Genomic DNA, 55,904 nt, shown 5'->3' with positions numbered 1-55,904 from the left:
TCATCGCGAAAAGGCCGATGCACCAGACGAGTTGTACCGCAAAGGCCACATCGCCGCTCATTGTGCCGGAGCCGAGAAGTGCAAGGGTCAGGAGCGTCAGCACAAGTTGGGCGACATAGGTGCCGCGCACGACCCGGCGCATGCCCAGGCTCATCACGATCCGGCTGTTCAGGATGCTGCCCGACATCGAGGCGACGGCGATCAGGGCGAACCAGAGGGGGAAGGTTTCGGCGCGGTCGTGCACGACCTCGAAGATCGGCTGGATCGAGGAGAGCGTGGCGAAGAGTGCGGCGAGGGTGAGCGCCTGGAGCAGCGTGGAGATGATGACGATGGGGTGGTGGCCGAGCTCTTTGATTGCGGCGAGGAGGTCTGCCGGGCGGAGGGAGCGGCGGCTGGTTACGGGCAGGGTTTCGGGCTGGCGGAGGCCGAGCCAGAGCATGGTGAGGCCGGAGAAGGCGATGTAGGCAAGGAAGATCGCGTGCCAGTCGGCAATGGCGATGATCCCCTGGCCCATGAGGGGCGCGATGGCGGGGACGGCGGTAAAGATCATCATCGCGAAGGACATGATCCGCGCCATCTCGCGCCCCTTGAAGAGGTCACGGATCATAGCGATCGACACGGTCCGCGGTCCGGCGGCGCCGATGCCCTGGATAACCCGGGCGGCAAGGAGCACCTCAAGCGTGGGGGCGAAGTAGCAGGCGAGCGCGGCCAGGGCATAGAGGCCGGAGCCGAGCATGATGATGCGCTTGCGCCCGAACCGGTCGGACAGGGGGCCTGCGAAGAGCGTGCCGATGCCCATGCCGAAGACGAAGCTGGTGACGACGAGCTGTGCGGCGTTCGGCGCATCGGGCGTGAGCGTGGCGGCGATGTCGGGCAGGGCGGGCAGCATCGCGTCGATGGATATGGCGATGGTGGCGAAGAGCATCGCCATCAGCGCCACGAATTCGACTTGCGAAACCGGCTTGTCCGCGTCGGTGGCGGTCAATTCAGCTTGCCTTCGGCCGGGGGCGTCAGTTCGGCGATGACCTGGCCCCAAAGCTCGGGCGGCTGGGCGCCGGAGACGACGTAGTGCTGGGCAATGAGAAAGGTCGGAACCGCGTTCACGCCCTTGTGCCGGGCGTCGGCGTCACGGGCGGCGATGTCTTCGGCATCGGCATCCGAGTGCAGAAGGCGCAGCGTGGCGGCGCGGTCCATGCCGGCTTCGCCGGCGATGTCGGCCAGGGTTTCCAGATCGCCGATGTCGCGCCCCTCCTCCCAATAGGCGCGCATGAGGCGGGTGACGACCTCGGACTGCATGCCTTCGATCCCGGCCCAGTGGATCAGGCGGTGCGCGTTCAGCGTGTTCGGCATGCGGGGGGCAAGGGCGGGGTCGAAGTCCAGCCCAGCGGCGCGGGCCACCTCGCGCAGACGGTCCATCATCGCGTCGACGCGGGCGGCACCGCCGAACTTCGCCTCGAGATAGGCGCGCTTGTCCGCACCTTCGGGCGGCAGGTCGGGGTTCAGCTGGAACGGGTGCCACTGGATGGCGAAGGGATGGCCGGGCTGGTCTGCCAGCGCCCGGTCGAGGTTCGCCTTGCCGATGTAGCACCACGGGCAGACCGGGTCGGAGAAGATGTCGAGGCGGATCGTGTGTGCGGTCATGGGACGGGTCTCTGGTAGAGGGCGGGCAGGGCGCGGCGGATGAGCTTGCCGGTCGCGGTGCGGGGCAGGGTGTCGAGGTGCTGGTAGTGCCTTGGCTGCTTCCAGCGGGCAAGGGCCTTCTCGGCGCATTGGCGCAGAACCGTCTCGTCGATCGCGCACGGACCTTCGTAGAAGAGCGCGAGGAGGGTGGTGTCGGGCGAGGGCCGGACCTCGACCGCCGCGCAGGCATGGAGGCCCGGCAGGTCGTGGAAGGCGGCCTCGACTTCGGTGGGCGAGACGCGGAAGCCGCCGGCGTTCAGGAGGTCGTCGCCGCGGCCTAGGTGGGTGATCGCACCATCGGGGGCCATGACGCCCATGTCGCCGGTGCGGAACCAGGGGCCCTGCGGTGCGGGTTCACCAAGGTAGCCGCGCATCAGGCCGGGGTCGCCGGTGCCAATGGCGATTTCCCCCACGGTCCCGCGGGGAACCGGCTGGTCGTCAAGGCCGAGGAGGGCCACGAAGCGGCCGTCCTGCACATGGCCGACTGTTCCGGACGGAGCGGGGCGGGCGGGCGATCCGGAGAGGTAGGTAGAGACCTCGGTCATCCCGAGCGCCTCGTGGACCAGCGTTCCGGTGGCTGCCGTCCAGGCTGTGCGGACACTGTCGGGCATGGCTTCACCGGCCGAAAGCGCGTGGCGGAGGGTGGGGAGCGGCGGCATGGGATGGCGCAGCATCTGGCGGAAGACACCGGGGGCGGCGGCGAAGATCGTTGCTTCGGAGCGGGCGAGAAGGCCTGGAAGCATCGCGGGTGCCGTGCCCGGGGCCGGGACAAGGGCGGTCGCCCCGAGCGTCCAAGGGTCGAGCAGTCCGGTGCCGAGCGTATAGGTCCAGTTCATCGCCCCGGCGTGGAGAAGGCGGTCGGTGGTGGTCAGCCCTTCCCAGCCCTGGTGCATTGCGGCGCGGGCGAGGATCGCGCGGTGGGCATGGGAAACGGCCATGGGACGGCCCGAAGTGCCGGAGGTGAAGATCACATAGGCTTCGGCATGCGGGCCGGTCAGGACGGGGTTCCGTGGCGGCAGGGTTTCCCACAGGGCCAGATCCGGCGGCAGGACGGGCGCAGGCCCCTCGGGCAGGGGCAGGCCGGGGTCGGCCAGGATCAGGCGCGGGGTGACGAGGGCGGCAAGGCGGGTGATCTCGGCCTGGGTCAGGGCAGAGGAGGTCGGGACGGGAACAAGGCCGGCAGCGATGGCCCCGAGAAAGGCGATGGGAAAGGCCGGGCCGTTCGCGAGCCGCAGGAGGATACGGTCGCCGGGCGCAAGGTCCTTCGCGGCGAAGTCGGCCGCGCAACCGAGGACAAGGGCGCGAAGGCGCGCGTGGCTGAAGACCTCGTCCCCGGCGGAGTGGAGGATGACCAATGCCGGGAGGTCGTCGCGCGCCTTGCCCCCTGCAAGCACATGAGCCGCAAGGTTGAACACGGCTGGCAGCGCCGGATGGGGCCTGGTATCGACGACGGAAAGCATGGTCCTTGCGTCGCACGGGGAGCGCCACAGTTGCAAGCCTGCGGCGGCTGGACTATCCGGATCCGATGCAGCCGACCGATCCGAAATCGCTGATCCGTGTCGCCCGCGAGTCGGGCGGCGAGGCGCATGTGGAGCCGGTGAACCTTGGCGAACGGGTGCGCGAGTTGCGCCGGTCGCGCGGCTGGACGCTGGAAGAGGCCGCCACGCGGGCAGGCCTTGCGCGGTCGACGCTTTCCAAGATCGAGAACGGGCAGATGAGCCCGACCTTCGATGCAGTGAAGAAGCTGGCGCAGGGGCTGGCGATTTCGGTGCCGCAGCTGTTCACACCGCCATCGCGGGCGCAGGTCAACGGGCGCATGGCGGTGACAAAGTCGGGCGCGGGGCTGGCGCAGGCGACGGCGACCTATGAGCACGAGCTTCTGGCGGCGCATCTGACGAAAAAGCAGATGCTGCCCTACCGCGCGACGATCCGGGCGCGCGACTTCGCGGAGTTCGACGGCTGGGTCCGGCACGACGGCGAGGAGTTCCTGTACGTCCTGACCGGCGTGATCCGGCTTTTTACCGAGTTCTATGAGCCCGTCGACCTGCGCCGGGGCGACAGCGCCTATTACGACGCCAGCATGGGCCACAACGTGATCAGCCTGTCGGACGAGGACGCGACGATCCTTTGGGTCACCTCGCTGGTGTGACCGTCGGCATCGGATCGCCCAAACGAGCATCCCCGAAGCCACAGGCAATCAGGGGACAAGCTGGCCGCCTAGAACATCCCGGCGACGGTGTCGGCACCGGCAGTGATGTCTTCGCCCACGCCGCCGATGGTGTTGCAGGCCGAAAGCGCCAGTAGCATGGCCCCCAGAAGTGCAAGTTTCCGCATGTATCTACCCGTAGTTTGCTGCCCGGCGGTCATTCTTCGTACCACCACAGGGCGGGAAGATACGAATTTCCCCAGTCCCCGTAAAGCTGCACCGTTTCCGGCTGCTTCAGCGCCTTGTCATGGACGATCAGGTTCCGGTCGGCGAACCAGAAGGGCACGACGTAGCGTCCGGCGGTGAGAAGCCGGTCGAGCGCCTGGGCGGCGGTGGCGGCGTCCTCTTTCGTGCGGGCGGCGAGCATCGCGGCGATGGTCGCGTCGATGGCGGGCGACTTGACCCCCATCCAGTTGCGCGACCCTTCGGTATCGGCGGCGGAGGATGACCAGTAGAGGTTCTGCTCGTTCCCCGGGCTGAGCGACATGGTGCGGATCATGTAGGTCATGTCGAAGTCGAACGCGTCGGTCCGGGTCTTCATCTGTGCGGAATCAAGCATGGTGACGGTCGCGCTGATCCCTGCATTCTGGAGCGCCTCGATATAGATCGCGGCGATGCTCGCGGCCTCGTCCTGGCCGATGGTCAGGAGGATCTCGAAGGTGAAAGGCGTACCCTCGGCGTTTTTCAGGACGCCGTCATCGCCCACGATCCAGCCGGCCTCTTCCAGAAGCGCCATCGCGCGGCGGAGGCCGGCGCGGTTCTGCGGCGTGCCGTCGCTTTGCGGCAGGGCGTAGCCTTCCAGCGTGCCGGGCAGAAGGTCGGCCTTGAAGGGCTCCAGGAGGGCAAGAACCGCGCCCTCGGCCGGGGCGCCTGGCTGCATGGAGAACGGGCTGTTCGAGAAGTACGAGGTGATGCGCGGCGCAACGCCGCCGGTCACGGTCTGGTTGACGAAGTCGAAGTTGAAAAGCTCGATCATCGCCTCGCGCACGCGCCAGTCCTGAAACTGCGGTTTCCTTGTATTCATCACGAAGCCGATGATTCCCGAGGGGCGCTGGTGCGGGACCTCGAGCTTAACCATGTCGCCCGAGGAGATGGCGGGGAAGTCGTAGCGGCTGGCCCATTTCGCAAGGTTGTCTTCGCGGTAGGCCGTGATACCGCCGGACTTGACCGACTCGAACACTGCGACCGGATTGGCGAAGTAGTCGTAGCGAATGGTGTCGAAGTTCCATTGTCCACGGTTTACGGGCAAATCCTTGCCCCACCAGTCGGGATTGCGGCGATAGGTGATGCTGACACCGGGATCGACCGTGTCGATGACGTAGGGACCCGAGCCGGTCAGCTTGTCGAGGGTCGTCGCCTCGAAATCCTTCCCCTCGAAATCCGCCTTCCGCAGGATCGGACGCAGGCCAAGGATCAGCGGCAGTTCACGGTCTTCGGTGTTGAAGGTAAAGCGCACGCCGCGTTCCCCCACGGCTTCTGCGGTTGCAACCTTCTTCCACGCCCCAAGGAAGCGCGGGTTGCCGATGGTGCCGAGCGTCTCGAAGGACCAGAGCACATCCTCGACCGTCACGGGGCTGCCGTCCGAGAATCGGGCGCCTTCGCGCAGGGTGAATTCGACGAAAGTGCGGGCATCATCCGTCTCAATCGATTCGGCGAGAAGGCCGTAGAGGGTGAAGGGTTCGTTGAAGCTGCGGGCCATCAGCGTCTCGAAGGTCAGGGGGCTGATGCCTTCTGCCGGACTGCCTGCGGTGATGAAGGGATTGAGCGAGTCGAAGCTGCCGTTGACCGCCATGGTCAGGCTGCCGCCCTTGGGCGCATCGGGGTTCGCCTGCGGGAAGGACACAAAATCCGGGGGCAGTTCAGGCTGGCCATACATAGCTATGCCATGCTGCGGCTCGGCCTGAGCCTGAAAGGCGACAAGGGCAAGCGCGAAGGGCAAGCCAAGACGGCGAAGGGTCGTTGTGACAGCACGCATCATTGCGGAGGTTTCCTGTCCTGAGATGTTGTTCCTTGCCCTGACCCTAAGCCCGTCATGAAGGCAATTCAAACTTTTAGCTTGGCCATCGGCGGCGAGAGGATTATATAAGACTTACTGCTCGATAGGTTTCTTGCCTGTATGAAACCTGCCTCAAAGACTTAACGCCCGCCTCGTGCGGGCGTTTTTTTCTTTGGCCCTATCGCCCGTCGGCTTCTGCTTTCCCTCGGCGCTTTCGCGTGCCATCCTTTCGCAGGTGCAGCATGGAGGGGCGGGCATGACACTTGCGGGAAAGCGCGCGGTCATCACGGGATCGAATTCGGGAATCGGGCTGGGTGTGGCCGAGGCGCTGGCGGCGGCGGGGGCGGATGTTGTCCTGAACAGCTTCACCGACCGGCCCGAGGATCACGCGCTGGCGGCCGATCTTGGCGCGCGCCACGGGGTCACGGCGCGCTACATCGCGGCAGACATGTCGAAGGGGACGGAGTGCCGGGCACTGATCGAAAAGGCGGGCGGTTGTGACATCCTGGTGAACAATGCGGGGATCCAGTTCGTTTCGCCGGTGGAGGAGTTTCCGGTCGAGAAATGGGATGCGATCATCGCGATCAACCTGTCGTCGGCCTTTCACACCATCGCGGCGGCGCTGCCCGGCATGCGGGCCAAGGGGTGGGGGCGGATCGTCGATATCGCCTCGGCCCACGGCCTGACGGCCAGTCCGTACAAGAGCGCCTATGTCGCCTCGAAACATGCGGTCGTTGGCCTGACGAAGACGATTGCGCTGGAAACGGCGGGGCAGGGGATCACCTGCAACGCGATCTGCCCGGGCTATGTGCTGACTCCGCTGGTCGAGGCGCAGATTCCCGACCAGATGAAGGCCCACAAGATGGACCGCGAGACGGTGATCCGCGAGGTGATGCTTCTCCGCCAGCCCAGCCGCCAGTTCGCGACCGTTGATCAGGTCGGCGGGACGACGGTGTTCCTGTGCAGCCCGGCAGCGGACCAGATCACCGGCACGACGATCTCGGTCGATGGCGGCTGGACCGCGCTTTAGGGTGCCTCGTAGCCCTTCGGCAGCGGGTAGACGAGGCCGCCCGAGACGATCAGCTTGGCGGCGTCGTCGACGCCCATGTCCATGATGATCAGGTCCTTCGTCGGGACGAAAAGCAGCATGCCGCTGGTGAACGGTGTGAGGCCCACGAAGACCGCCGACATGTCCGGCCCCATCAGGGCCAGACGCTCGGCCAGTTCGCCCTTCGGCCGGGTGGAGAGGAACCCCAGCGCCCAGCTGCCCGGACGCGGAAACTCGACCAGGACCACCTTGTCGAAGCTCTTTTCCTTCTTGTTGAAGAAGGTTTCCGCGACCTGCTTGATCGCGCCATAGACCGACCGGACGACGGGCATCCTGTCAACCAGCATCTCGCCCTGGCGGATCACGGTGCGTCCGATCAGGCCCTTGGCCAGCCAGCCGATGATGATGGTGAAGAAGAGGAAGACCAGCACGCCCACGCCGCGGACGGGGAATTCGTATTCGGGCCCGAACCAGCGCCCGATCAGCGCGTCAGGCTGATAAGACGCGGGGATCAGCGGCAGGATCCAGCCGTCGAGCCAGCCGATGAAGGCCCAGACAATGTAGATCGTCAGCCCGATGGGCAGCACGACGACGAGGCCGGTCAGGAAACTGGCGCGCAGCCCGCCTAGAAAGCCGCGGCGGTGGGGGTGGTGCGGATCGGTCACGTGTTCGGTGTCCCTTCGTCGGGCACCTTATGGGGACGCAGACCAGGAACGCAATGGCGGCAAGCGCCGGACACGCGGATTTCAGGCCCCCCTGCTTGCAATCAGAGCGCGCGCGATATCGGCCGCAAGGCGTGCATTCGACAGAACGAGCGCGATATTGGCGGCAAGAGACCTGCCCGCCGTCGCCTCGAAGATGCGTTGCAGAAGAAAGGGCGTGACGGCTTTTGCGGCGATCCCCTTCGCCTCGGCCTCGGCCAGCGCGGCCTCGATGTGGGGCATGATCTCGGCCCGCGGGATCTCGGCCACGGCGGGGATCGGATTGGCGACGAGTTGCCCGCCCGGCAGGCCCAGCCGGGCGCGCATCCGGTGGGCGGCGGCGATCATTTCCGCGTTGTCCATGCGCAGGGGCGCGCGCAGGCCAGAGGAACGCGACCAGAAGGCGGGGAAGTCGTCCTGACCGTAGGCAATGACCGGGACGCCGAGGGTTTCGAGGTATTCCAGCGTCTTCGGCAGGTCGAGGATCGCCTTCGCCCCCGCTGCAACAACGGTGACCGGGGTTTCGGCCAGTTCGCGCAGATCGGCCGATATGTCGAAGCTGTGTTCGGCCCCCCGGTGCACGCCGCCAATCCCGCCGGTGGCGAAGACCTCGATACCGCCGAGGCGGGCGCAGATCATCGTCGCGGCGACGGTGGTCGCCCCGGTCCCGCCGCTGGCGAGGCAGGCGGCAAGGTCGGCGCGGGAAAGCTTTGCGACATTCTTCGCCTGACCAAGCGCCTGAAGCTGCGTCTCGGTCAGGCCGATGTGGATGTGGTGGTCGAGGATCGCGATCGTCGCGGGCACCGAGCCATGGGCCCGCACCTCGGCCTCTACCCGCCGGGCCGTTTCCACATTCTGCGGGAATGGCATGCCGTGGGTAATGATTGTGCTTTCAAGTGCTACAATCGCGGCCCCGTCGGCGCGCGCCTTTTCCACCTCGGGCGAAAGGACAAGGGGAAGCGTCATGAGCCGATGTCTCCTGAAACATAGGTCGCGGCAGCGCGCAGGGCGGCGTCGAGGGCGGATTGCCGGGCGGCGCCGCCGCGTTCGGCCACAAGGTGCGCAGCCATGAAGGTATCGCCCGCACCGGTGACGCGGGTCACCAGGACCTGCGGCGGCTGGCCCGCGATCACGCCCGCGCCCGCCGTGCCCTCGGCCGCAGGCCGGCCGCCGTCGGTCACGAGCACACGGTGGGCTCCGCGCGAAAGAAGCGCTTCAGCGGCCGCGGCGGCGCTGGTGTGGTCGGTGCGGGCGAGGATGTTCGCCTCTTCGAGGTTGACGTAAAGCGTGGCCGAGGGATGCGACAAGAGCGGCAGCAGCCGACCGGCCTTGCCCGGAGAGGCGGGAGCGACGCGCAGGTCGGACCGGGCGAAGAGGGGCGAGGCCGCGATCTCGGCCAGAAGCGCCTCGGTCAGGTTGCCGTCCAGCGCGATCGGTCCGGGCCAGGGCGAAGCGGCCGAGCCGAGTGCTCCGTCGCCAAGCGGGCGCAGGATCTTGTCGCCTGCGGCCTCCAGCGAATGGGCGTCGGCGATGGCGGCGATCAGGCCGTTCGCACCCTCGATGGCCATGTAACGGTCGGTTGGCAGGTCTTCGGACCGGTAGACATGGGCCGTCACAAGACCGAGGCGGTCACAGGCGGCCACAAGTTCATCCCCTTCCGCATCGCGGCCGATCGCGGTGAGGAGGGCCGGGGTCATCCCGAAGCGGCGCAGAGTCATGGCGATGTTCATCGCCACCCCGCCCGGCAGGCGGGTGATCCGGCCGGGCACATCAGACCCCAGCCGCATCGCGGTGGGCGAGCGACCGATGATGTCCCACAGGACCGAACCGATGCAGAGGATGTCTGGCGTCATGGCCGCCTTCTGGCCGAAGCGCCGCCCCCGCGCAAGGGTTCAGCGCTTGCGGAACCCGCTGCCGTAGCCGCCTTCGCGCCCGCTGGGGAAGCTTCCTTCGGCGAGGTAGCGGTCATGGCAGCGTTGCAGCGCCTTGCGGTCCAGCGTCACGCCAAGGCCGGGGCCGGACGGAACCTGCGTGACGCCGTTTTCCAGCGCAAAGGGGCCGCCGTCGATGACATCGTCGGCATACCAGTGAAATAGGGTCTGGCTGGCCCCCCGGACATGGTCCAGCGCCGCGGAAAGCTGGAGGTAAGCGGCCGAGGCGATTCCGGTTTCGCCCGAGTGGAAGCGGAAGCCTACCCCCATCGCCTCGCAGGCGCGGATGAAATCGCGGGTGCGGGCAATGCCGCCGTGTTCGTTGATGTTGGTCACGATCGCGTCGGGACAGCGCAGCGCGGCGGCCTTGGGCAGGTCGATGGCATGGGCCGAGAAGGACATCGGGAAATGCCTGCGAAGATCGGCCATTTCCTCGTAGGTCTCGCAGGGTTCCTCGAACCAGCTGATGTCGAAGGGGGCCAGCCGGGTCAGCGCCTCGCGCGCGGTGGGCACGGTCCAGCCGCCGTTTGCGTCGAGTTGCAGCGGGCGGTCGCCGATTGCAGCACGCACCTCGCGCACCATCTGCACTTCCTCGGCCAGCGAGACGGTGCCGACCTTGCCTTCGAAGATCGTCGATCCGTGCTCCTCGATCATTTTCGCGCAGTAGCGGGCGACGTCCTTGGGCGTGCTTTCGCCGGGGTCGAAGCCCGGGAAACGATAGCTGAAATACTCGGTCAGCGCGATCTCGGTCCGGACCGCACCGCCAAGCAGGAGGTGCAGGGGAACCCCCTCGGTCTTGCCCCGCGCGTCCCACATCGCCATCTCGATCCCGCCGAAGATGCGGCAGGCGGAAGTGACATTTCCCCAGGGCGTATAGCGCATGGCCGGCACCAGCCGCGCCTCGGCGGTGGCGATGTCACGGAGGTCGAGACCGATCAGCCTTTCGCCGGCAGCGACCACTTCGGTCGCGCGGTCACCGTCGGCGCATTCGCCAAGGCCTATGACGCCATCCTCGGTCTCAAGCTCGATCACCGTCTTGGTCAGGGACGCGATGGAGCCGTAGCTGAACCGGTAGGGCGCGCGGAAGGGGATGTTTACCGGCAAGGCGGTAATGGAGCGGATGCGCATGGGTGCCTCTTTTCCGGTGGCACGATGGCCGGGACAGGGGGCGGGTGCTGGCCAAATTGCGACCGCAAGCAGAGTTTTCCGCCGCGATGTCGAATCCCGTGCCCCGGGTGCGTCCTTGAGGTGAAGGCAATCCGCCTTCGTTTCAGCAAAGGAAGTGACCCATGCGCCCGATCGTTCTTTCCATTCTGGCTGGCCTCGCCCTTGCCGGACCTGCCACCGCCGACCCCCTGCCGGCAGAAGCGCTCGCCGCGCTGTCCGGCACCTTCGTCAGCCCGAAGGCCGAGGAGTGGTATGGCGGCTTCGGCACCCGCGAGTTCGTCTTTGCGAATGGCCAGTGGCAGCTCATCTTCACCCACGCGCTCGACCCCGACATGACCATGCGCACCTTCCAGTTCCGCACCGGCGGCGATTACCGGGTGGGCGAGCCCGGGCCGGAGGGAAGCTTCGCCACCGATTTCGACGAGGACTGGAAGCGCGTGACGCTGTTCCTGACCGACCCGGCAATGATCGCGGCCTTCGGAATGGCCGAGTGCAACCTGGTGCCGAACCTCGAGGCCGACATTTCCGAAACGGGCTGCGCCAGCTGGCGCCCGGTGACCGAATGCGGCACCGACCACGATCTTCTCAAGGTCGAGGGCGATGCGATGTACTTCGGGGTCCGTCCGGCCGACAATGACATGTGCACGCCCGAAAAGCGGCCGACCGCGCTTTTGCCGGCTGTGCTGCGCCGCTAGGGCAGGGCCGCAGCCCGCGGTGGCATGCTTCGGGCCGCGGCTTTTCCGGCAGGGGGTGGACAGCCCCCTGAAACTGCACTAAAGGGGCGCCACTTCACAGGTGTCGCTGGGGCTGTTGCGGGGAGAAATCCCGTGCGGTCCACCGGTTGCCTCCATCCGGGGGTGAAGACGGCGGCTCCGAGGTTCAAACCGGAAAAGGAAAAGGCATGGCTCTTCCCGAGTTCTCCATGCGTCAGCTTCTGGAAGCTGGCGTTCACTACGGCCACCAGACCGCCCGCTGGAACCCCAAGATGGGCGAGTATATCTACGGTGACCGCAACGGCATCCACATCATCGACCTGACGCAGACCGTTCCGCTTCTGGACCAGGCGCTCAAGGTCGTGCGCGACACCGTCGCCAAGGGCGGCCGCATCCTCTTTGTCGGCACCAAGCGCCAGGCCCAGAAGCCCGTCGCCGAAGCCGCGGAAAAGTGCGCCCAGTACTACATGAACCACCGCTGGCTGGGTGGCACGCTGACCAACTGGAAGACCATCTCGGCTTCGATCCAGCGCCTGAAGCACCTCGATGAGGTCCTGGGCGCCGGCGCCGAGGGTTTGACCAAGAAGGAGCGCCTCGGCATGGAGCGTGACCAGGCCAAGCTGCAGGCCTCGCTTGGCGGGATCCGCGAAATGGGCGGCACCCCGGACCTGATCTTCATCATCGACGTGGGCAAGGAAGACCTCGCCGTTCTGGAAGCCAACAAGCTTGGCATTCCGGTCGTGGCGGTGGTCGACACCAACTGCTCGCCGAAGGGCGTGACCCACGTGATCCCGGGCAACGACGACGCGGCCCGCGCCATCGCGCTTTACTGCGACCTCATCGCCCGCGCGGCGCTGGACGGCATGTCGGCCCAGATGGGTGCGGCGGGTGTCGACCTTGGCGCGCTGGAAGCGGCCCCGGAGGAAGAAGCGGTCGCCGAAGCCGAGGCCTGAGGCCCGGACTGTCACCAGACTTTCACCCGGCGGGCCTATCCCGCCGGGCCATCTATTCCAAGGAGAGAGACATGACTGTCACCGCCCAGATGGTGAAGGAACTGCGCGAATCGACCGGCGCAGGCATGATGGATGCGAAGAAGGCGCTGACCGAGACCAACGGCGACATGGAAGCCGCCGTTGACTGGCTGCGCACCAAGGGCCTTGCCAAGGCCGCCAAGAAGGCTGACCGCGTTGCCGCCGAGGGCCTGATCGGCGTGGCCGTGACCAACGGCAAAGGCGTTGCGGTCGAGATCAACTCGGAAACCGACTTCGTCGCCAAGAACGCCGATTTCCAGGCGCTGGTGCGCGATGTGGCCAACGTGGCCCTGACCACGGGCGACTCGGTCGAGGTGGTGAAGGCCGCGCATCTGAACGGCAAGACCGTCGAGACGGTGCTTCAGGAAGCGATCAGCCGGATCGGCGAGAACATGACGCTGCGCCGCCTGCATGTGCTGGAAGGCGACACCGTGGTCTCTTACGTCCACAACGCCGCGGCTGACGGCATGGGCAAGATCGGCGTCCTCGTCGCGCTGAAAGGCCCCGCGGACAAGGCGCAGGCGATCGGCAAGCAGTTCGCGATGCACATTGCCGCAACCTCGCCCTTGTCGCTGTCGGAAGCCACCCTTGACCCTGTGGTGCTGGAGCGTGAGCTTGCGGTGCAGACCGCCAAGGCGCTGGAAGAGAACGCATCCTCGGCCAAGCCGAAGCCCGATGCGGTGATCCATAACAACATCATCCCGGGCCGGATGAAGCGCTTCCTTGCGGAGAACACGCTGCTCGGCCAGGCCTTCGTCATCAACCCCGACCTGACGGTCGAGGCGGCGGCGAAGGAAGCCGGGGTCGAGATCACCGGCTACGCCCGCGTCGCGGTGGGCGAAGGCATTGAGAAGAAATCCGAGGATTTCGCCGCCGAAGTCGCCAAGGCGCTTCAGGGCTGATCCAACGGGACGAGGGCAGGGGGCCGGTGCGAGGGATCGCGCCGGCCCTTTCCTTTCAGGGGAACGGTGACATGCAAGTCGGCCCCGCCCGAAGGTCAGCTGCTCCGGATCCGAAGCCTTGGGCCGAGATGCGCGACAAGCCCGGGAAGAGCGCGGAAATCATCGAAGACGACCTTCGGCTGCAACGCCTCGACCGGGGTTTTCCGGTAGCCTTGCGTGTAAAGCGCAAGGGGAACGCCTGCCGCATGGGCCGTTTCCGCATCAACCTCGCTGTCCCCGACGAAGAGGGACGGGCCGGCATTCAGCGCGTGCAGCGCCGCCAGAAGCGGGGCAGGGTCGGGCTTTCGGGTCGCAAGGCTGTCACCGCCGATCACCACGGGAAAATGGCCATCAAGGCCGAAGTGGCGCAGAACGGCGCGGGCAGGGCCCTCAGGCTTGTTGGTGCAGACCGCCATCGGGTGTCCGGCACCGGAGAGTTCCCTCAACACCTCTGCCACGCTGGGATAAAGCGTCGTCAGATCAAAGGCTTCCTCGTAGATCTTCACGAAGTCGGAAACGAGGTCCGTATGCAATGACCCCGATCCCGCGTGACCTTGCGCCTGCAAGAGACGGTCCACCAGCACGCCCACGCCGTTGCCGATGGCATTGCGCACGGTCTCGAAGGCCATGGGCTGCAACCCCTTGGCGGCAAAGACCTGGTTCGCAACGGCATGGATCTCGGGCGCGGAATCGATCAGCGTGCCGTCAAGATCGAAGACCAGCGCGATGGTGTCAGCCACGGGCGGCCTCGGCCGCGGCGCGGATCGCCCGGATGTTCTCGCCATAGGCCTTGGGTGCAGTCGCCGAGCCGCCCTTGAAGACGGCGGATCCGGCCACCAGCACATCCGCTCCGGCCTTGGCGACCAGGGGCGCCGTCGCCACCGTGACACCGCCATCAACCTCGATGCTGACCGGGCGGTCGCCGATCATCTCGCGCAGGCGCGCGATCTTTGCGACCTGGCCATGTAGAAAGCTTTGTCCGCCAAAGCCGGGATTGACCGTCATCACGCAGACAAGGTCCACCATGTCCAGAAGATCGCCCACGGCCTCGGCATGGGTGCCGGGGTTCACCGCGACGCCGACCTTTTTTCCAAGCGAACGAATGGCTTGCAGCGTGCGGTGAATGTGCGGCCCGGCCTCGACATGGGCGGTGATGACGTCGGCACCGGCCTGGGCAAAGGCCTCGAGGTAAGGATCGACCGGGGCGATCATCAGATGCACGTCCATCACACCCTTGATATGCGGACGCAAGGCCGCGCACATCGCCGGGCCGAAGGTCAGGTTCGGCACGAAATGGCCATCCATCACGTCGACATGCACCCAGTCCGCGCCTTCGGCTTCGATCGCGCGGCATTCGGCACCGAAGTTCGCGAAATCGGCGGCCAGGATCGACGGGGCGATCTTGATGGAATGGTTCGGCATGGGGCAGGCTCCAAAGGCTTGCGCGCCTCATATCCCGGCATTTGCGGGCTTTCCAGCACCCATTTGGTTACATAATACTGATTATGCGATAATCGGATCTGCTTGCGCGAGGCCCCTCCCGGCAGCCCGGCCCGAATGAAAAAGGCCCGGTAGCGGCGGACCGGGCCTCTTTTATCACGGTGAGCCAATCAGCCGACGAGTTCGAGACCCGAGAAGAAGAACGCGATCTCACGCGCGGCTGAGGCTTCGCTGTCCGACCCGTGGACCGAGTTTTCACCTTTGGAGAGCGCGAACTCCTTGCGGATTGTGCCGTCGGCAGCAGCGGCCGGATCGGTCGCGCCCATGACTTCGCGGTTCTTCAGGATCGCGCCTTCGCCTTCCAGGACCTGAACCACCACCGGCTCGGATGCCATGTAGGCAACCAGCTCGCCGTAGAAGCCACGCTCCTTGTGCTCGGCGTAGAAGGCGCCGGCCTGGGCCGTGGTCAGATGAATGCGCTTCGAGGCGACGACACGCAGGCCGGCCTCTTCGAACTTGGCAACGATCTTGCCGGTCAGGTTGCGCTTGGTCGCGTCGGGTTTGATGATCGACAGGGTACGTTCGATGGCCATCGGGCTCTCCATGGATGTGCGGCGCTTCCGCCGGAATGGGACGCGCGGCTGCTAGCACGCCCTGCCCGCGATGAAAAGGTCCTCCCGGCATTGACGAAACCCGCATGATGAGGCACTGGCCTGCCCATGCTGAAGATCGAGGACATCACCTACAACGTCGAAGGCCGCCCGCTGTTTGAAGGCGCGAGCGCCACGATTCCCACGGGCCACAAGGTTGGCCTCGTGGGCCGCAACGGCGCCGGAAAGACCACGCTTTTCAGGCTGATACGCGGCGAGCTTGCACTGGAGGGTGGTGCCATCACCCTGCCCCAGCGCGCCCGGATCGGTGGCGTCGCGCAAGAGGTTCCGTCCTCGGACACCTCGCTTCTCGATACCGTCCTTGCAGCCGATACCGAACGTGCGTCGCTGATGGCCGAGGCGGAAACCGCCCATGACGCGCACCGGATCACCGAGATTCAGGCCCGCCTTGCCGATATCGACGCATGGTCGGCCGAAGGCCGGGCTTCCAGCATTCTCAAGGGCTTGGGCTTCGACGCTGACCAGCAGCAAATGCCCTGCAGCGCGTTTTCGGGCGGCTGGCGGATGCGTGTGGCCCTTGCCGGCGTCCTCTTCACGCAGCCTGACTACCTCCTCCTTGACGAACCGACCAACTACCTTGATCTTGAAGGCGCGCTCTGGCTGGAATCCTACCTCCAGAAGTATCCCCACACCGTCCTAATCATCTCTCACGACCGCGGGCTTCTGAACCGTGCGGTCCAGGGCATCCTGCATCTGGACAACCGCAAGCTCACCTACTGGCAAGGCGGCTATGACCAGTTCGCCCGCCAGATGGCCGAACGCCGCGCCGTCCTGCAGGCCGAGGCGAAGAAGGTCGAGGCGCGGCGGGCGCATCTGCAAAGCTTCGTGGATCGCTTCAAGGCCAAGGCGTCCAAGGCCGTCCAGGCGCAGTCCCGCGTGAAGATGCTGGAAAAGCTGACCCCGATCACCGCGCCCGAGGATGCCAAGAAGGTGGTCTTCACCTTCCCTGCGCCTGAGGAGCTTGCGCCTCCGATCATCAACCTTGACGGCGCTGCCGTGGGCTACGGCGGCCCGCCGGTCCTGAAACGGCTTAACCTGCGCATCGACCAGGACGACCGGATCGCGCTTCTTGGCAAGAACGGCGAAGGAAAGTCTACGCTTTCCAAGCTCCTGGCCGGTAAACTTCAACCATCCGAAGGACGGCTGGCCCGGTCATCCAAGCTGAGGATCGGCTACTTCGCCCAGCATCAGGTGGACGAGCTTCACCTCGACGAAACGCCACTCCAGCACATCATGCGCCTCCGCCCCGCCGAGGGGCAGCCGAAACTCCGCGCTCGCCTTGCCGGGTTCGGGCTGATGGCGGACCAGGCCGACACCGTGGTGGCGCGGCTGTCCGGCGGGCAGAAAGCGCGGCTGTCGCTGCTTCTGGCGACAATCGACGCGCCGCATCTTCTGATCCTTGACGAACCCACCAACCACCTCGACATCGAAAGCCGCGAGGCGCTGGTGGATGCTCTGACCGAATACCCCGGCGCGGTGATCCTCGTCAGCCACGACATGCATCTTCTGGGCCTCGTCGCCGACCGGCTGTGGCTGGTGAAGGGCGGCGCGGTGACGCCCTTCACCCAGGACCTCGAGGCCTATCGCGCCCAGCTTCTCGCTGGCGACGATGAGGTGAAGGCCGCCGAGAAACCGGTCGAGAAGAAGGTCAAGGCCAGCCGGGACGAGATACTGGCCCTGAAGGCCGAGGTCCGGAAATGCGAGGAACGGCTCGCCAAGCTGAACGAGATGCGGGACAAGCTGGCCACGAAGCTCGCCGATCCCTCGCTTTACGAGGACGCCCGCAAGGGTGAGCTTCAGACCTGGAACGGCAAATATGCCGAGGTGATGGAGGCCCTAGACCGGGCCGAGGCCCTCTGGCTGACCGCGCAGGAGCGGCTCGAGACGGCCGCAGCCTGACCGGGCCGTACGCGCGCCGAGGCTTTCCTTCGCATCATTCTTCGTCCACAAATATCCCGGGGGTCCGGGGGCTGGCCCCCGGTCCGCGCGTTCCGTCCCCGCAATCGTCGGGGGTTATGCCCCGCCCCTGCCCCGAGGCCGGCATGCCCGAGACCGCCTTTCTGATCACCACCTTCGCCACGCTTTTCGTGGTGATCGACCCGCCGGGCCTTGTCCCCCTCTTCATCGCCCTGACCCGCGGCATGAGCCCCGAAAAGCGGCGGGCGATGGCGCAGCGGGCCTGTGTGATTGCGGGCATTCTTCTGTTGCTCTTCGGTCTCGCGGGGGAGGCGATCCTGTCGTTCATCGGCATCTCGATGCCCGCCTTCCGGATTGCGGGCGGAATCCTCTTGTTCCTGACCGCGCTCGACATGCTTTTCGAACGCCGGACCCAGCGGCGCGAGGGGCAGCATGCCGACCCTGACCATGACCCTTCGGTCTTCCCCCTGGCGACCCCGCTGATTGCCGGGCCGGGGGCGATTGCCTCGGTCATCCTTCTGGTCGGGCAGGCCGGGCCGACCTGGGCCGGGACCCTTTCGGTCCTGGCCCTGATGCTTCTGATGATCTTCGTGACCTTCCTCTTCCTCCTCGCCTCGCCGCCCCTGGAACGGATGCTGGGGCGGACCGGGACGATTGTGATCACTCGGCTTCTGGGCATGCTCCTTGCCGCCCTCTCGGTTCAGTTCGTGATCGACGGGGTGCGCGGGACGGGGTTGATCGGCTGATCTTTCCGACGGGCCGGATCGCCCCCATATGACGTCCAAAGCGGAGGCGTGCATGGACGGCGAAACCCTGGCCCGGGTGGGCTATCTGTCGATCATCCTGGTCGCGCTGGCGGGCTGGGTTCTGGTCGAGTTCCGCCAGCGGATGGGTCAGGCCCTGCGGATGGGGCTGGCCTGGGGGCTGATCTTCCTGGGCATGGTCGCGGGCTATGGCCTTTGGGCGGACATCCGGCGGGACGTCCTGCCGGTCCAGACGATCACGGCGGGCGAGGTCGTGGTGCCGCGGTCGGCGGACGGGCATTACTACCTGACCCTCACGATCAACGGGACGGAAGTTCCCTTCATGGTCGATACCGGGGCCTCGGGGATGGTCCTGAGCCTGGAGGATGCCGAGCGGCTGGGCATGGACCGGGAGAGCCTGCGGTTCCTGGGCGAGGCGCGCACCGCGAACGGGACCGTGCGGACGGCGATGGTCACGCTGCCGGTCGTGGAACTCGGTCCCTTCCGGAACGAGGATTTCCGGGCCTTTGTGAACGAAGGCGAGATGGATGGCTCGCTTCTTGGAATGGACTACCTCGGGCAGTTTCACCTGGAATTCCGGGGCGGAGAGCTGGTGCTGCGCAAGTGACCACAGTGGTCAAAACGGTATATCTTATGTAAATCAATAGCTTGCGTGTGGACGTTAACCGTTTCTTCACACCTTGTTCACGGCCGGGCTTTCCGCCTTCTTTTCCCACCGGCCCCCGTCTTCCGACCAGTATTGCGCCGGGTGTCCGGCGGCGGTCACCGTCTTCCAGAGCGCCCGCGCGGCCTGCACACGGTCGGTGTCGGTGCCATCGAAAAGGACCCAGATCCGTTCCATCGCGGCAATCTCGTCATCCTTTACCCCTGCCCCGTCGACCAGCGCCAGCACCCGGGCCTGGTTCACAGGCGACCCCAGCCCCATCAGGATCGGCTGATCGGCATCATGGGGGCCGCCCTCGATCCCGTGCGGCAGGAAGCCGTCATCGCCGGGCTTTAGCCAGAGGGCTGCGTCGAGCCTTTCCAGAGCCTCGGGGTCCGTCCCGCGCACCATCACGCGCCAGCCCTGCTGCAAGGCACGCGGGGCGATGTTCGCCAGCGTATCGGCTGCCGCCGATTGCGTGAGATGGTAGAACATCACCGTTCCCATCGGCTGGTCCCTCATTTCCCGCTCATCGCTTGTCTTCGACCGCTCTTCGCTGCCCGCCTGTCCCGGGTCTGGCGAGGACCGACGCGCAGCGAGGGAGGAGCCCTACCCTTCGAACTTGTCGCGGATCAGCCGGTCGAGCGACATGACGCCCCAGCCGGTCGCCCCCTTCGGTGCAAGGGCGGTTTCGGCCTTGACCGAAGCGGTCCCCGCGATGTCGAGGTGGCACCAGGGCATCCCCGGCTTGACGAAGCGCTGGAGGAACTGCGCAGCGGTAATCGACCCGCCATCGCGGCCACCCACGTTCATCATGTCGGCGATGCGCGACTTCAGCTTTTCGTCATAGGCCTCGCCCATCGGCATCCGCCAGGCGCCTTCACCTTCGGCCGCCGCCGCCTTGAGGAAGGCGTTGCAGAGGTCGTCATCGTTGGAGAAGACGCCAGTGTTTTCATGCCCGAGCGCGATGATGATCGCCCCCGTCAGGGTGGCAAGGTCGATCATGCCGGAAAGGTTGAAGCGTTCCTGTGCGTACCAGAAGACATCGGCGAGGACGAGCCGGCCTTCGGCATCGGTGTTGATGACCTCGATCGTGTCGCCCTTCATGGACTTGACCACGTCACCCGGGCGCTGCGCGCGGCCGTCGGGCATGTTTTCAACGAGACCCACGATCCCGACGACATTCGCCTTGGCCTTGCGCAGGGCGAGCGTTCGCATGACACCGGCCACGACGCCCGCGCCGCCCATGTCGCCGGTCATGTCCTCCATCCCCGCCGCGGGCTTGATCGAGATGCCGCCGGTGTCGAAGACCACGCCCTTGCCGATCAGGCCGAGATAGGGCGCATCTTTGGCGCCGCCGCGCCATTGCATCACCACGACCTTGGACGGGCTTTCGGACCCCTGCCCCACCCCGATCAAGGCGTTCATGCCCAGCTTGATGAGCTCCGGCTCTTCGAGAATCTCGACATGCAGGCCCAGTTCCTGCATGGCCGCCAGACGGGCGGCGAAATCGGTGGTGGTCAGGACGTTCGCCGGTTCATTGACCAGATCGCGGGTGAAGAACACGCCTTCGGCAACCGCTGCCATCGGGGCGGCGGCGGCAGCTATGGCCTCGGGGTTCGTCACGGCGAACTGGACCGGGCCGGGGGTGGGCTTTTCGCCGGACTTGTGGGTGTTGAAGTCATAGGCGCGCATCGCAAGGCCGAAGGCTATGTCGGCGGCGCGGGGATGGCCCTCGGCCAGGACAAGGGTGCCTGCCGGGCCGTGGCTGCGGGCGATGGTGGCGCCGGCCTTCCGGGCCTGGGCAAGTGCGGCCTTTCGCGGCAGGCGCAGGATCTGCACCGCTGGGGACTGAAGGCTGGCGGGCCAGGCAAGTTCCATCGCCTCGCCCGGTTTCAGCTTGCCGAAGGCTTCGGACCCGACTGCCCGCGAGAGAGCGCCCCGGGCCAGCCGGTCCAGCTTGCGAAAGCCGGGCGAGACCGGCGCGCCGCTGTCGGCGAGCACGGCAATGCGGTTGCCGGTGGTGGCAAGCGCCTCGAGGTCGAGGCTGACAAACTGGATGGGAAGAGGCTTCGGCATGACACCCTGCACGGCTGAAGGACGGGAAATGGCGAGGTAAGCGGCACCTTGCCGGACGCTACAATCCGGCCCTTGCAAAGGCCAGATATAAGTTTTCGCCGTCCGGGAATTCCGATAGGGTTTCCCCCACATCTTGTGGGGGCCCGATCAGGCGTGTCTAGATTCGACAGATACCTGCTGTCGCAACTGTTGCAGTTGTTCGGGTTCTTCTCGCTGGTTCTGGTGGCGGTCTACTGGGTCAACCGGGCGGTTGGCCTTTTCGACCAGCTGATCGGCGACGGCCAGTCGGCGCGGGTGTTCCTCGAGTTCTCGATCCTGACGCTGCCGAATGCGATCCGGCTGGTGCTGCCGATCTCGGCCTTTGCGGCGACGGTCTATGTCGTCAACCGGCTGATGCAGGAAAGCGAGCTTGTGGTGATGCAGGCGACGGGGTTTTCCGCCTTTCGCCTGGCGCGGCCGGTGCTTTACTTCGGCCTCGTGGTGATGACGATGCAGCTGGTGCTGACCAATGTCCTCGTCCCGGCAAGCCAGCGGATCCTGGACGAGCGCAGCGCCGAGATTTCGGAAAACATCACCGCCCGATTTCTGAACGCGGGCCAGTTCATGCATCCGGCCGCAGGTGTCACCCTTTACATCCGGGAGATCACCCCGACGGGCGAGTTGCTTGATCTGTTCATGGCGGACGAGCGCGGACCCCGGGAGCGGGTCATCCATACGGCGCGCCGGGCGTTTCTGGTGCGAGGCGAGAGCGCGCCGAAACTGGTGATGGTGGATGGTGCGACGCAGAACCTGTCGCGTGGCGACAACCGGATGGCGGTGACTCGGTTCTCGGACTTCACGATTGACCTTGGCGAGCTGATGGGCGGACGCGCGGGGGGCGGGGTTTCCCTGGATGCGCTGCCGAGCCGGGTGCTTCTGGCGGCGGATGCCGAAACGCAGGCCGCGACGGGGGCAAGTGCTGCGCAGTTGCTGGAAGAGGGGCATTCGCGGCTTGCAGCACCGCTTCTGGCGATTGCAGCGCCGCTTCTGGGATTTGCGGCACTGATGCTGGGCAGTTTCTCGCGCTTCGGGCTCTGGCGGCAGATGGGGGTGGCGATCGGGCTTCTGATCGCGGTGCAGCTGGTCTGGACCTGGGGTGGCAGCATTGCCTTGCGGTCGGCTGTGGCCTGGCCGGCGGTCTACCTGGCGCCGGTGCTTGGGGTCGTGGTGGCGGTGCTGCTGCTTTTCTGGTCGCAGCAGCCGCGGCGCCGGCGGGGTGTTCCGGCATGACCCTGGCCCGCTACATCGCGCTGCGGTTCCTTGGCCTTGTCGGGCGGGTGTTCCTGATCTTCTTCGGCATTCTCATGCTGGTCGACATGATCGAGCAGTTGCGGCGGTTTTCCGGTGAGGGGATCGGCATGGGCGGAGCGGCGGAACTGTCGCTGCTGAACGTGCCCGAGACGCTGTACCGCATCCTGCCGCTGATCGTCATCATGGCGGCTATCGCGATGTTCATCGGCCTTGCGCGGTCCTCGGAGCTGGTCGTGGTGCGGGCGGCGGGCCGGTCGGGGCTGCGGTTCCTGGTGACGCCGGTGGTGATGGCGCTGGCAGTGGGGGCGGTGACGATTGCGCTTTTCAACCCGCTCGTCGCCGCGACGTCCAAGGCCTATGCGGAACGGCGGGCGGACCTGTCGCAGGCGGGGGGATCGGTGCTGTCGGTGGCCGATACCGGGCTTTGGCTGCGGCAGGGGTCGGATGAGGGGCAGACGGTGATCCAGGCGGCGCGCGCGAACCTGGACGGGACCGAGCTTTACGGGGTGACTTTCCTTGGCTTCGATGCCGAAGGCGAGCCGGTCAGCCGGGTCGAGGCCGAGACGGCGCGGCTGGTCGATGGGGCGTGGGAGCTGAGCGGCACCAAGCGCTGGGACCTTTCGGCGGTAAACCCGGAACTTCAGGCGCAGATGGAGGCGGGGCCAGTCCTGCTGCCGTCCGATCTGACGGCCGAGCGGATCAGGGACAGCTTCGGCACGCCCTCGGCCATCGGCTTCTGGGACCTGCGCGGCTATATCGCCGATCTGGAGAAGGCGGGGTTTTCGGCGCAGTCGCACCGATTGTGGTTCCAGATGGAACTGGCGCAGCCGCTTCTGATGATGGCGATGGTGCTGGTTGCCGCAGGGTTCACGATGCGGCCGGCGCGGTTCGGCGGGACCGGGCGGATGGTGCTTTACGCGATGCTGGCGGGCTTCGCGATCTTCTTTTTGCGGAACTTCGCCCAAGCGCTGGGCGAGACCGGGCAGATCCCGATCCTGATCGCCGCCTGGAGCCCGCCCCTTGCCGCGGCGCTGTTCGCGCTGGGGCTGCTTCTGCACCTTGAGGACGGCTGAGATGCGGCGCCTGCTTGCCGTCCTCTGCCTCTGGCTGGCTTCGGTCGCGCCGACGCTGGCGCAGGAGACGGCCACGCTGATCTCGGACAGCCTGGAGATCACGGGCGACACCCGGCTGATCGCGGACGGCAATGTCGAGGTCTACTTCAAGGGCCGCCAGCTGAGGGCCGAGCGCATCGTCTTTGACCAGAAGACCGACCGGCTGGAGATTACCGGTCCCATCGTGCTGACGGATGAGACCGGGGGCAGCGTCATCCTTGCCTCACAGGCCGAATTGCAGGCTGACCTGACCGAGGGCATCCTTGTCAGCGCACGGCTGGTCCTGAACCGTCAGTTGCAGCTTGCGGCGGACCGCATCATGCGGGTCGGGGGCCGCTATACGGCATTGCAGTCGGTCGCGGCCTCGTCCTGCAAGGTCTGCGAGGGCGATCCGACACCCTTGTGGGAGATCCGCGCCCGACGCGTGGTACATGACGAAGTTGAGCGGCAGCTCTATTTCGACAATGCCGTCTTCCGCTTTGGGGGCATCCCGGTCTTCTACATCCCACGGCTGCGGCTTCCCGACCCGACACTGGATCGCGCAACCGGCTTTCTGACGCCGAGGATCCGCACCACATCGGACCTCGGGGCGGGGATCAAGGTTCCCTACTTCATCGTGCTTTCCCCGTCCTCGGACCTGACGCTTGCCCCCTATGTCACGGTCCGCAACAGCCAGACGCTGGACCTGAGATACCGCCAGGTCTTTCACACCGGCTGGATCGAGCTGAACGGTGCAGTGACACAGGATGACCTGATGCCCGACAAGACGCGGGGCTACCTCTTCCTTGACGGCGGCTTCCGGCTTCCCCTGGATTTCGGGCTGACCATCAAGGGCCAGACCGTATCCGACCCCGCCTACCTTCTGGACTACGGGCTGGGCTATCTGGACCGGTTGGACAGCCGCCTCGAGGCGACCCGATCCCGGCGCAACGAGCATATCGCGGCGCGGATCATCAGTTTCCAGACCCTGCGCGAGGATGAGGACAACACGACCCTGCCGTCGGTCATTGCCGACCTTACCTTTCACCGGCGCTTCTCGCTTGGTGCGCTCGGGGGCGAGGGTGGCTTTCAGTTCCAGACCCACAACCATTCGCGCACCTCGACCGATCCGTTTGACGGTCCCGACATCGACGATATCGCGGACGGACGCGACCTTGGCCGCATCTCGATGCGCGTCGACTGGCGCAGGAGCTTTCTGCTGCCCGCCGGAATCGAGGCAACCGTCCTTGGCAACCTGACGGCCGACGCCTACACCATTTCCGAGGATGCAATCTACGAGGGCAGCAGCACGCGCACCTTCGGCAATGCCGGCGTCGAGCTGCGCTGGCCGCTGGTGAAGGCCGGCGCGGGCGGGACCGTCCAGGTTCTGGAGCCGGTGGCGCAGGTGATCTGGGCCCCGTCGGGCAACGAAAACCTGCCTAACGAGGATTCGGTGCTGGTGGAGTTCGATGAGGGCAACCTTTTCTCGCTGGACCGCTTTCCGGGCTCGGACGCCGTCGAACGCGGGCCGCGCGCCAACCTGGGCGTGACATGGACCCGGCTTGACCCCGATGGCTGGTCGATGGGCTTAACTGTCGGGCGGGTCTTCCGGGATGCGGACTATGGGCAGTTCGGCGCGAGCTCGGGCCTTGCGGGCAGGACGTCGGATTGGCTGGCCGGGGTCAGGTTCGACCTCGCGGACGGGTTGGCCCTGACCGCGCGGGCGGTGCTGGACGATGAGCTATCCCTGACCAAGGGCGAAGCCCGCATGGTCTACAGCGCCGAGCGCACGTCGCTGGCCGGATCGGTGATCTGGGCGGTGGCTGACCCGATGGAAGACCGGTTCGAGCCGACGCAGGAAATCACCTTCGATGCCCGCCGGAGTATCGACCAGAACTGGACAGCGAAGGTTTCAGGAAGGTACGACGACGTGGCGAACCAGGGCACTGTGGCCGGCCTCGGGGTGGAGTTTCTGAACGAATGCGTGCGCTTCGACGTTTCCCTCTCGCGTCGGTTCACGTCCTCGACTAGTGTGACGCCGACGACGGATTTCAACCTGTCGCTTGACCTCGTCGGCTTTGGCGCCAGCATATCCGGTGGGGCGGCGCGCACCTGCCGGCGATAGGCCGGCGGCGATGCAGGGCGGGCAGAGACCCGCCGGAACGACATGTGGCAGGATAGACGGCTGAGACGATGGCACTTTCCTTTCTGAAGCGGCACATGATGGGCCTTGCCGTGTCGGCGATGGTTGCCGCCCCGGTCCTGGCGCAGGATTTCAGCCCGCGCCTTTACGTCAACGACCGGATCATCACCCAGTTCGAGGTCGATCAGCGGATCGAGTTCCTGCGCGTCCTGCGATCCCCCGGCGATCTTGAGGAAGAGGCGCTGAAGGGTCTGGTCGAGGATCGGCTGAGGCAGACCGCGGCCGAACAGTTCGAACAGACTGCCACCGAAGAGGAAGTGAAGGCCGGCATGGAGGAATTCGCCCAGCGGGCGAACCTGACGGCGGATCAACTCATCGTCGAACTGGAAAAGGTTGGCATCGCTGCCGAGACCTTCCGCGACTTCGTGACTGCCGGCATCCTGTGGCGGAAGGTGATCCGTGCCCGCTATGCCGGGACGATCACGGTCAGCGAGAACGAGATCGACCTCGCGCTTGAAGCGGCGACGCGGCCGGGTGCACTGCGTGTGCTGGTTTCGGAACTGGTCCTGCCGGTGCCGGAAGGCGAGGACGGGGCCGCTCAGCTGGAGCAGGCGACCAGTCTTTCGCAGTCGATCAGAAGTGAAGGCGCGTTTGCGGCGGCAGCGCAGGAATTTTCCGCTGCCCCGACCAGGACGAACGGCGGCCGGCTCGACTGGGTGCCGCTGTCCAATCTGCCGGGGCCGATCGGCGCGGCGGTTCTGGCACTCGGGCCGGGCGAGGTATCCGACCCCGTTGTGGTTCCGGGCGCCGTGGTCCTGTTCCTGCTGCGGGACGTGGACCTTGACCGATCTGCGCCCCCGGCCCGGGTGACGATCGAATGGGCCGAGGCGCTGGTGCCGAACGATCCCGCCGAGATCGCGCGTCTGCGCGCGGCGGTGGATGTCTGCTATGATCTGAACGGCAAGGCGGCGAACCTGCCGGCCGACCGTGTGACGATCACGACGCAGCCCGCTTCGGAAGTTCCGGGCGATGTCGCGCTTGAGCTTGCCCGGCTTGATCCCGGTGAAAGCTCGGTTGCGCTGGAACGTTCGGGCTTCAAGCGGTTCCTGATGCTGTGCAAGCGCGACGTGGTCCGGGAAGAACCGATCAGCCGGGATGCCGTGCGCGAACGACTGATCGGCCAGAAGGCCGAAAGCCTGGCCGAAACCTTTCTGGAAGAGCTGCGGGCCGCCGCGATCATCCGTGAGCCCTGAGGCTGTGGTCGGGCCGGTCCTGCTGACGTCGGGAGATCCTTCGGGTATCGGGCCGGAGCTTGCGGCGAAGGCCTGGGCGCTGGGTGAGCGGTTTGTCTGGCTTGGCGATCCCCGCCATCTGCCGGAAGGCACCCCGTGGCGCCCGGTGGCCGAGGGCGAGGCGCACGGTGATGGCGCGCTGGCTGTGCTGGAGCAACCTTTCGCCACCCCTGCCCTGCCCGGCCAGCCTGATCCCGCCAATGCCGCGGGCGTGATCGCGGTAATCGCGCGGGCGGTGGGGCTGGTTATGGCAGGGAAGGCCGGCGCGCTTTGCACCGCGCCGATCCACAAGAAGGCGCTGAAGGATGGCGCAGGCTTTGCCTTTCCGGGCCATACCGAGTTTCTCGCGCATCTTGCGGGCGTCGAACGGGTGGTGATGATGCTCGCCTGCCCGGACCTGCGCGTGGTGCCGGCGACGATCCACATTGCGCTGTCAGAGGTGCCAAGGGCGCTGACGCCCGAGGGTCTGGAGGCGACGATCCGCATCACCCATGCCGGCCTGATCCGCGATTTCGGGATCGCCGCGCCACGCATCGCGGTAGCGGGGCTGAACCCGCATGCCGGCGAAGGCGGGGCGATGGGTCGGGAGGAAATGGAATGGATGGCACCGCTTGTCGCACGGCTGGCAGCGGAAGGCATGGCGATCCGGGGGCCGATGTCGGCTGACACGATGTTCCATGCGGCTGCACGCAAGGGCTATGATGTGGCGGTCTGCGCCTATCACGACCAGGCGCTGATCCCGATCAAGACCATCGACTTTGCCGGAGGGGTGAACGTGACGCTGGGGCTCCCCTTCGTGCGGACCTCGCCGGATCACGGGACAGCCTATGACATCGCGGGACGCGGGGTGGCGGACCCGTCGAGCCTCGTCGCCGCGCTGCGGATGGCGCGCGAGATGGCGGCGGCGCGTTTGAGGTAGGCGGTGGACTGGGGGTTTCACACCCCCGGACCCCCGTGGGATACTTGGAGACGAAGAATGTCAGGGGCGGGACTTGGGAACGATTGATGGCCTGCCGCCCCTGCGCGAGGTGATCCGGGCGCATGACCTGGTTGCGAAGAAGCAGCTGGGGCAGAACTTCCTGCTGGACCTGAACCTGACGGCGAAGATCGCACGGTCGGCGGGGGACCTGACGGGCTGCGATGTGCTGGAGGTCGGGCCCGGGCCCGGGGGCCTGACGCGGGGGCTTCTGACCGAAGGCGCGCGGCGGGTGGTGGCGGTGGAAAAGGACGCCCGTGCCTTGCCCGCGCTGGCCGAGATTGCGGCCGCCTATCCGGGGCGGCTGGAGGTGGTGCATGGCGATGCGCTGGAACTGGACCTCGCGGCGCACCTGACCCCGCCGGTGAAGATCGTGGCCAACCTGCCCTACAATGTGGGGACAGAGCTTCTGATCCGCTGGCTGTCGCCCAAGGTCTGGCCGCCGGTCTGGTCCTCGCTGACGCTGATGTTCCAGAAGGAAGTGGCCGAACGGATCGTGGCGAAGCCCCGGACCGACCATTACGGGCGGCTCGCGCTCCTTGCCCAGTGGCGCTGCAACGCGGCCATCGTGATGACGCTGCCGCCCGAGGCCTTCACCCCCGCCCCTAAGGTGCATTCTGCGGTGGTGCATCTGACCGCCCTGCCCCAGCCGCGTTACCCTTGCGACTTCGGTGTGTTGCAGCGGGTGACGGCGATGGCCTTCAATCAGCGCCGCAAGATGTTGCGGTCCAGCTTGAAGGGCCTGCGCCCAGATATCGAGGCGGTGCTGGAAAGCGTTGCGATCCCCCCGACCGCGCGGGCCGAGGAGATCGGGCTTGAACAGTTCTGCGCGCTGGCGCGGGCTGTAGCCTAAGAAATTTCGACTAAAATTCTAAGGCTTACGCGGCCTTTCTGACGGCAAGAACGCGTGCCATCGTTTCGCCCATCGCGCTCGGGTTCGGGGCGACGGTGATCCCGGCGGCGGTCAGGATCTCGACCTTCTCCTGCGCCGATTCCCCGAAGGCCGAAATGATCGCACCCGCATGGCCCATCTTCCGCCCCTTCGGCGCCGAAAGGCCAGCGATATAGGCCACCACAGGCTTCGTCATATGGTCGCGGGCATAGGCCGCGGCTTCGGCTTCCTGCGGGCCGCCGATTTCGCCGATCAGCATCACGGCATCGGTTTCCGGATCTTTTTCAAAGAGTTCCAGGATGTCCTTGAAGCTGGAGCCGTTGATCGGGTCGCCCCCGATGCCGACCGAGGTGGATACGCCGATGCCGAGCGCCTTCATCTGGCTGGCGGCCTCATAGCCCAGCGTACCCGAGCGGCCGACGATCCCGATGCGGCCCGGCATGTAGATGTGCGGCGGCATGATGCCCATGAAGCCCTTGCCGGGCGAGATGATCCCGGCGCAGTTCGGGCCAACGAGGCGCATCTTGCGTTCTTCGGGGTAGCGCTTGAGGAAGCGCTTGACCTTCATCATGTCCTGGCTGGGGATGCCGTCGGTCACGCAGACTGCGGTCCTGATGCCGGCATCCGCCGCTTCCATGATCGCGTCGGCGGCGAAGGGCGGCGGGACGAAAACGAGGCTCGCTTCGGCGCCCGTTGCCTCCACCGCCTCGCGGACGGTGTTGAAAAGCGGGCGGTCGAGGTGGCTTTCACCGCCCCGGCCGGGCGTCACGCCGCCGACGACATTGGTGCCGTGCTTGATCATGTCGGCGGCATGGAAGCTGCCGATCCGCCCGGTGAAGCCCTGGACGATGACGCGGGTCTTTTCGGTGATGAGAATGGCCATGGGTTCCTCCCTCAGGCGGCTTTGCGGGGCAGTGCGGCGACGGCCTTGGCGGCCGCCTCGGCGAGGGTATCGGCAGAGATCAGGGGCAGGCCCGAGGTCTCGATGATCCGCTTGCCCTCTTCCACGTTCGTTCCGGCAAGGCGCACCACGACCGGCAGGGTCAGGCCAAGCTGGCGGTAGGCGGTGACCACGCCCTCGGCCACCCAGTCGCAGCGGTTGATGCCAGCGAAGATGTTCACGAGGACGACACCCACGTTGCGGTCAGCAAGCACGGTCTGGAAGGCCTTCACCACGCGCTCGGGCGAGGCGCCGCCGCCGATGTCGAGGAAGTTCGCAGGCTCGCCGCCCGCAAGCTTGATCATGTCCATCGTCGCCATCGCAAGGCCCGCACCGTTGATGATGCAACCGATGTCGCCGGTCAGGCCGACATAAGACAGACCATGATCCCCGGCGGTGGATTCGCGCGGATCTTCCTGGCTGCGGTCACGAAGTTCGGCCACCTGAGGACGACGGAACAAGGCGTTGGTGTCGAAGGACATTTTTGCGTCCAGCGCGACAAGGTCCCCCGCCCCGGTGATGACCAGCGGGTTGATCTCGACCATTACCGCGTCAAGGTCGCGGTAGGCGCGGTAGCAGGCCTTGAGGATCGTCACCATCTGGGCGATCTGGCCGCCCTTGAGCCCCAGCGCGAAGGCGAGTTCGCGGGCCTGGAATTCGGACAGACCCACGGCAGGGTCGATCGTCATGCGGCGAAGCGAATCGGGATCGGTTTCGGCCAGATCCTCGATCTCCATCCCGCCATGCGCGGAGGCGACGATCATGATCCGTTCGGATTTGCGGTCGAGGACGAAGCCGAGATACATCTCGCGCGCGATGTCGGAGGCAGCCTCGACCCAGAGGCGGTAGACGCCCTTGCCGTTCGCGTCGGTCTGCTTGGTGACGAGCTGCTTGCCGAAGAGCGTTGCGGCGAAGCTTGCGACCTCATGCTCATCACGGCAAAGCTTCACGCCGCCCGCAGCGCCACGGCCACCGGAGTGGATCTGAGCCTTCACCACCCAGGCATTGCCGCCGAGTTCCCGGGCGCGATAACCCGCCTGTTCGGGGCTGTAGGCCAGCCCGCCGCGTGGCACCGGCACGCCGAAGCGGGCAAGGATTTCCTTGGCCTGATATTCGTGGATGTCCATTCTGTCTTCTCCTCCCGGCCACGAATTTTCTGCGAAAATTCAGGCGTTTCGTCGAACTTATCGGACCCGAGTTTTCGCAGAAAACTCGTCTGGCCCTGGCTATTGCGCGGCGATCGCCTCGGCGATCACCAGGACGTTGCGCGCCATCTTCTCGCTGGCGGCGTCGATCATCTTGCCGTCAAGGCTCGCGGCACCCTTGCCCTGCGCTTCGGCAAGTTTCAGTTCCTCGATGATGCGGCGGGCCTTGGTGACCTCGGCCTCGGTCGGGCTGAAGACCTCGTTCGCCAGCGCGACCTGCGACGGGTGGATCGCCCATTTCCCCTCACACCCAAGCGCAGCGGCGCGGCGGGCACCGTCCTTGTAGCCCTCGGGGTCGGAGAAATCACCGAACGGCCCGTCGATGGCGCGCAGGCCATAGGCGCGGCAGGCGATGACCATTCGGCTGATCGCGGCATGCCACTGGTCGCCCGGATACATCGGGTTGAGGCCGCCGATGTTCACCGTGCGGGCGCGCATGCTGGCCGCATAGTCGGCGACGCCGAAATGCAGCGCCTCAAGCCGGCCGCCGAACTGGGCGATGCTTTCCACGTTCGCCATGCCAAGCGCGGTCTCGATCAGCGCCTCAAGGCCCACGCGGGTGCGGTAGCCCTTGGCCTGTTCGATCTGGTTGACCATCGCCTCGACCATGTAAAGGTCGTCGCGCACGCCGACCTTGGGGACGAGGAGGGTGTGAACCTTGTCACCTGCCTGTTCCATCACGTCGACGACGTCACGGTACATGTAATGCGTGTCGAGGCCGTTGATGCGGACCGATACGGTCTTTCCCTTCCCCGCCCAATCGATGTCGTTCAGGGCCTGGATGCAGTTCTTGCGGGCCTGTTCCTTTTCCGGTGGCGCAACCGCGTCCTCAAGGTCGAGGAAGACATAGTCGGCAGGCCCCTGGGCTGCCTTGTCGATCATCGTCGGGTTCGACGAGGGAACCGCGAGTTCAGACCGCTGGAGCCGCTGCTTCCGCAGCGGGTGAAGAGTGTGGCTCATCTTGTTGATCTTCCTGTTATTCTGCTGCGATCTGCATCTTCTGGGCGCGGCCTTGGGCGTACCAGGCCTGCGCTGCTGCAACGCCCGAGCCGAGCGTCACGTCAGCCCCGGCCTCGACCAGCGCCATCTCGGCGACGGCAAGCGCGGTCAGGCACATGCCTTCGTTGAGGTCGCCAAGGTGGCCGATGCGGAAGACCTTGCCGGCAAGGCGCGCAAGGCCCGACCCGAACGAGGTGTTGTAACGCTCGTACCCGATGCGGATGACGTCGCGGGCATCGACATTCTCGGGCACCCGGATCGCGGTGACGGTGTTCGAGTGGAGCGAGGGATGCTCGGCGCAGATATCCAGCCCCCAGGCCGCGACGCCGCGGCGGACACCTTCGGCGAGGTGGGCGTGGCGGGCGATGACGTTCTCCAGCCCCTCGGCATGCAGCCGGTCCAGTGCGGCACGGAGGCCGTGAAGGAGCTGCGCGGGCGGCGTGTAGGGGAAGTATCCGGTCTCGGCGGTCATCGCGAAATCGCGGAACTCGAAATAGGCGCGGCGCATCGTGGCGGTCTCGGAGGCCTTCAGCGCCTTCTGGCTGACGGCAAGGATGCCAAGGCCCGCGGGGCACATCAGGCCCTTCTGGCTGCCGGTGACGGCAAGGTCGACGCCCCAGTCGTCCATCCGGAAGTCGATCGAGCCGACGGAAGAGACGCCGTCAACGAAGAGGAGCGCATCGTGGAAGGTGTCGTCCAGCGCGCGGCGGACGCCCGGGACATCGCTGGTCACGCCGGTCGCGGTTTCGTTGTGGGTGACGAAGACGGCCTTGATCTCGCCCTTGCGGTCGGCGGCCAGGCGGCGGGCGAATTCGTTGACCGGGGCCCCTGCCCCCCAGGCGACGTCGATCACCTCGACATCCAGGCCGAGGCGGGTCGCCATTTCGGCCCAGAGGGTGGAGAACTGGCCGTGCCGGGCCATCAGCACCTTGTCGCCCGGGTTGAGCGTGTTGGTGATCGCGGCCTCCCATGCACCGGTGCCGGAGCCGGGGTAAAGGATGACGCGGGCGGACTCAGAGCGGAACACGCGCTTCAGGTCGGCCAGGATGCCCAGGGTGAAGGCCCCGAACTCCGGCCCGCGCTGGTCCTCCATCGCGACGTTCATTGCGCGCCGGACGGGCTCGGGCACGTTGGTCGGGCCGGGAATGAAAAGGTGGTTGGTTCCAGTGCGCATGTGATCCTCCGCTTTGGACGACCTCTGCCACCGGTCGCGCAATGTGCAAAGGCAAAGCGGGTTTCGCTGTGAACGCGAGAATTTACAGAAGTGGATTTCTGTAATATTGTAAATATCACAGAAGCAAATTGGTGTGCGACAGTATGCAGAAGACCTTCATCGGACCCCATCTGCGCCGCCTACGGCTGGAGCGTGGCGAAACGCAGGGTGCCATGGCAAAGGCACTGGGGATAAGCGCCTCATACGTCAATCTTCTGGAAAACAATGAACGCTCGGTTTCGGTGCAGGTCCTGCTCCGCCTGTTCGAGGCCTATGGCGTCGACTGGCGCGAGATTGCCGAGGAGGACGGGGCTAGCCAGTTGGCCGATCTGCGGGCTGCCCTGCAGGACCCGATCTTCGAGACGCGGCCCGACCTGCCGCAGCTGCGTGCGGCGCTGGTCCATGCGCCGGACCTTGCCACCGCCTTCCTGCGCCTTCACAGGGCCTGGTCGGCGGCGAACGACCAGCTTCTCGCCCGAGCCGAGGGCGATGGCGTCACCGTGGCGTCCACCCCGGAAGCGGCTGTCCACACAGTCTTCCGGCGGCATCGCAACCACTTCCGCGATCTCGAGGAGGCAGCCGAGCGGTTCTGGCCCGCCCCGGTGGAGCGCGACGAGGTCTATGCCGCACTGAAGACGCGGCTGCGGGAGCGGCTGGGGATCACCGTGCGCCTTGTCAGGGTCGAGGACCTGCCCGACACGCTGCGCCAGTATGACGAGGGCCGGCGGGAGATCCTTCTGTCCGAGGCGCTGGATCACACCAACCGGACCTTCCAGCTGGTCCATATGTGCGGGCTCCTGGAGCAGCGCCAGCTCTTGGACGGGCTTGTCGACCGGTCCGGCATCTCGGATGCCCGGGGGGTGGCGCGGCTGCGGGTGGAACTGGCGAACTACTTCGCCGCCGCGGTCCTGATGCCCTATGCCGCCTTCCTGGCCGAGGCGCGGGCGACGAAATACGACCTTGACCACATCGCCACTCGTTTCGGCGTCAGCTTCGAACAGGCCTGCCACCGCGCCACGACCCTGCAGCGCGAAGGTGCACAAGGGGTGCCGTTCTTTTTCCTGCGGATCGACAAGGGCGGGAACGTGACCAAGCGGTTCAACGCGACCGACTTTCACCTCGCCGAATACGGCGGGGCCTGCCCGCGTCTGGATGTCCACACCAGCTTTCGGACGCCCGGCAGGATCGTCCCGCAATTCGTGGAAATGCCAGACAAGTCGCAGTACTTCGTCTTCTCGCGCACCGTGGACCGCCCGACATGGATCCGCCATGCCCAGGACAACCGGCTGGCGGTCGCGATGGGCTGCATGGTCGAGCACGCTGCCGAGATCGGCTATGCCGAGGGCTTTTCGGTTCCCGCCGCGCGCATGGTCCCGATCGGGATCAACTGTCGCATCTGCCCCCGGATGAACTGCGACCAGCGCGCGCATCAGGCGGTAGTCCTGACCCAGCCGGTGGACGAGCGCCGCCGGGGGGCGACGCGGTTTGACGGGTAGCGCCGGGGAATTCACACCCCCGGACCCCCGTGGGATACTTGTGGACGAAGAATGAGCAGATCAGGCTTTGACGCGAAGGTTCTGCGGATCGTAGAGCGGCGACAATGTCACCTCCGCCGGTACCCGTTCCGAGGCCACCTCAAGCTCGTAAGCCCCTGACAGCACGAAGTCATCGGTCACTCCGTCCGCGTGGCGGACATAGCCAAGGCCGATGCTCTTCCCAATCGTGTGGCCATAGCCGCCCGACGAGAGCCAGCCGACGCGCTGGCCGTTCCGGTAGATCGTCTCGCGCCCCAGAAGGATCACCGACGGATCGGCGGTGAAAGTCGCAAGGCGCTTCTTCACGCCGTTCGCCAGTTGCGCGGCGATCGCCTCGCGCCCGAGGAACGGCGAGCCGGACTTCATCTTGACCGCCCAGGCCAGCCCCGCCTCGACCGGCGTGTGATCGGGGCCGATGTCCGCCCCCCAGGCGCGATAGCCCTTCTCAAGCCGCAGCGTCTCGATTGCCCGGTAGCCGGCACTCGTGACCTGCCCCGTCGCCATCAGCGCCTCGTAGACCGTCACGGCCACCTCGACCGGCATGTGCAGTTCCCAGCCAAGCTCGCCCACATAGGTCACGCGCAGCGCAAGGATGGGGCAACCTGCAACCGAGATCGCCCGCGCGGTGCCGAAGGGGAATTCGGCGTTGCCGAGATCGTCCGGGGTCAGCGGTTGCAGCACATCCCGCGCCTTCGGGCCCATCAGGGACAGGACGGCGAAGCCGGAGGTCACGTCCGCAAGATGAACATCGCCGCAGAGGTTGCGGGAAATCCAGTCGAAATCGTGAACCGCAAAGCCCGTTCCGGTGACGATGTAGAAGTCGGTCTCGCCCCGGCGGACGACCGTCAGGTCGCATTCGATGCCGCCTTTGGCGTTCAGCATCTGGGTATAGGTCAGGCTGCCCATGGGCCGGTCGATGTTGCCGGCGGTGATCCAGTTCAGCGCCTTTGCGGCATCCGGGCCGGTCAGCGCGAACTTGGCGAAACTGGTCTGGTCGATCAGGACGCACCCCTCGCGCGCGGACTTGTGCTCGCGCCCCACGGCCTCATGCCAGCCGGGGCGGGCCATGGAATAGCGGTCGATAGGCTCTTCCCCCGGCCCCGCGAACCAGTTCGGGCGTTCCCAGCCGAGCTTCTCGCCAAAGCACGCGCCCGCAGCCTTCAGATGCGCATAAAGCGGTGAGCGGCGGGTCGGGCGGGCGGACTTCATCTCTTCGGAGGGCCAGGCGATGGTGTAGTGCTTGGCATAGGCTTCGAGCGTCCGGGTGCGGACGTAATCAGTCACCCGATGCGGCGGGCCAAAGCGACGGATGTCGACGGGCCAGAGGTCGAAGGGTGGCTCACCCTTCGCCACCCATTCCGCCAGCGCCATCCCTGCCCCGCCGCCGCTTGCGATACCGAAGGCGTTGAAGCCTGCGCCGACATAGAAGTTCCGCAGCTCCGGCGCCTCGCCCAGGATGAAGTTGCCGTCGGGGGTAAAGCTTTCGGGGCCGTTCAGAAGCTGCTTGACCCCCGCCGTCGCCAGTGCCGGGACGCGGGCGATCGCGTCGTCCATGAACTGGGCGTAGTGGTCGTAGTCCGAGGTCAGAAGCTCGAAATGAAAGCCCTCGGGGATACCGTTCACCGCCCAGGGCTTGGGGTTCGGCTCATACCCGCCCCAGACAAGGCCGCCGACTTCCTCTTTCCAGTAGGTGCGCCGGTCGGGGTCGCGCAGGGTGGGCAGGTTCGGCGTCACGCCCTCGATCTTTTCGGTGATCATGTACTGGTGTTCGACCGAGACGAGGGGGACGTTGACCCCGACCGTAGCGGCCAGCGCGCGCGTCCACTGGCCGGCGCAAGCGACGACCTTTTCGCAGGCGATCATGCCGAAGGGCGTGGCGACGCCGGTGATCTTGCCGCCTTCGACAAGGATGCGGGTGACGGGCGTGTCTTCATAGATCGTGACCCCTGCCATCCGCGCGCCCTTTGCCAGCGACTGGGTGATGTCCGAGGGGTTCGCCTGCCCGTCCGTGGGCAGATAGGCCGCGCCGACAAGGTCGTCGATCGTCATCAGCGGCCAAAGCTCTTGCGCTTCCTTCGGGGTCAGGAGGTGCATTTCGAGGCCGAAGGAGTGGGCGGTCGTCGCCTGCCGCTTCACCTCGGTCCAGCGGTCGGCGTTGCAGGCAAGGCGCAGGCCGCCGTTCATCTTCCAGCCGGTCTGAAGGCCGGTTTCCTCTTCCAGTCGCCGGTAAAGGGCAACGGAATGGCCCAGAAGCTGGGTGATGTTGGCGCTGGTACGAAGCTGCCCGACCAGTCCCGCCGCGTGAAAGGTGGTGCCCGAGGTCAGCTTTTTCCGCTCCAGAAGCACCGTGTCGGTCCAGCCGAGCTTGCCCAGGTGATAGGCGACCGAGGTGCCGACGATGCCACCCCCGATGACGACGACGCGGGCGGATTTGGGAAGGTCTTTCATGGAAGTGTCCTGAAGGCGGCCAACGCCGCACGGTAGGTGTCAAGATAGTCGGCGGTATAGGCGGCATAGTCGAAGTCGAGGTCGGAGTGGATTTCCTGCACCATGGACCACATTGCCTCACGCAAGGCGGCAGCCGCCTTCATCGCGGCATAGCGGCGCCAGAGATCGGGATCGGGCGCCAGGCCGTAGTAGGTGGCAAGCACCCATTCCTCCTGCGTCCGGTCGAGCCCGTTGTTCGCGGCAAGCCCGCCAAGGTCGAAGAGCGGTGAGCCCCAGCCGGCATAGTCCCAGTCGATCAGCCACATGCGGGTGCCGTCATGCAGGAAGTTCGCGGGCAGAAGGTCGTTGTGGCCGAAGACCATCTCGATCCGGCCGACGGCGCGTTCCAGTTCGGCCGCCTCGTCCAGAAGCGCGCCAAGGGTGGGGCGATGCCGCGAGGCGCCTTCATCCAGCGTCGCCGCATAGTCCCGCAGGGTCTGGAACACCCAGAAGGTCAGCGCCGGGCCGCGCAGGTGGCGGGGCAGTTCGCGGTGGGTGCGGCCGACGAGGTCCAGCGCCTCGGCGAGAGTCACGGGATCGCGCAAGTCGGCGGCGGTCATGGTGCGACCGGCGATGAAGTCGATCACCAGCGCCCCCGGCGCGTGATAGAGGACGGCCGGCGAAATGTCGGCGGCATGGGCGGCGCGGCTGGCGGCCAGTTCGTTGAAGCGCATGATCTGGTGGACGGGAATGTCGTCGCCGATCCGCACCACGGCGCGGCGGACATCATCGGTGACAAGGACGTTCAGGTTGGTGATGCCCCCGCCAAGCGGCACCGCCGTAGGTATGCCCTGCCAGATCGGGAGGGACAGGGCCTTGGCAATCGGGTCGGTCATGAGGTGCTGTCCGCAGGGGTGATCGCGGACGCAAGCGCCCGGGCAAGGTCTTCGGGGCGCAGGGGTTTCGGCACGACGGCGGCGAAACCCTTGTCGAGGTAATCCGTCAACTGGTGCGTCATCGCATTCGCCGTCACCGCCAGCGCCGGCGGCAGCGGGCGGCCCGACACGCCGGCCAGCACGCGCAGGTCGTGCAGCGTTTCCACCCCGTCGCGACCTGGCATGGCGATGTCCAGAAGCACCGCGTCAAACTCCGCCTCTTTCCAGCGCGCGATCAGGGCATCGCCACTGGAGACGATCTCGGCGGTCACGCCAAGGGACTTCAGGATGCTTTGCAGGATGATGCGGTTGGTGGCATTGTCTTCGGCCGCCAGAATGCGGAGCGGAGGCAGGTTTGGCAGGCTGGTGCGCGGCAGATTCGGCGGGGCGTCGGGCAGGACGGGCATCGCAAGCTCGACCCGTGCGACAAGGCCCTGTCCGGGTGCGCCTGACAGCGTGACCTCGCCCCCCATCAGGCGCACCACACGCCGCACGATTGCAAGGCCGAGACCGGTGCCGCCGTAACGGCGGGTCATCCCGGCATGGACCTGGATGAACTCGCCAAAGACCCGCGACATGTCGGCTTCGGTCATCCCGATCCCGGTATCGGCCACCTCGATCACAAGTTCCTCGCCTTCGCCAGCAGCAAGACGCAGCACGACCTCTCCGGACTCGGTGAACTTTATCGCATTGCCGACAAGGTTGTGCAGCACCTGCACCAGACGCTTTTCGTCGCCAAGGCGATGCGTGTGGATGGCGGGTCCGGCCACGTCCAGCCGCAGCGCCAGACCTTTCGCCTCGGCCCGAATGCGATGGAGCGCGAGGACCTGTTCGGCAACAGCTGGCAGGCTGAGCGGGCGAAGGACCAGGCCAAGCTGCCCGGCCTCGATCTTTGCAAGGTCGAGAATGTCGTTGATGACGGCCAGCAGATGTTCACCGGAGTCGCGGATCACGCCCAGCATCGACGCCTGCTCGGGGTCCTTGACCAGTTTTTCCAGAACGCCCGCCATTCCCAGTACACCGTTCAGGGGCGTGCGCATTTCGTGGCTCATCGCGGCCAGGAAATCGGACTTGGCTCGGTTCGCGGCTTCAGACGCGACCATTGCCGCGCGCAACCGGTCTTCGGTGTCGACAGCATCGGTGATGTCGGTCAGGACCCATACCGCAGCCAGATCGGTGCCAGAAGCAGAGAGCGCTGCGGCATTGACCGTTACAACGCGCCGCGTCCCGTCCGGCCAGAGCAGCGAAAGCCGCTGGTCGTAGCGGATCATCCGCCCCTCGAGTGCCCGCGACGCGGGAAACTCATCAGGCGTAAACGGGTTGCCCTCGGGGCCTGCAACCCCTGCCCTTGCAAGAAGACCGGGAAGGGAGTCGCCGGCAGCCACTGGAAGGCCAAGGACCCGCTCGGCCGCGGCATTGGCAAAGACGACCTGCCCCATCGCGTCCACCGCAACGATGCCGGAAACCGAGGTTTCCATGATCCGCGCCAGTGTGTCCCGTTCGCGGGCAAGGGCGGATTCCAGCGCCTTTGCCGCCGTGATGTCGAGATTGACGCCGCTGGTCCTGACCGGCTTTCCGTTCGCGTCCCATTCGATGGCGCGGGTGCGCGACAAGATCCAGACCCAGTATCCGTCCCGGTGCCGCAGCCGCAGTTCGCGTTCGATCTGCCACTGGCCGGCAGCGAAGGCCTCGGCCTCTTGTTGGTAGAGAGGCTCGACATCGTCGGGATGCAGAAGCTCCAGCCAGCGTTCCAGGGGCAGGGGATTCAGCTCGGCGGCGCTGTATCCCAGGATCTCGGCCCAGCGTTCGCTGATCTCGGTCACTCCGCTGCGCAAGTCATGTTCCCAGGTGCCGACGCGGACGCCGTCGATCAGGCGCGAGAGGCGCTGTTCCGCCTCGATCCGGGCCGAGACGTCGAGCGTCACGCCCGAGATCCGCCGCGGCCGGCCGTCAACCCGCCGGGTCAGAACCCGCCCGCGCGACAGGGTCCAGACCCAGTGCCCGTCGGAATGGCGAAGCCGGCAGAGGACGTCGAAATCGTCCCGTAGCCGGTTGAAAAGTGCCATGCGCGTCTCGTTCACCAAGGACAGGTCGTCGTGATGGACAAGGGCCAGCAGGTCGGGAAAGCCCGCATTGTCACGCTCAAGCCCCAGCATCTTGCGCCAGAGATTGTTCATAACACTGAGGCCCGCGTCGCTGTCCCAGTCCCATACCGCGACCTCGCCGCCATCGACCACCTGCTGCAGGCGACGGTCGGCCAGGCGGCGTGCGGTGACGTCTTCGTAGATGCCCACGGTCTCGCGGTCCGGGGTCGCGCGTTCGCGCACCCAGATCAGCCGGCCATCGGCGAACTCGTCCTCGCCGTCCCAGACCTCGGTCAAGGGGCGGTTCAGGCGGCGTTGCAGGGTTGCCTCGTCGCGTTCGCCCTTTGCCCCGAAGATGCCGCGGTCGATCGCGGCCCGCAGCAGGTCATCGTAGAGCGCACCTTCCCGGATCAGGTCGGCGATCCCCGCAAAGACATGGGTATAGCGGCTGTTCCAGAGGACCAGCCGGTCGTCCGCGTCGAAGACGGCAAAGCCATCGTCCATCGCCTCGAGTGCGGCGACGAGGCGCCCCCGGGTGGCCTCGCTGCGCTGCTGTTCGGCAACAAGCGCGGCCTCCTTCGCGCGGATATCGGTCACGTCCTCGATCAGTGCCCAGACCAGCCTTCGGCCGTTCGGGTCGATGCTCATGAAGCCGCGGAGGACGGCGGGGAAACGGTGCCCGTCGGCCCGGCGCAGGTTCGCCTCGACAGGTCCATAGCTTTGCTGGGTCTTCAGTGCGGGCACCGCGATATCCAGAAGCCAGGTCGCGTCGGGGGGCAGGAATTCGTGCACGGTCAATCCCGGCACCTTCTGCGGATCGAGACCGAAGACCTGCTTGAAGGCGCGGTTGGCGTCCAGGACCTCGCCGGTGTCAAAGTCGTTCAGAAGGATCGGATGCGGACACATCTCGAAGAAGGCGGTGAACTGGCCTTCGCGGAAGGATGACATGACGCTGGAGGATTCAACGGTCGTCAGGTCGCGGATTGCGGCCAGAAGGCTGGCTGGCGCGCCCTCCACCGGCGGCGGCAGAGCGGTAACAGAGACCTCATACCGATGCTGGGCGACCATCGAAGAGGCACCCGCACGACGGGTGATGGTGCCATGCGGGCCGGGCGGGTTTTCGACGATCCCGGCCAGGACCCCGGCCAGGGGTTCGGGCAGGACCTTGGCCAACGGTCGCCCAAGGCCGGCCCGCACCAGCCCGGCAAGCCAGGGCAGCTTTTCGCTGTGGCAGGCCTGGAGTGTACCGTTGGGGGCGATCTCGATCACCAGGTCGGGGAGCGCGCGGAGCGTCGCCTCAAGGTGCTGGCGTGAGGCGGCTTCGGCCGCCGTCGCCTCGTTCCGCGACAGGACCGCCGCGATGGCCCGCCCGACGCTTGCGAGAAGCGCCACCTCCTCGTCCCGCCAGATGCGGCCGGGGGTCTGGCTGTCGAAACCCACGACACCGATCCTGCGGTCGCCACTGCCAAGGGGCAGCATCAGGGTGGAGGAGACGCCGATGTCTTCCAGGAACCGCCGTTCCGGCAGGCCTTCGGGCAGGTCGTCGCGGCTGTGGATCCTGACCGGAAGCCCGGCATCGAAGGCGGCCTTCCAGGTGGCGTGGTGGGCCGGGATGACGTGCTGCATCCGGTCCTTCAGCGGCGGAACGCCGGGGGCCACCCATTCGTGGCTGTTGAACTGGGTCTGGTCGGGCCGGCTGCGGAACAGGAAGGCGCGGTCAAGTCCGCAGGCTTCGCCCAGACGCGCCAGCACCTCGTCCAGCGCCTGTTCGATGCCGCCCGGTCCGGGGTCGAGCAGGCGGTTCATCAGGTCGATGACCAGAAGCTCGATCCGCACCGGACGGGCCTTTGCAGCGTCAAGCGTTCCGGTGCGTCCCATCGGGCTCCATTCTGCCTGCCAGATGTCTGCCTGTCAGACTTCTGGGGCCAAGTATTGGCCGGTTATCCCCGCCCCGCAACCCCCCGGCGGATGACCAGAGGTCAGGCCGCCTTCAGGCGGTCCTTCAGCACCCGGCGCAGGATCTTGCCCGAGGCTGATTTCGGGATCGCCTCGATGAACGCGATGCGGGACGGCACCTTGTAGCTGGCAAGATGCCCGCGCAGGGCGTCGCGGATCGCGTCTTCCGTCAAGTCGCTGCCGGGCTGGCGGACGACGAATGCCATGGGGCGCTCCCCGGCCTCGTCGTCCGGCACGCCGATCACGGCCGCATCGGCGACCCCGGCCAGTGCCAGAAGCTGGGCCTCCACCTCGGCCGGGGCGACCTGGAACCCCTTGACCTTGATCAGTTCCTTCAGCCGGTCGCGGATGGTGAGGTAGCCGTCGGCGTCGACCACGCCAAGGTCGCCGGTGCGCAGCCAGCCGTCCCGGATCATCGCGGCCGTGGCGTCGGGGCGGTTGTGGTAGCCCAGCATGACCTGCGGGCCCTGGATCCAGACCTCGCCTTCTTCTCCCGGCGCGCAGTCCTGCAGCGTCTCGGGGTTGACGATCCGGGTCACCGTGTTCGGCGCGGTGACCCCGACCGAGCCGGGCCGGGGATCGCGCGCAGGGGCGACATGGGTGATCGGCGAAAGCTCGGTCATGCCGTAGCCTTGCAGGACGGTGCATCCCAGCCGCCGTTCGACGGCGGCCCCGACCTCGGCTCCCAGGGGGGCGGCGGCGGACATGATGACCTTGAGGGATGAGAGATCGAACTGGTCCACCAGGGGGTGCTTGGCCAGGGCGATGGCGACCGGCGGGGCTATGAAGACCCGTTCGGCGCGGTGGGTCTGCACATGGGTAAGGAAAGCCTCCAGATCAAAGCGCGGCATGGTTACGAGGCCCGCGCCGTGGCCGAGGTAGACGTTCATCAGCACCGTCATGCCGTAGATGTGGAAGAGCGGCAGGAACCCGACCGTGGTCTCGCCCGGAGTGACGTCCAGGAGTCGCAGCGCCTGGTCGACGTTCACCACCATGTTGCGGTGGGAAAGCATCACGCCTTTCGGCAGGCCGGTTGTGCCCGAGGAATAGGGGAGTGCGAGGACGTGGCTTTCAAGGTCCACGGCGACCTGTGCGGCAAGGGAAGGGCCAAGAATGTCATCCAGCGAACGGTACCCCTCGGCCACGCCGATGGTTAGGATCTCGCGCACCGCAGTGCCTTGAACGGCCGCCCGCGCCGTGTCGAGGAAAGCCGGAATGGTGATCAGGACCGTCGCCCCGGAATCCTTCAGCTGATACGCCGCCTCGGGCGCGGTGTAGGTGGGGTTCAGCGTGGTGACCGTGGCCCCCGCCAAGGCGGCGGCATGGAAGGCCGCGACATAGTCGGGGTGGTTCGGTGCCAGGATGGCTATGACGGTTCCGGGCCCGACGCCTTCGGCCTGCAGGCCGCCGGCAAGGCGGCGGATGCGGTCCTGAAGTGCGGCTCCGGTGTAGGAAAGTCCACTTGGTCCGTCGATCAGGATGGTCCGCTCGGCAGCCTTGGAAAGCCCTTCGAACAGGCGTTCGGTGATGCTGATGGGCCGCACCGGCACATCCGGCAGCGGGCTTCTATGTTCGGCCATGGCGCGTCCCCTCCCCCCGAAAGCAGCGCAGTGTCCTGAAACTAGCACCAAACTTCGGCCTGCATAGGGGTTTCGACGGTCAGATCCCGGTCAGGACCGCACCGAGCGCAAGGGCAGCGGGAAGAGCCTGCACCCAAAGGATGCGCCGCGAGGCGGTTGCGGCCCCGAAAAGCCCAGCCACGAGGACGCAAGCCAGAAAGAAGATGGCGACCGACGCCCCCTGCCCCGGCAGGCCAAGGACGAGGGCCCAGACGAGGCCTGCGACCAGGAACCCGTTGTAAAGTCCTTGGTTTGCCGCCAGCACGCGGGTGCGGGCGGCGAGGTCCTCGGACATGCCGAAGGCGCGGCGGACGCGAGGGGTTTCCCAGAACAGCATCTCGGCCAGTACGATGGCGACATGGATCGCCGCCACGAGGACGACGAGCGCCGCGCCGATCATGCCGCGGGCATCCGCGCCTCGGCCATGCCCGCATACCAGCTGGAGCCGAAGGGGATGGCATTGTCGTCGAAGTTGTAGGCGGGGTGGTGGACCATCGCCGTGTCGCCGTTGCCCAGGAAAATGTAAGCGCCGGGGCGTTCGTTCAGCATGAAGCTGAAATCCTCGGCCCCCATGAGGGGCGGGGTGTCGGTATCGACATGGCCCGAGACCGCCGCTGCAACTTCGGCCGCGAAGCCTGTGTTTTCAGGCGCATTTATCGTGACAGGATAGCCCCTTTGGTATTTCAGTTCCGCAGTCGCGCCGAGGGCGAGCGCCGTGCCTTCGACCACCTCGGCCAGGCGACGTTCCACGAAATCCTGCACCAAGGGGTCAAGGGTGCGTACGGTGCCCTTCATCTTCACCACTTGCGGGATCACGTTGTGGGCGGTCGAGTCCGTCTCGACCGTGCAGACCGAGACGACGACCTGTTTCATCGGATCGACGTTGCGGCTGGCAATGGTTTGAATTGCCACGATAATGTGAGCCGAGACGACCGTGGTGTCGATGCAGTCATGCGGTTTCGCGGCGTGGCCGCCCTTGCCGGTGACGGTGATTTCGAACTGGTCCGCGGCGGCCATCATTGCGCCGGGGCGGATTGCGAAATGGCCGACGGGGATGCCGGGCATGTTGTGCATTCCGTAGACTTCGTCAATTTTCCAACGGGTTATCAGGCCATCTTGAACCATCTCGCGCCCGCCGCCGCCGCCTTCTTCCGCAGGCTGGAAGATGCAGACGACGGTGCCGTCGAAGTTGCGCGTCTCGGCCAGATACTTCGCCGCGCCAAGGAGCATCGCGGTATGTCCGTCATGGCCGCAGGCATGCATCTTGCCGGGGGTCTTCGAAGCGTAAGGCACGCCGGTTTGTTCCTTGATGGGGAGCGCGTCCATATCGGCGCGGAGGCCGATCACCCTGCCCTTCGTGTCGGATTTTCCTTTGATAACAGCGACAACGCCGGTGCGGCCGATGCCTTCCACCACCTCGTCGCAGCCGAAGGAGCGGCTAAGCTCGGCCACCTTGGCGGCGGTGCGATGAACCTCGAAGAGAAGCTCGGGGTTTTCGTGGAAGTCCCGGCGCCAGGCGGTGATTTCGGGCAGAAGCTCGGCGAAACGGTTCTTGACGGGCATGGCGGTTCTCCTTTGGACCAAGGGTCGGCCTTGGGACGGGGTTTGGCAAGGGGTGGCGGTGCGTTGTGACAAGCGATTGGAATCGCTGACTTAACGGGCAGCCGAATGGATGACTTTGGCGTCTTTCCCGTGTCTTCCTTGTGTCTTCCTTCCGTCTCTACGCGCGCAGGGCGAAGCATGGGTTAACCTTGCCGGCGAATCGGAGGAGGTACGGCGATGGCACGGGAGTTGCAGGGAAGCTGCCTGTGTGGTGCGGCACGCTACCGGGTGGAGGACGCCTTCGAGTACGCGATGAACTGCCACTGCGGCCAATGCCGCAGAACGACCGGATCGGCGTTCAAGCCGATGGGTGGAATACCGGTGGGAAAGGTCCGGCTGGAAACCGGTGAGGCGTCGATCCTCCGGTTCGGCAAGGGTGACATTGCGGACCTGCATTGCGCGACCTGCGGGTCGCTTCTGTGGTCGGTCGTGCGCGACGGGGAATGGGCGCATGTCGCCTATGGCACGCTGATCGATCCGCCGGGCCTTGCCCCGCAGGAGCATATCTTCGCCGCCGATCGCGCGCCGTGGTACGAGATCCGGGACGGGTTGCCGCAATGGGCGGGGCATTCGGGGATGAGCGCGCGGCTGGATTAGGTCCGGTCAGCCGAAGCGGCGCAGCGCTTCGAGCGCGAGGCCGGTGCCGACGGAGCCGAGCATGTCGCCCGTGGCAATGGCGGCGTTGGGGACGGTCGCGCGGACGGTGGCCTGCAAGATCGGGAGCTGGCTGGAGCCGCCGGTGAGGAAGACGGTGCCGATCCGGTCGGGGGTGAGGCCCGCGCTGTGGAGGACACGGGTCAGCAGAGCCTGGATCCGGGCAATGGGCGCTTCGACCGCCGCCTCGAAGCCGTCGCGGCGAAGCATCGGGTTCGGGCCGCCGGTCAGGTCGGAAAGGGAAAGGCGCGTCGCCTCGCTGTCGGAGAGCGCGACCTTCGCGGCCTCTACGCGCAGGGCCAGGGCATGGCCGTGGCGACCCTGCACCACACGCAGCATCCGGTCGATGCGCTGCGGTTCTTCGGCCAGAAGGCGCAGCGCCTTCAGGTCAGATTGGGTTCTAGCGTTGTAAAGCGCGTTGATCCGGTGCCAGGTGGCAAGGTCGAGGTAGTAGTGCCGTGGCATCGTGCCGCCGCCCCTGGTGGGGGCGAGGTAGCCGAGGTGCGGCATAGCCTCGGCAAGGGAGAGGAGCCGGTCGAAATCGGTGCCGCCGACGCGGATGCCGTCATTGGCGAGGATGTCACTGCTGCGGTCGGGGCGGCGGGCGCGGTCCGGGCCGAGGCGGACGATGGAAACGTCCGACGTGCCGCCGCCGATATCGACGATGAGGACCAGCTCTTCCCGCCGCGCGGTCTGTTCGTAGTGAACGGCGGCCGCGATCGGCTCGAACTGGAAAGAGATATCTTTCCAGCCGCAATCTTTTGCGATTTCGGCCAGCGTGGCCTCGGCGGCGGCATCGGCGGCGGGGTCGTCGTCAACGAAATGGACGGGGCGGCCGAGGACGACTGCTTCGCCCGGGGCAAAGGTGCGGAGATGGGCGATGAAGTGGGTCAGGACTTCGCGGAACGAGACCGCCCTGCCCCCGATCGAGGTCTTGTCGTGGATGAGGCCGGAGCCGAGCGTGGATTTGAGGCCGCGCATCAGGCGGCCTTCTTCGCCTTCGAGATAGGTAGCGATGGCAGCGCGGCCGAAAAGACTGGGGGCACCGTCGGTTTGGCAGAAGACCGCGGAGGGGAGCGTCGTCGCGCCATCCTCCAGCGGCACGAGCCGTGCGCCAGTGGCGTCGGCCACACCGACGGTGGAATTCGAGGTGCCGAAGTCGATGCCGGTGGCAGGGGTCATGGGCGCGCCTTGCTGGAGGGGCGGCACGGGTAGCGGGACCGCCCGGCGAAGTAAAGCGTCAGAGGCTGGGGCCGGGCGCGATCTTCGAGCCGTCGCTGAAACGGGCGAACCGGAAGCGCGAAAGGTCGTGGCCCACATGCCCGCCCGAGACGAGGTCGGCCACGACGCGGCCCATGCCGGGGCCGATGCCGAAGCCGTGGCCGCTCATCCCCGTGGCGATGGTCAGGCCGGGAATGGGGGCGTGGTCGACGATCGGCACCACGTCCGGGAGCGTGTCGATCATGCCGCCCCAGGTGGCCTTCAGCTTCGGGCGCCCGAGGGCCGGGAAGGCGCGGGCGAAGGCGGATTGGACGTTGGCGATGGTCTTCGCATTGGGCTTGGGGTTCAGGATGCGCGTCGCCTCGAAGGGGGTGGGTTGATCTTCGGACCAGCGGCGGGGGGTGGACCAGGCGTCCGGGAAGCCGCGCGGGGCCGCCGGGTGGAAGGTGGAGGAGCGCCATTCCTGTTTGAGGATGGTGAGATAGGCCGAGAACGAGCGGAAGGCATCGGGGCCGAGGTAGAAGTCGTGCTGCGCGCCGCCGGGGGCGATGGAATAGCCGCCGTCGGCGCGTCGGCGGAAGGCGAAGTCGTCGTCGGCGGCATTGCCGGGGAAAATCTCGGGCATCGGTTCGGTCGCGGCGACCGAGGCGAGGACGGCAAGCTGCGGGACCTTCACGCCGTGGCGGGAAAGGAAGAGCCGCGACCAGGCCCCAGCGGCGACGACCACTTGGTCGGCGGCGATGCGGCCCGCCTCGGTCACCACGCCGGCCACCTTGCCGCCGTTCAGGTCCAGCGCGCGGACGGCGCAGGATTCGCGGATCAGGACGCCCATGTCCTGCGCCTTGGCGGCAAGGGTCGGGACGGCCGTCCAGGGTTCGGCGCGGGCGTCGGACGCGGTGTAGAGGGCGCCTTTCCATGGGGCGGTGGCCCCGTTCAGCATCGCCAGAGTCTCGGCCCCGGTCAGGAGGCGGGTATCGAGCTGGTGGGCGCGGGAATGTTCGGTCCAGGCCTCGAAATCGGCCATCTCGCGGTCGGTCTTGGCGAGGTAAAGGACGCCGGTCTGCCGGAAGCCGAGGGCTTCGCCAAGATCGGCGGAAAGTTCGTTCCAGAGCCGCATGCTTTCGATCATGATCGGAAGCTCGGACGGGTCCCTGCCCTGCTGGCGCACCCAGCCCCAGTTGCGGCTGGACTGTTCGCCAGCGATGCGGCCCTTTTCGAGGACGATGACCGAAAGGCCCTTCCGGCGGAGGAAGAAAGCGGTCATCACGCCGATGACGCCGCCGCCGATGATGGCGACATCGACGCGGGGCGGCAGGGGACCCGCAAAGCGGATGGGGCTGGCGTCGGTGATTGGGAAGGTCATGCCAGCACCTCGAGCAAACGTTCCATGAACTTGTGGCCGGCCTGGAATTCGGAGACCTCCAGGTATTCGTCGGGCTGGTGTGCCTGGGCGATGTCGCCGGGGCCGCAGACGACGGCGGAATATCCGGCCTCCTGGAACTGGCCGGCCTCGGTGCCGTAGGAGACGGCGCCGGTTGCGTTGTTGCCGGTCAGGCGACGGGCGAGTGCCTCGGCCTCTCCCTCATGTTCGGGGACGAGGGCGGGGACGCCGAAGAAGCGGTCGAGGATGACGTCGGCCTCGGGGCGGACGACTTGCATCGCGGCGCGGAGGCGCGCGGCTTCGGCGGTGAAGCGGGCCTCCCATTCGGCGATGTCGTCACCGGGGACGACGCGCATCTCGACGGCAAAGCGGCAGTCGGCGGCGGTGATGTTGTGGGCGGTGCCGCCCGAGATCATCCCGACATGGAGCGTGGTGAAGGGCGGGTCGAAGGCGGCGGCGAGCGGGCCGGGCTTCTGAGCCTGAATCTCGGCGTTCCGGTCGTTGACCCACTGGATAAGGCGCGCGCCTTCCATGATCGCCGAGACGCCGTAGGGGAGAAGCGAGGAATGGACCTCGAACCCCTTCATGTGGACATGATAGCCGGTGCCGCCCTTGTGGCCGGTGATGACGCCCATCCGCGAGGGTTCGCCGATGATGGCGGCGGAGCCTTTCGGGACGACCTCCTGCATGGTGCGGATCATCGGGGGGGCGCCGGTGCAGCCGACCTCTTCGTCGTAGGAGAGTGCCAGTTGCAGCGGGCGGCGGGTGCCGCGCCTTTGCGCCTCGACCAGGGCCCAGACGGCAAGGGCGTTGAACCCCTTCATGTCGCAGGTGCCGCGCCCGTAGAGGCGGCCGTCGCGTTCGGTGACCGTCCAGGGGTCGGTGGTCCAGGTCTGGCCATCGACCGGCACCACGTCGGAATGGCCGGAGAGGACGACGGCGCCTTCCTCCCACGGGCCGGCATGGGCGATCAGGGCGGCCTTCCGGCGGTCCTCGTTCCAGTGGCGGAAGGTGCGGATGCCGTGACTGGAAAGGTAGCCTTCCAGCCAGTCGACGAGGGCAAGATTGCTGTCGCGGCTGACGGTCGGAAAGCCGACCAGGCGGTCAAGGACCTGACGTGGCGTCAGTGCCTGCATTTCACGCTTGCCTCATTTCCCCAGATGTTGTGGTAAGCCTGCCGTTCGGCGCAAGCAGTGTCAATCGCTGGCATTGTGACGGGTGGATCGGTCAGAATGCCGGAATGTGGATGTGGAATCGCGCTGCGAAACAGGATTGATAGCTGGCACGAAATGCGAAACAGTCGGGGTCCGGGGGGGGCGGCATTTGTGCCGGTTGCATCCCAAGACCCAAGAATAACAAGAACAAAGACCACCACGGGGGAGTACTTGATGGCCGAAGTGGCCGCGCCCGTCCATGATGTCCCCGTCCTTGAGGTGAGGGGCCTGAAGACCGTGTTCCGCACCCGTGGAGGCGAGGTTCATGCGGTGAACGACGTCAGCTTCCATCTGGAGCGCGGCGAACTTCTTGGCGTGGTGGGCGAAAGCGGTTCGGGCAAGTCGGTGACGATGATGTCGCTGATCAAGCTTCTGCCGATCCCGCCGGCCGAGATCCGGTCGGGCGAGGTGCTTCTGGCGGGACGGGACCTGCTGAAGATGTCGGACGAGGACCTGCGCCAGGTCCGGGGGGCCAAGGTCGGCTTCGTCTTCCAGGACCCGATGACCAGCCTGAACCCGGTCTTTACCGTGGGCTACCAGGTGATGGAGCCCCTGCGCGAGCATATGGGGATGACGAAGCCGCAGGCCGAGGCGCGGGCGGTGGAGCTTCTGGAACTGGTGGGCATCCCGGATGCGCTGAAGCGGCTGAAGGCCTATCCGCACCAGTTTTCCGGCGGCATGCGGCAGCGGGTGATGATCGCCATCGCGCTGGCCTGCGACCCCGATGTGCTGATCGCCGACGAGCCGACGACGGCGCTGGACGTGACCATCCAGGCGCAGATCCTGGAGCTGGTGAAGGAGCTGCGGCAGAAGCTGGGGATGGCGATCATCTGGATCACCCATGACCTTGGCGTGATTGCCGGGATCGCGGACCGGGTGATGGTGATGTATGGCGGACAGGTGGTGGAGCAGGCCCCGGTGGGCGAGCTTTTCGCCAATCCGCAGCATCCCTACACGCGGGCGCTGCTGAAGACGATCCCGAAGATTTCCGGCGAGCGCGAGGCGCGGCTGAAGGTGATCGAGGGGCAGCCGCCGATCCTGAACGCGCCCCTGACCGCCTGCCCGTTCCGGGCGCGCTGCGAGTATCGGCACGACACCTGCGACAAGCTGAACCCCGCACGCCGCGCGGTGGATGGCCGCGTGATCGGGCGCGGGCATGACGTCGCCTGCCACTGGAACGCCCCTGCGGCGCGGGAGGTGGCGAATGCTTGATGCCCGCCCTGCCCCGCTGGTCCAGGTCGAGGACCTGAAGATGTATTTCCCGATCTACACCGGGGTCTTCCGCAGCCATACCGGCGACGTGAAGGCGGTGGACGGGGTGAGCTTCAGCATCCCGGCGGGCGAGACGCTGGGGCTGGTGGGCGAATCCGGCTGCGGCAAGTCCACGGTCGGGCGCGCCATCCTGCGGCTTTACGAGCCGACCGCGGGGACGGTGCGGATCGAGGGCGAGGATGTCGTCCGGATGCAGCCGGAGGCGCTCCGCAAGAAGCGCCCGACCATGCAGATGGTCTTCCAGGACCCGCAGGCGAGCCTGAACCCGCGGATGACGCTGGCAAACATCATCGGTGAGCCGCTGTATGAGCACACCGACTGGACCGCCGAAAAGAAGATCGACCGGGTGCATGAACTGATGGACAAGGTCGGACTCAACCGCCGCTTCATCAACCGCTACCCGCATGAGTTCAGCGGCGGTCAGCGCCAGCGGATCGGCATCGCGCGGGCGCTGGCGCTGAACCCGAAGTTCATCGTCTGCGACGAGCCGATCGCTGCCCTTGACGTGTCGATCCAGGCGCAGGTGGTGAACCTGCTGGAAGACCTGCAGGAACAGCTGGGCCTGACCTATCTTTTCATCAGCCATGACCTGAGCATGGTCCGTCACCTCGCCGACCGGGTGGCGGTGATGTACCTTGGCCGGATCGCCGAGCTTTCGCCGTCGAAGGACCTGTATGCGCGCCCGCTGCACCCTTATGCCGAGGCGCTTCTGTCGGCGGTGAACGAACCCGACCCGGTGATCGCGGCGCAGCGGAAGCGCATCATCCTGAAAGGTGACGTGCCTTCGCCGGCCAACCCGCCGCAGGGTTGCAACTTCTGCACCCGCTGCCCGAAGGTCATGACTATCTGCCGGACCGTGAAGCCCGAGCTGGCCGAGGTCGAGCCGGGCCGCATGGTCGCCTGCCACCTTTACAACAACCCTACCGACGCCGGGGCAACCGGCGCGTCCGAGGCACACGAGCGCAACCAACAAGGAGTGAACCAATGAAACTCAGAACAGCCCTTCTGGGCGCTGCCACCGCCCTGGCCTTCGCGCCAGCGGCCTTTGCCGAGCGTGGGGCGGACGGCAACGTCAACGTCCTTTACTGGCAGGCGCCGTCGATCCTGAACCCGTACCTGTCGTCGGGGACCAAGGACGTCGAGGCTGCCTCGCTGATCCTTGAGGGCCTGGCCGGCTTCAACGAAAAGGGCGAAGTCTTCCCGCGCCTGGCCGAGTCGGTCCCGACCGTTGAGAATGGCGGCATCAGCGCCGACCTGACCCAGATCACCTGGAAGCTGAAGCCGGGCCTCCTGTGGTCGGACGGCACCCCGGTCACTTCGGCTGACGCCAAGTTCACCTGGGAATACTGCACCCATCCCGAGGGCGGCTGCGCCCAGGCCGCGCGCTATGTCGGCATCACCGCGATCGACACGCCGGATCCGCAGACCATCGTCATCACCTTCGACGGGCCGAAGCCGAACCCCTACCAGGCCTTCGTCGGCGGCACCTCGCCGATCCTGCAGGCGGCGCAGTTCGCCAACTGCCTTGGCGCTGCGGCCTCGACCTGCACCGAGCAGAACTTCAAGCCGATCGGCACCGGCCCCTTCGTCGTCACCGATTTCAAGGTGAATGACGTGGTGACCCTGGCCGCAAACCCGAACTACCGCGATCCGGCCAAGCCCGCCTTCGCCACGATGACCCTGAAGGGCGGCGGTGACGCGGCGGCAGCGGCCCGCGCGGTTCTGGAAACCGGCGAATTCGACTATGCCTGGAACACCCAGATCAACCCGGATCAGCAGGCACAGATGTCGGCTGCGGGCAAGGGTGTCCTTCTGAACGGCTTCGGCACACTGGTCGAGCGGATCGAGACGAACATGACCAACCCCTCGCCCGACCTGCCGGAAGGCGAGCGTTCGACACCGAAGCATCCGCACCCGTTCATGACCGACATCAACGTCCGGAAGGCCCTGTCGATGGCGATCGACCGGCAGATCCTCGTGGATATCGGCTATGGCTCGGCGGGTCGTCCGACCTGCAACCTGGTGCCCGCGCCCGAGATGTTCGCCAGCGACAACACCGGCTGCCTGACGCAGGACATGGAAGGGGCAAAGGCCCTGCTCGAGCAGTCGGGCTGGGTGGACAGCGATGGTGACGGCATCCGGGAAAAGGATGGCATGAAGCTGTCGATCCTGTACCAGACCTCGACCAACCCGGTCCGTCAGGACTTCCAGGCGGTCATCAAGGACTGGTGGACCGAGCTGGGCGTGGAAGTCGAGCTGAAGAACATCGACGCCTCGGTCTTCTTCGGCGGTGACGCGGGTTCGCCCGACACGTTCCAGAAGTTCTATTCAGACGTGCAGATGTTCGCCAACAACTTCGACGGCACCGACCCCGAACCCTACCTGGCGCAGTATCTCTGCTCGAAGATCCCGGGCCCGGAGAACCAGTGGCAGGGCGAGAACATCAACCGCTTCTGCGACCCGGCCTATGACGCGCTGGTCGCGGAACTAGCCAAGACCTCGGACATGACGGCGCGTGCGGAGCTTGCCAAGAAGATGAACGACATGCTGACCAAGGACACCTTCACGGTGATCCCGCTGGTCGACCGTGGGCGTCTGTCGGCGGCTTCGAACACCCTTGGCGGCGTTGTCCTGAACACCTGGGACACCGAGCTCTGGAACGCGCAGGACTGGTTCCGCGTGAAGTGATGCAAGCGCAGGATGGGCGGTTCCGCCCGTCCTGCCCGGCGGGGGCTGTCATGGCCCCCGCCTTTCCATAACCCAAGACTGATCACCCGAGGCGTCCGCCCATGCTCACCTTCACGCTGAGACGGCTTTTGCTGGCCATCCCGACGCTTCTGTTGATCAGTCTGGTCATCTTTCTGCTGGTCGATCTGGCCCCCGGCTCGCCGGCATCGGAGATCCCGCTGACCGTGCCGCCAGACGTGCGGGCAAAGATCCTCGAGGCGCTGGGGGTGAACGAGCCGCTGCACGTGCGATACCTGCTTTGGCTGAAGCAGTTCTTCTGGGTCGAGCCCCTAAACGGGATCGATGCGATCTTCGGGACGAACTACGCCGAAGGGATGCAGCGGATCATCAGCTATCAAAGCCGGAGCCCGGTCTTTGCCCAGATCGGCGAGCGTCTGCCGCAGACGCTGACGGTGATCGGCACCGCCTATCTGGTGGGCGTGCTGATCGCGCTGCCGATCGGGATCTATTCGGCCTACCGGCAGTATTCGCTGTTCGATCAGGCCGGGACGATGTTCGCGATGATCGGGTTTTCGGTCCCGACCTTCTTCACCGGCACGCTTTTCATCATCATCTTCGCGGTATGGCTGGGGTGGTTCCCGACCAAGTACGACACGACGCTGGAAGTGACGGACTGGGAGAGTTTCCTGAAGCAGCTGCGGCAGATGGCGATGCCGGTGATGGTCCTCGGTCTCGCCAACGCCGCCGCGATAAGCCGTTACATGCGGTCGTCGATGCTGGAGAACATGAACCAGGACTATGTGCGGACGGCCCGTGCCAAGGGGATGCCGGAACGGACCGTGGTGCTGAAGCATGTCCTGCGCAACTCGCTGATCCCGGTGGTCACGGTCATCGCGCTGGGAATCCCCGCGATCTTCGGGGGGGCGATCATCACCGAAAACCTCTTCGGCGTGAACGGAATCGGGTCGCAGCTTATCCAGGCGATCCATGGGAACGACCTGCCGACGGTGCAGACCCTGGCCTTCATCTTCGCGATCCTGATCGTGACCTTCAACCTGATCGCCGACATCCTTTACGGCATGCTTGACCCGAGGATCCGCTATGACTGACACCAACCTCGTTCAGGCACCGCCCGAGTCCCTGCGAAGTGCGGTCTGGGCACAGTTCAAGAAGCACAAGGGCGCGATGTTCGGGCTGGTCGTGCTGGGGATTCTGGTGGTCTTTTCGCTCATTGGCCCGCTGGTCTGGCAGCCTGAAAAGCTGTCGGTCGCCGAGGCGCTGAAGTCACGCAACCTGGGCTCGAGCTTCGCCCACCCGATGGGAACCGACCATCTGGGGCGCGACACGATGCAGCGGATGATGGCGGCGGGGCGGGTCAGCCTTGCGGTCGGGTTCGTGGCGATGATCATCGCGGTTTTTCTTGGCACGCTGGTGGGCGTGCTTGCCGGATACTTCAAGCGGCTGGACGGCCCCCTGATGCGGCTGACCGACATGTTCCTGGCGCTGCCGCTGATCCCCTTGCTTCTGGTCATGGTGATGCTGTTCCGCGACCGGATTGCCGGGGTCTTCGGGCCGGAGCTGGGGGCTTTTGTGCTGATCGTGACGGCAATCGGCATCACGAGCTGGATGCAGGCGGCGCGGATCGTGCGTGGCGAAGTGCTGGCGCTGAAGGAGCGGGAATATGTGCTCGCCTCACGCTCAATCGGATCGACGCCGCGCCGGGTGATCCTGCGCCACATCCTGCCGAACGTGATCTCTCCGGTGATGGTGGCGGCCACCCTTTGCGTGGCCGAAGCGATCATCACCGAAAGCGTGCTCAGTTTCCTTGGCCTTGGCTTTCCGCCGGATTTCCCGACTTGGGGGCGGCTGCTTTATGAAGGCCTTGAATACATGCAGAACTATCCCGAACGGGTGATCTTCCCGGGCCTTGCGATCAGCCTGACGGTCCTGAGCGTGAATTACATCGGCGACGGACTGCGCGACGCGCTGGACCCGCGCATCCGGGGGCGCTGAGGAGAGCACGACTTTTCTGCGAATAGTCGGGGCGGCGATCCTGTGCGGGACTGGATCGTTCAGTCGAGGTGGTTGCGGATCCGGCGGATGCCCAGCCAGACGAGGATCACGATCACCGGGGTCAGGATCGCCATCGTCATGCCGTGGCTCATGCCGAGAGGTTCGGTCAGGGGATAGGCGAGATAGGCCGAAAGGTTGACGGCATAGTAGCTGATCGCCACCGTGGAAAGCCCCTCGACCGTGCGCTGGAGGCGCAGCTGCAGGTCGGCGCGGCGGTCCATCGATTCAAGCAGCTTCTGGTTCTGGGCCGAGCGTTCGACATCGACCCGCGTGC

49 protein-coding genes (2 of these 49 cut by a window edge) are annotated in these 55,904 nt (G+C 66.2%); 21 read left to right on the top strand and 28 right to left on the bottom strand.

What is annotated here, in order from left to right; translation table 11 throughout:
* The 3 genes in view from AC2D9V_RS14495 to AC2D9V_RS14485 are tightly spaced (each overlapping or abutting the next) and all read right to left on the bottom strand, a layout consistent with a single transcriptional unit that may run on beyond the window.
* On the bottom strand, nt 1–985 hold the 5' portion of the coding sequence (locus tag AC2D9V_RS14495) for an MFS transporter (RefSeq protein ID WP_484714797.1). 233 nt of this gene lie to the left of the window's left edge; the window shows 985 of its 1,218 coding nt (coding positions 1–985); the start codon lies at nt 983–985; its stop codon lies off the left edge, out of view.
* Nucleotides 982–1,641, bottom strand: coding sequence for a DsbA family oxidoreductase (locus AC2D9V_RS14490; RefSeq protein WP_484714796.1), 660 nt, complete (start codon nt 1,639–1,641; stop codon nt 982–984). The genes AC2D9V_RS14495 and AC2D9V_RS14490 overlap by 4 nt, the downstream gene beginning before the upstream one ends.
* Entirely contained in the window at nt 1,638–3,140 is a 1,503-nt protein-coding gene (locus AC2D9V_RS14485; protein WP_484714795.1) for a class I adenylate-forming enzyme family protein, read from the bottom strand. Before AC2D9V_RS14485 ends, AC2D9V_RS14490 begins: the two co-directional genes overlap by 4 nt.
* Before the next feature lie 65 nt (nt 3,141–3,205).
* Here AC2D9V_RS14485 and AC2D9V_RS14480 point away from each other — a divergent pair, with 65 nt between their 5' ends.
* Complete coding sequence (locus AC2D9V_RS14480) at nt 3,206–3,829, top strand: helix-turn-helix domain-containing protein (RefSeq protein WP_484714794.1); 624 nt, start codon at nt 3,206–3,208, stop codon at nt 3,827–3,829.
* Between the two features lie 68 nt (nt 3,830–3,897).
* Here the strand turns inward: AC2D9V_RS14480 and AC2D9V_RS14475 are convergent, their stop codons facing one another.
* On the bottom strand, nt 3,898–4,014 hold the full coding sequence (locus AC2D9V_RS14475) for an entericidin (RefSeq protein WP_484714793.1): 117 nt from the start codon (nt 4,012–4,014) through the stop codon (nt 3,898–3,900).
* A 29-nt stretch (nt 4,015–4,043) separates the two neighbouring features.
* Nucleotides 4,044–5,864, bottom strand: a complete 1,821-nt coding sequence (locus tag AC2D9V_RS14470) for an extracellular solute-binding protein (protein WP_484714792.1) — start codon at nt 5,862–5,864, stop codon at nt 4,044–4,046.
* Nucleotides 5,865–6,138: 274 nt separating this feature from the next.
* Here AC2D9V_RS14470 and AC2D9V_RS14465 point away from each other — a divergent pair, with 274 nt between their 5' ends.
* Nucleotides 6,139–6,912, top strand: a complete 774-nt coding sequence (locus AC2D9V_RS14465) for a 3-hydroxybutyrate dehydrogenase (RefSeq protein WP_484714791.1) — start codon at nt 6,139–6,141, stop codon at nt 6,910–6,912.
* On the opposite strand, the gene AC2D9V_RS14460 is transcribed toward AC2D9V_RS14465, so the two are convergent.
* From AC2D9V_RS14460 to AC2D9V_RS14445, 4 genes are all read right to left on the bottom strand, one after another.
* Nucleotides 6,909–7,595 (bottom strand): DUF502 domain-containing protein, encoded by a 687-nt coding sequence (locus tag AC2D9V_RS14460; RefSeq protein ID WP_484714790.1) that lies wholly within the window; start codon nt 7,593–7,595, stop codon nt 6,909–6,911. The two genes, AC2D9V_RS14465 and AC2D9V_RS14460, sit on opposite strands and share 4 nt — an antisense overlap.
* A gap of 81 nt (nt 7,596–7,676) precedes the next feature.
* Entirely contained in the window at nt 7,677–8,597 is a 921-nt protein-coding gene (locus AC2D9V_RS14455) for a pseudouridine-5'-phosphate glycosidase (protein WP_484714789.1), read from the bottom strand.
* The gene (locus AC2D9V_RS14450) at nt 8,594–9,484 is read right to left on the bottom strand and encodes a PfkB family carbohydrate kinase (RefSeq protein ID WP_484714788.1); all 891 of its coding nucleotides are present in this window, start codon (nt 9,482–9,484) and stop codon (nt 8,594–8,596) included. The genes AC2D9V_RS14455 and AC2D9V_RS14450 overlap by 4 nt, the downstream gene beginning before the upstream one ends.
* 39 nt (nt 9,485–9,523) lie before the next feature.
* Nucleotides 9,524–10,690, bottom strand: a complete 1,167-nt coding sequence (locus AC2D9V_RS14445; RefSeq protein WP_484714787.1) for a mandelate racemase/muconate lactonizing enzyme family protein — start codon at nt 10,688–10,690, stop codon at nt 9,524–9,526.
* A 161-nt stretch (nt 10,691–10,851) separates the two neighbouring features.
* On the opposite strand from AC2D9V_RS14445, the gene AC2D9V_RS14440 reads away from it, so the two are divergent.
* The 3 genes from AC2D9V_RS14440 (at nt 10,852) to tsf (ending at nt 13,375) form a co-directional block, all read left to right on the top strand.
* Nucleotides 10,852–11,424, top strand: a complete 573-nt coding sequence (locus tag AC2D9V_RS14440) for a hypothetical protein (RefSeq protein ID WP_484714786.1) — start codon at nt 10,852–10,854, stop codon at nt 11,422–11,424.
* Nucleotides 11,425–11,630: 206 nt separating this feature from the next.
* Nucleotides 11,631–12,395, top strand: a complete 765-nt coding sequence (gene rpsB / locus AC2D9V_RS14435; protein ID WP_484714785.1) for a 30S ribosomal protein S2 — start codon at nt 11,631–11,633, stop codon at nt 12,393–12,395.
* A 71-nt stretch (nt 12,396–12,466) separates the two neighbouring features.
* A complete protein-coding gene (gene tsf / locus AC2D9V_RS14430) occupies nt 12,467–13,375 on the top strand; it encodes a translation elongation factor Ts (protein ID WP_484714784.1) in 909 nt (302 codons plus the stop codon).
* 95 nt (nt 13,376–13,470) lie between these two features.
* Here the strand turns inward: tsf and gph are convergent, their stop codons facing one another.
* The 3 genes from gph to ndk form a co-directional block, all read right to left on the bottom strand.
* On the bottom strand, nt 13,471–14,154 hold the full coding sequence (gph, locus tag AC2D9V_RS14425; RefSeq protein WP_484714783.1) for a phosphoglycolate phosphatase: 684 nt from the start codon (nt 14,152–14,154) through the stop codon (nt 13,471–13,473).
* Nucleotides 14,147–14,836 (bottom strand): ribulose-phosphate 3-epimerase, encoded by a 690-nt coding sequence (gene rpe / locus AC2D9V_RS14420; RefSeq protein ID WP_484714782.1) that lies wholly within the window; start codon nt 14,834–14,836, stop codon nt 14,147–14,149. Before rpe ends, gph begins: the two co-directional genes overlap by 8 nt.
* 188 nt (nt 14,837–15,024) lie before the next feature.
* Nucleotides 15,025–15,447, bottom strand: coding sequence for a nucleoside-diphosphate kinase (ndk, locus tag AC2D9V_RS14415; protein WP_484714781.1), 423 nt, complete (start codon nt 15,445–15,447; stop codon nt 15,025–15,027).
* Nucleotides 15,448–15,573: 126 nt separating this feature from the next.
* On the opposite strand from ndk, the gene abc-f reads away from it, so the two are divergent.
* From abc-f to AC2D9V_RS14400, 3 genes are all read left to right on the top strand, one after another.
* Nucleotides 15,574–17,424, top strand: coding sequence for a ribosomal protection-like ABC-F family protein (abc-f, locus tag AC2D9V_RS14410; RefSeq protein ID WP_484714780.1), 1,851 nt, complete (start codon nt 15,574–15,576; stop codon nt 17,422–17,424).
* Between the two features lie 143 nt (nt 17,425–17,567).
* Entirely contained in the window at nt 17,568–18,188 is a 621-nt protein-coding gene (locus tag AC2D9V_RS14405) for a MarC family protein (RefSeq protein WP_484714779.1), read from the top strand.
* A gap of 52 nt (nt 18,189–18,240) precedes the next feature.
* Nucleotides 18,241–18,813 carry a retropepsin-like aspartic protease family protein gene (locus AC2D9V_RS14400; RefSeq protein WP_484714778.1) on the top strand — a complete coding sequence of 191 codons (573 nt, stop codon included), beginning with the start codon at nt 18,241–18,243 and terminating at the stop codon, nt 18,811–18,813.
* A gap of 66 nt (nt 18,814–18,879) precedes the next feature.
* Here the strand turns inward: AC2D9V_RS14400 and AC2D9V_RS14395 are convergent, their stop codons facing one another.
* Entirely contained in the window at nt 18,880–19,356 is a 477-nt protein-coding gene (locus tag AC2D9V_RS14395) for a DNA polymerase III subunit chi (protein ID WP_484715017.1), read from the bottom strand.
* 102 nt (nt 19,357–19,458) lie between these two features.
* On the bottom strand, nt 19,459–20,928 hold the full coding sequence (locus AC2D9V_RS14390; RefSeq protein WP_484714777.1) for a leucyl aminopeptidase: 1,470 nt from the start codon (nt 20,926–20,928) through the stop codon (nt 19,459–19,461).
* 153 nt (nt 20,929–21,081) lie between these two features.
* Here AC2D9V_RS14390 and lptF point away from each other — a divergent pair, with 153 nt between their 5' ends.
* The 6 genes from lptF to rsmA all read left to right on the top strand — a co-directional run bounded on the left by lptF (nt 21,082) and on the right by rsmA (nt 28,573).
* The gene (gene lptF / locus AC2D9V_RS14385; protein ID WP_484714776.1) at nt 21,082–22,197 is read left to right on the top strand and encodes an LPS export ABC transporter permease LptF; all 1,116 of its coding nucleotides are present in this window, start codon (nt 21,082–21,084) and stop codon (nt 22,195–22,197) included.
* The gene (gene lptG / locus AC2D9V_RS14380) at nt 22,194–23,291 is read left to right on the top strand and encodes an LPS export ABC transporter permease LptG (RefSeq protein WP_484714775.1); all 1,098 of its coding nucleotides are present in this window, start codon (nt 22,194–22,196) and stop codon (nt 23,289–23,291) included. The genes lptF and lptG overlap by 4 nt, the downstream gene beginning before the upstream one ends.
* Nucleotide 23,292: 1 nt before the next feature.
* The gene (locus AC2D9V_RS14375; protein ID WP_484714774.1) at nt 23,293–25,434 is read left to right on the top strand and encodes an LPS-assembly protein LptD; all 2,142 of its coding nucleotides are present in this window, start codon (nt 23,293–23,295) and stop codon (nt 25,432–25,434) included.
* 68 nt (nt 25,435–25,502) lie between these two features.
* Nucleotides 25,503–26,705: a peptidylprolyl isomerase gene (locus AC2D9V_RS14370; RefSeq protein WP_484714773.1), complete on the top strand. Its 1,203-nt coding sequence runs from the start codon at nt 25,503–25,505 to the stop codon at nt 26,703–26,705.
* A 4-nt stretch (nt 26,706–26,709) separates the two neighbouring features.
* Nucleotides 26,710–27,663 (top strand): 4-hydroxythreonine-4-phosphate dehydrogenase PdxA, encoded by a 954-nt coding sequence (pdxA, locus tag AC2D9V_RS14365; protein WP_484715016.1) that lies wholly within the window; start codon nt 26,710–26,712, stop codon nt 27,661–27,663.
* Nucleotides 27,664–27,736: 73 nt separating this feature from the next.
* Nucleotides 27,737–28,573, top strand: a complete 837-nt coding sequence (gene rsmA / locus AC2D9V_RS14360) for a 16S rRNA (adenine(1518)-N(6)/adenine(1519)-N(6))-dimethyltransferase RsmA (protein WP_484714772.1) — start codon at nt 27,737–27,739, stop codon at nt 28,571–28,573.
* Between the two features lie 25 nt (nt 28,574–28,598).
* Here rsmA and sucD read toward each other — a convergent pair whose 3' ends face one another.
* The 4 genes from sucD to AC2D9V_RS14340 form a co-directional block, all read right to left on the bottom strand.
* Nucleotides 28,599–29,495, bottom strand: a complete 897-nt coding sequence (gene sucD, locus AC2D9V_RS14355) for a succinate--CoA ligase subunit alpha (protein ID WP_484714771.1) — start codon at nt 29,493–29,495, stop codon at nt 28,599–28,601.
* An 11-nt stretch (nt 29,496–29,506) separates the two neighbouring features.
* Complete coding sequence (locus AC2D9V_RS14350; protein WP_484714770.1) at nt 29,507–30,679, bottom strand: malate--CoA ligase subunit beta; 1,173 nt, start codon at nt 30,677–30,679, stop codon at nt 29,507–29,509.
* 99 nt (nt 30,680–30,778) lie between these two features.
* Nucleotides 30,779–31,717: an HpcH/HpaI aldolase/citrate lyase family protein gene (locus tag AC2D9V_RS14345; RefSeq protein ID WP_484714769.1), complete on the bottom strand. Its 939-nt coding sequence runs from the start codon at nt 31,715–31,717 to the stop codon at nt 30,779–30,781.
* Between the two features lie 16 nt (nt 31,718–31,733).
* Entirely contained in the window at nt 31,734–32,930 is a 1,197-nt protein-coding gene (locus tag AC2D9V_RS14340) for a pyridoxal-phosphate-dependent aminotransferase family protein (protein ID WP_484714768.1), read from the bottom strand.
* 143 nt (nt 32,931–33,073) lie between these two features.
* Between AC2D9V_RS14340 and AC2D9V_RS14335 the strand changes: the two genes are divergently transcribed.
* Nucleotides 33,074–34,465, top strand: coding sequence for a helix-turn-helix domain-containing protein (locus tag AC2D9V_RS14335; protein WP_484714767.1), 1,392 nt, complete (start codon nt 33,074–33,076; stop codon nt 34,463–34,465).
* A gap of 60 nt (nt 34,466–34,525) precedes the next feature.
* Here the strand turns inward: AC2D9V_RS14335 and AC2D9V_RS14330 are convergent, their stop codons facing one another.
* From AC2D9V_RS14330 to AC2D9V_RS14305, 6 genes are all read right to left on the bottom strand, one after another.
* Complete coding sequence (locus tag AC2D9V_RS14330) at nt 34,526–36,952, bottom strand: GcvT family protein (RefSeq protein WP_484714766.1); 2,427 nt, start codon at nt 36,950–36,952, stop codon at nt 34,526–34,528.
* Nucleotides 36,949–37,827 carry a phosphotransferase gene (locus tag AC2D9V_RS14325; RefSeq protein ID WP_484714765.1) on the bottom strand — a complete coding sequence of 293 codons (879 nt, stop codon included), beginning with the start codon at nt 37,825–37,827 and terminating at the stop codon, nt 36,949–36,951. Before AC2D9V_RS14325 ends, AC2D9V_RS14330 begins: the two co-directional genes overlap by 4 nt.
* Nucleotides 37,824–41,828 carry a PAS domain S-box protein gene (locus AC2D9V_RS14320; protein ID WP_484714764.1) on the bottom strand — a complete coding sequence of 1,335 codons (4,005 nt, stop codon included), beginning with the start codon at nt 41,826–41,828 and terminating at the stop codon, nt 37,824–37,826. Before AC2D9V_RS14320 ends, AC2D9V_RS14325 begins: the two co-directional genes overlap by 4 nt.
* A 101-nt stretch (nt 41,829–41,929) precedes the next feature.
* Nucleotides 41,930–43,486, bottom strand: coding sequence for an acyl--CoA ligase (locus tag AC2D9V_RS14315; RefSeq protein ID WP_484714763.1), 1,557 nt, complete (start codon nt 43,484–43,486; stop codon nt 41,930–41,932).
* A 79-nt stretch (nt 43,487–43,565) separates the two neighbouring features.
* Nucleotides 43,566–43,925: a DUF1304 domain-containing protein gene (locus AC2D9V_RS14310; RefSeq protein WP_484714762.1), complete on the bottom strand. Its 360-nt coding sequence runs from the start codon at nt 43,923–43,925 to the stop codon at nt 43,566–43,568.
* Nucleotides 43,922–45,088 carry a M20 aminoacylase family protein gene (locus AC2D9V_RS14305; RefSeq protein WP_484714761.1) on the bottom strand — a complete coding sequence of 389 codons (1,167 nt, stop codon included), beginning with the start codon at nt 45,086–45,088 and terminating at the stop codon, nt 43,922–43,924. The genes AC2D9V_RS14310 and AC2D9V_RS14305 overlap by 4 nt, the downstream gene beginning before the upstream one ends.
* 216 nt (nt 45,089–45,304) lie before the next feature.
* Between AC2D9V_RS14305 and AC2D9V_RS14300 the strand changes: the two genes are divergently transcribed.
* Nucleotides 45,305–45,724: a GFA family protein gene (locus AC2D9V_RS14300; RefSeq protein WP_484714760.1), complete on the top strand. Its 420-nt coding sequence runs from the start codon at nt 45,305–45,307 to the stop codon at nt 45,722–45,724.
* Nucleotides 45,725–45,730: 6 nt separating this feature from the next.
* Here AC2D9V_RS14300 and AC2D9V_RS14295 read toward each other — a convergent pair whose 3' ends face one another.
* The 3 genes from AC2D9V_RS14295 to argE are packed head-to-tail and all read right to left on the bottom strand — an operon-like array spanning nt 45,731 to nt 49,519.
* Nucleotides 45,731–46,963, bottom strand: coding sequence for an Hsp70 family protein (locus AC2D9V_RS14295; protein ID WP_484714759.1), 1,233 nt, complete (start codon nt 46,961–46,963; stop codon nt 45,731–45,733).
* Between the two features lie 58 nt (nt 46,964–47,021).
* On the bottom strand, nt 47,022–48,365 hold the full coding sequence (locus tag AC2D9V_RS14290; RefSeq protein ID WP_484714758.1) for an NAD(P)/FAD-dependent oxidoreductase: 1,344 nt from the start codon (nt 48,363–48,365) through the stop codon (nt 47,022–47,024).
* A complete protein-coding gene (argE, locus tag AC2D9V_RS14285; RefSeq protein ID WP_484714757.1) occupies nt 48,362–49,519 on the bottom strand; it encodes an acetylornithine deacetylase in 1,158 nt (385 codons plus the stop codon). Before argE ends, AC2D9V_RS14290 begins: the two co-directional genes overlap by 4 nt.
* Nucleotides 49,520–49,771: 252 nt before the next feature.
* Here argE and AC2D9V_RS14280 point away from each other — a divergent pair, with 252 nt between their 5' ends.
* The 5 genes from AC2D9V_RS14280 to AC2D9V_RS14260 all read left to right on the top strand — a co-directional run bounded on the left by AC2D9V_RS14280 (nt 49,772) and on the right by AC2D9V_RS14260 (nt 55,570).
* Complete coding sequence (locus AC2D9V_RS14280; RefSeq protein ID WP_484714756.1) at nt 49,772–50,809, top strand: ABC transporter ATP-binding protein; 1,038 nt, start codon at nt 49,772–49,774, stop codon at nt 50,807–50,809.
* On the top strand, nt 50,802–51,857 hold the full coding sequence (locus tag AC2D9V_RS14275) for an ABC transporter ATP-binding protein (protein ID WP_484714755.1): 1,056 nt from the start codon (nt 50,802–50,804) through the stop codon (nt 51,855–51,857). The genes AC2D9V_RS14280 and AC2D9V_RS14275 overlap by 8 nt, the downstream gene beginning before the upstream one ends.
* Nucleotides 51,854–53,557: a peptide ABC transporter substrate-binding protein gene (locus AC2D9V_RS14270; protein WP_484714754.1), complete on the top strand. Its 1,704-nt coding sequence runs from the start codon at nt 51,854–51,856 to the stop codon at nt 53,555–53,557. Before AC2D9V_RS14275 ends, AC2D9V_RS14270 begins: the two co-directional genes overlap by 4 nt.
* Before the next feature lie 101 nt (nt 53,558–53,658).
* Nucleotides 53,659–54,666 (top strand): ABC transporter permease, encoded by a 1,008-nt coding sequence (locus AC2D9V_RS14265; RefSeq protein WP_484714753.1) that lies wholly within the window; start codon nt 53,659–53,661, stop codon nt 54,664–54,666.
* Nucleotides 54,659–55,570: an ABC transporter permease gene (locus tag AC2D9V_RS14260; protein ID WP_484714752.1), complete on the top strand. Its 912-nt coding sequence runs from the start codon at nt 54,659–54,661 to the stop codon at nt 55,568–55,570. Before AC2D9V_RS14265 ends, AC2D9V_RS14260 begins: the two co-directional genes overlap by 8 nt.
* A gap of 59 nt (nt 55,571–55,629) precedes the next feature.
* Here AC2D9V_RS14260 and AC2D9V_RS14255 read toward each other — a convergent pair whose 3' ends face one another.
* Nucleotides 55,630–55,904, bottom strand: the 3' portion of a protein-coding gene (locus AC2D9V_RS14255) for a DUF3422 family protein (RefSeq protein ID WP_484714751.1). Its footprint extends 1,009 nt past the window's final position; 275 of the gene's 1,284 nt are visible here — the last part of the coding sequence; its start codon lies off the right edge, out of view — the gene reads right to left on this strand; the stop codon is at nt 55,630–55,632.

The organism is Tabrizicola sp. T46, assembly GCF_057219895.1.
The sequence above is the reverse complement of the archived record's forward strand: the minus strand, read 5'-3'. Positions and strand labels throughout refer to the sequence as shown.

Excerpts from the sequence above, each read along its gene's own strand:
- AC2D9V_RS14490 (WP_484714796.1), bottom strand. The coding sequence starts at position 1,641 with ATGACCGCACACACGATCCGCCTCGACATCTTCTCCGACCCGGTCTGC.
- AC2D9V_RS14485 (WP_484714795.1), bottom strand. The coding sequence starts at position 3,140 with ATGCTTTCCGTCGTCGATACCAGGCCCCATCCGGCGCTGCCAGCCGTG.
- AC2D9V_RS14480 (WP_484714794.1), top strand. The coding sequence starts at position 3,206 with ATGCAGCCGACCGATCCGAAATCGCTGATCCGTGTCGCCCGCGAGTCG.
- AC2D9V_RS14475 (WP_484714793.1), bottom strand. The coding sequence starts at position 4,014 with ATGCGGAAACTTGCACTTCTGGGGGCCATGCTACTGGCGCTTTCGGCC.
- AC2D9V_RS14470 (WP_484714792.1), bottom strand. The coding sequence starts at position 5,864 with ATGATGCGTGCTGTCACAACGACCCTTCGCCGTCTTGGCTTGCCCTTC.
- AC2D9V_RS14465 (WP_484714791.1), top strand. The coding sequence starts at position 6,139 with ATGACACTTGCGGGAAAGCGCGCGGTCATCACGGGATCGAATTCGGGA.
- AC2D9V_RS14455 (WP_484714789.1), bottom strand. The coding sequence starts at position 8,597 with ATGACGCTTCCCCTTGTCCTTTCGCCCGAGGTGGAAAAGGCGCGCGCC.
- AC2D9V_RS14450 (WP_484714788.1), bottom strand. The coding sequence starts at position 9,484 with ATGACGCCAGACATCCTCTGCATCGGTTCGGTCCTGTGGGACATCATC.
- AC2D9V_RS14445 (WP_484714787.1), bottom strand. The coding sequence starts at position 10,690 with ATGCGCATCCGCTCCATTACCGCCTTGCCGGTAAACATCCCCTTCCGC.
- AC2D9V_RS14440 (WP_484714786.1), top strand. The coding sequence starts at position 10,852 with ATGCGCCCGATCGTTCTTTCCATTCTGGCTGGCCTCGCCCTTGCCGGA.
- rpsB (WP_484714785.1), top strand. The coding sequence starts at position 11,631 with ATGGCTCTTCCCGAGTTCTCCATGCGTCAGCTTCTGGAAGCTGGCGTT.
- tsf (WP_484714784.1), top strand. The coding sequence starts at position 12,467 with ATGACTGTCACCGCCCAGATGGTGAAGGAACTGCGCGAATCGACCGGC.
- rpe (WP_484714782.1), bottom strand. The coding sequence starts at position 14,836 with ATGCCGAACCATTCCATCAAGATCGCCCCGTCGATCCTGGCCGCCGAT.
- ndk (WP_484714781.1), bottom strand. The coding sequence starts at position 15,447 with ATGGCCATCGAACGTACCCTGTCGATCATCAAACCCGACGCGACCAAG.
- abc-f (WP_484714780.1), top strand. The coding sequence starts at position 15,574 with ATGCTGAAGATCGAGGACATCACCTACAACGTCGAAGGCCGCCCGCTG.
- AC2D9V_RS14405 (WP_484714779.1), top strand. The coding sequence starts at position 17,568 with ATGCCCGAGACCGCCTTTCTGATCACCACCTTCGCCACGCTTTTCGTG.
- AC2D9V_RS14400 (WP_484714778.1), top strand. The coding sequence starts at position 18,241 with ATGGACGGCGAAACCCTGGCCCGGGTGGGCTATCTGTCGATCATCCTG.
- AC2D9V_RS14395 (WP_484715017.1), bottom strand. The coding sequence starts at position 19,356 with ATGGGAACGGTGATGTTCTACCATCTCACGCAATCGGCGGCAGCCGAT.
- AC2D9V_RS14390 (WP_484714777.1), bottom strand. The coding sequence starts at position 20,928 with ATGCCGAAGCCTCTTCCCATCCAGTTTGTCAGCCTCGACCTCGAGGCG.
- lptG (WP_484714775.1), top strand. The coding sequence starts at position 22,194 with ATGACCCTGGCCCGCTACATCGCGCTGCGGTTCCTTGGCCTTGTCGGG.
- AC2D9V_RS14375 (WP_484714774.1), top strand. The coding sequence starts at position 23,293 with ATGCGGCGCCTGCTTGCCGTCCTCTGCCTCTGGCTGGCTTCGGTCGCG.
- AC2D9V_RS14370 (WP_484714773.1), top strand. The coding sequence starts at position 25,503 with ATGGCACTTTCCTTTCTGAAGCGGCACATGATGGGCCTTGCCGTGTCG.
- sucD (WP_484714771.1), bottom strand. The coding sequence starts at position 29,495 with ATGGCCATTCTCATCACCGAAAAGACCCGCGTCATCGTCCAGGGCTTC.
- AC2D9V_RS14350 (WP_484714770.1), bottom strand. The coding sequence starts at position 30,679 with ATGGACATCCACGAATATCAGGCCAAGGAAATCCTTGCCCGCTTCGGC.
- AC2D9V_RS14345 (WP_484714769.1), bottom strand. The coding sequence starts at position 31,717 with ATGAGCCACACTCTTCACCCGCTGCGGAAGCAGCGGCTCCAGCGGTCT.
- AC2D9V_RS14340 (WP_484714768.1), bottom strand. The coding sequence starts at position 32,930 with ATGCGCACTGGAACCAACCACCTTTTCATTCCCGGCCCGACCAACGTG.
- AC2D9V_RS14335 (WP_484714767.1), top strand. The coding sequence starts at position 33,074 with ATGCAGAAGACCTTCATCGGACCCCATCTGCGCCGCCTACGGCTGGAG.
- AC2D9V_RS14330 (WP_484714766.1), bottom strand. The coding sequence starts at position 36,952 with ATGAAAGACCTTCCCAAATCCGCCCGCGTCGTCGTCATCGGGGGTGGC.
- AC2D9V_RS14325 (WP_484714765.1), bottom strand. The coding sequence starts at position 37,827 with ATGACCGACCCGATTGCCAAGGCCCTGTCCCTCCCGATCTGGCAGGGC.
- AC2D9V_RS14320 (WP_484714764.1), bottom strand. The coding sequence starts at position 41,828 with ATGGGACGCACCGGAACGCTTGACGCTGCAAAGGCCCGTCCGGTGCGG.
- AC2D9V_RS14315 (WP_484714763.1), bottom strand. The coding sequence starts at position 43,486 with ATGGCCGAACATAGAAGCCCGCTGCCGGATGTGCCGGTGCGGCCCATC.
- AC2D9V_RS14310 (WP_484714762.1), bottom strand. The coding sequence starts at position 43,925 with ATGATCGGCGCGGCGCTCGTCGTCCTCGTGGCGGCGATCCATGTCGCC.
- AC2D9V_RS14305 (WP_484714761.1), bottom strand. The coding sequence starts at position 45,088 with ATGCCCGTCAAGAACCGTTTCGCCGAGCTTCTGCCCGAAATCACCGCC.
- AC2D9V_RS14300 (WP_484714760.1), top strand. The coding sequence starts at position 45,305 with ATGGCACGGGAGTTGCAGGGAAGCTGCCTGTGTGGTGCGGCACGCTAC.
- AC2D9V_RS14295 (WP_484714759.1), bottom strand. The coding sequence starts at position 46,963 with ATGACCCCTGCCACCGGCATCGACTTCGGCACCTCGAATTCCACCGTC.
- AC2D9V_RS14290 (WP_484714758.1), bottom strand. The coding sequence starts at position 48,365 with ATGACCTTCCCAATCACCGACGCCAGCCCCATCCGCTTTGCGGGTCCC.
- argE (WP_484714757.1), bottom strand. The coding sequence starts at position 49,519 with ATGCAGGCACTGACGCCACGTCAGGTCCTTGACCGCCTGGTCGGCTTT.
- AC2D9V_RS14280 (WP_484714756.1), top strand. The coding sequence starts at position 49,772 with ATGGCCGAAGTGGCCGCGCCCGTCCATGATGTCCCCGTCCTTGAGGTG.
- AC2D9V_RS14275 (WP_484714755.1), top strand. The coding sequence starts at position 50,802 with ATGCTTGATGCCCGCCCTGCCCCGCTGGTCCAGGTCGAGGACCTGAAG.
- AC2D9V_RS14270 (WP_484714754.1), top strand. The coding sequence starts at position 51,854 with ATGAAACTCAGAACAGCCCTTCTGGGCGCTGCCACCGCCCTGGCCTTC.
- AC2D9V_RS14265 (WP_484714753.1), top strand. The coding sequence starts at position 53,659 with ATGCTCACCTTCACGCTGAGACGGCTTTTGCTGGCCATCCCGACGCTT.
- AC2D9V_RS14260 (WP_484714752.1), top strand. The coding sequence starts at position 54,659 with ATGACTGACACCAACCTCGTTCAGGCACCGCCCGAGTCCCTGCGAAGT.